The 55013-nt window shown below is 68.6% G+C and carries 56 protein-coding genes and 1 other RNA gene (2 of these 57 cut by a window edge); 18 read left to right on the plus strand and 39 right to left on the minus strand.

Annotated elements, in window-relative coordinates; translation table 11 throughout:
• The 3 genes from D7006_RS00835 to D7006_RS00845 form a co-directional block, all read right to left on the minus strand.
• Nucleotides 1-26, minus strand: the 5' portion of a protein-coding gene (locus tag D7006_RS00835) for a nickel-dependent hydrogenase large subunit (protein WP_169124901.1). The gene continues 1789 nt to the left of window position 1, outside the view; only the first 26 of its 1815 coding nucleotides appear in the window; its start codon is at nt 24-26; its stop codon lies beyond the left edge, outside the window.
• Nucleotides 23-1129, minus strand: coding sequence for a hydrogenase small subunit (locus D7006_RS00840; RefSeq protein WP_169124900.1), 1107 nt, complete (start codon nt 1127-1129; stop codon nt 23-25). Before D7006_RS00840 ends, D7006_RS00835 begins: the two co-directional genes overlap by 4 nt.
• Nucleotides 1130-1322: 193 nt before the next feature.
• Complete coding sequence (locus D7006_RS00845; RefSeq protein ID WP_237355201.1) at nt 1323-2900, minus strand: P-loop ATPase, Sll1717 family; 1578 nt, start codon at nt 2898-2900, stop codon at nt 1323-1325.
• A gap of 130 nt (nt 2901-3030) precedes the next feature.
• Here D7006_RS00845 and ffs point away from each other — a divergent pair.
• An RNA gene (gene ffs, locus D7006_RS00850) (signal recognition particle sRNA small type) lies at nt 3031-3129 on the plus strand.
• A 242-nt stretch (nt 3130-3371) separates the two neighbouring features.
• Here ffs and D7006_RS00855 read toward each other — a convergent pair.
• Complete coding sequence (locus D7006_RS00855) at nt 3372-3800, minus strand: organic hydroperoxide resistance protein (RefSeq protein WP_237355202.1); 429 nt, start codon at nt 3798-3800, stop codon at nt 3372-3374.
• 220 nt (nt 3801-4020) lie between these two features.
• Between D7006_RS00855 and D7006_RS00860 the strand changes: the two genes are divergently transcribed.
• From D7006_RS00860 to D7006_RS00920, 13 genes are all read left to right on the plus strand, one after another.
• A complete protein-coding gene (locus tag D7006_RS00860; protein WP_237356827.1) occupies nt 4021-4434 on the plus strand; it encodes a MarR family winged helix-turn-helix transcriptional regulator in 414 nt (137 codons plus the stop codon).
• 70 nt (nt 4435-4504) lie between these two features.
• On the plus strand, nt 4505-5206 hold the full coding sequence (locus tag D7006_RS00865) for an alpha/beta hydrolase (RefSeq protein WP_237355203.1): 702 nt from the start codon (nt 4505-4507) through the stop codon (nt 5204-5206).
• Between the two features lie 103 nt (nt 5207-5309).
• The gene (locus D7006_RS00870) at nt 5310-8813 is read left to right on the plus strand and encodes a PAS domain-containing hybrid sensor histidine kinase/response regulator (protein ID WP_237355204.1); all 3504 of its coding nucleotides are present in this window, start codon (nt 5310-5312) and stop codon (nt 8811-8813) included.
• Between the two features lie 222 nt (nt 8814-9035).
• Complete coding sequence (locus D7006_RS00875; RefSeq protein WP_169124894.1) at nt 9036-9242, plus strand: hypothetical protein; 207 nt, start codon at nt 9036-9038, stop codon at nt 9240-9242.
• A gap of 115 nt (nt 9243-9357) precedes the next feature.
• Nucleotides 9358-10158, plus strand: coding sequence for a bifunctional demethylmenaquinone methyltransferase/2-methoxy-6-polyprenyl-1,4-benzoquinol methylase UbiE (ubiE, locus tag D7006_RS00880; RefSeq protein ID WP_237356828.1), 801 nt, complete (start codon nt 9358-9360; stop codon nt 10156-10158).
• 31 nt (nt 10159-10189) lie between these two features.
• Nucleotides 10190-11761: a 2-polyprenylphenol 6-hydroxylase gene (gene ubiB, locus D7006_RS00885; protein WP_237355205.1), complete on the plus strand. Its 1572-nt coding sequence runs from the start codon at nt 10190-10192 to the stop codon at nt 11759-11761.
• A gap of 309 nt (nt 11762-12070) precedes the next feature.
• A complete protein-coding gene (locus D7006_RS00890; protein ID WP_237355206.1) occupies nt 12071-12883 on the plus strand; it encodes a uridine kinase in 813 nt (270 codons plus the stop codon).
• A gap of 11 nt (nt 12884-12894) precedes the next feature.
• The gene (locus tag D7006_RS00895; protein ID WP_237355207.1) at nt 12895-13731 is read left to right on the plus strand and encodes a molybdenum storage protein subunit alpha; all 837 of its coding nucleotides are present in this window, start codon (nt 12895-12897) and stop codon (nt 13729-13731) included.
• 296 nt (nt 13732-14027) lie between these two features.
• A complete protein-coding gene (locus D7006_RS00900; protein WP_229645010.1) occupies nt 14028-15728 on the plus strand; it encodes an OFA family MFS transporter in 1701 nt (566 codons plus the stop codon).
• Nucleotides 15729-15947: 219 nt separating this feature from the next.
• Nucleotides 15948-17348: a sigma-54 dependent transcriptional regulator gene (locus tag D7006_RS00905; protein WP_237355208.1), complete on the plus strand. Its 1401-nt coding sequence runs from the start codon at nt 15948-15950 to the stop codon at nt 17346-17348.
• Nucleotides 17341-19425, plus strand: a complete 2085-nt coding sequence (locus D7006_RS00910) for a cache domain-containing protein (protein WP_237355209.1) — start codon at nt 17341-17343, stop codon at nt 19423-19425. The genes D7006_RS00905 and D7006_RS00910 overlap by 8 nt, the downstream gene beginning before the upstream one ends.
• 129 nt (nt 19426-19554) lie before the next feature.
• Entirely contained in the window at nt 19555-19740 is a 186-nt protein-coding gene (locus tag D7006_RS00915; RefSeq protein ID WP_237355210.1) for a hypothetical protein, read from the plus strand.
• On the plus strand, nt 19737-20543 hold the full coding sequence (locus D7006_RS00920; RefSeq protein WP_237355211.1) for a group III truncated hemoglobin: 807 nt from the start codon (nt 19737-19739) through the stop codon (nt 20541-20543). The genes D7006_RS00915 and D7006_RS00920 overlap by 4 nt, the downstream gene beginning before the upstream one ends.
• Before the next feature lie 4 nt (nt 20544-20547).
• Here the strand turns inward: D7006_RS00920 and D7006_RS00925 are convergent, their stop codons facing one another.
• From D7006_RS00925 to D7006_RS00970, 10 genes are all read right to left on the minus strand, one after another.
• Nucleotides 20548-21081 carry an RNA pyrophosphohydrolase gene (locus D7006_RS00925; protein ID WP_237355212.1) on the minus strand — a complete coding sequence of 178 codons (534 nt, stop codon included), beginning with the start codon at nt 21079-21081 and terminating at the stop codon, nt 20548-20550.
• 106 nt (nt 21082-21187) lie between these two features.
• Nucleotides 21188-21817: a GNAT family N-acetyltransferase gene (locus D7006_RS00930; protein WP_169124884.1), complete on the minus strand. Its 630-nt coding sequence runs from the start codon at nt 21815-21817 to the stop codon at nt 21188-21190.
• 147 nt (nt 21818-21964) lie between these two features.
• On the minus strand, nt 21965-22237 hold the full coding sequence (gene rpmA, locus D7006_RS00935; RefSeq protein ID WP_169124883.1) for a 50S ribosomal protein L27: 273 nt from the start codon (nt 22235-22237) through the stop codon (nt 21965-21967).
• Nucleotides 22238-22258: 21 nt separating this feature from the next.
• Nucleotides 22259-22606, minus strand: coding sequence for a 50S ribosomal protein L21 (gene rplU / locus D7006_RS00940; protein WP_169124882.1), 348 nt, complete (start codon nt 22604-22606; stop codon nt 22259-22261).
• Nucleotides 22607-22846: 240 nt separating this feature from the next.
• Complete coding sequence (locus tag D7006_RS00945) at nt 22847-24097, minus strand: DUF2254 domain-containing protein (RefSeq protein WP_237355213.1); 1251 nt, start codon at nt 24095-24097, stop codon at nt 22847-22849.
• Between the two features lie 139 nt (nt 24098-24236).
• Entirely contained in the window at nt 24237-25802 is a 1566-nt protein-coding gene (gene rpoN / locus D7006_RS00950; protein ID WP_237355214.1) for an RNA polymerase factor sigma-54, read from the minus strand.
• Nucleotides 25803-25839: 37 nt separating this feature from the next.
• Nucleotides 25840-26931: an LPS export ABC transporter ATP-binding protein gene (lptB, locus tag D7006_RS00955; protein WP_237355215.1), complete on the minus strand. Its 1092-nt coding sequence runs from the start codon at nt 26929-26931 to the stop codon at nt 25840-25842.
• Nucleotides 26932-27145: 214 nt separating this feature from the next.
• Entirely contained in the window at nt 27146-27778 is a 633-nt protein-coding gene (locus D7006_RS00960) for an LptA/OstA family protein (RefSeq protein ID WP_237355216.1), read from the minus strand.
• Nucleotides 27779-27798: 20 nt separating this feature from the next.
• Nucleotides 27799-28686 carry a hypothetical protein gene (locus tag D7006_RS00965; RefSeq protein ID WP_237355217.1) on the minus strand — a complete coding sequence of 296 codons (888 nt, stop codon included), beginning with the start codon at nt 28684-28686 and terminating at the stop codon, nt 27799-27801.
• 177 nt (nt 28687-28863) lie between these two features.
• Complete coding sequence (locus tag D7006_RS00970; protein ID WP_237355218.1) at nt 28864-29484, minus strand: ribonuclease D; 621 nt, start codon at nt 29482-29484, stop codon at nt 28864-28866.
• A 151-nt stretch (nt 29485-29635) separates the two neighbouring features.
• Between D7006_RS00970 and D7006_RS00975 the strand changes: the two genes are divergently transcribed.
• From D7006_RS00975 to D7006_RS00985, 3 genes are all read left to right on the plus strand, one after another.
• On the plus strand, nt 29636-30298 hold the full coding sequence (locus D7006_RS00975; RefSeq protein WP_237355219.1) for a CVNH domain-containing protein: 663 nt from the start codon (nt 29636-29638) through the stop codon (nt 30296-30298).
• Between the two features lie 79 nt (nt 30299-30377).
• Nucleotides 30378-31346, plus strand: coding sequence for a CVNH domain-containing protein (locus D7006_RS00980; RefSeq protein WP_237355220.1), 969 nt, complete (start codon nt 30378-30380; stop codon nt 31344-31346).
• A gap of 71 nt (nt 31347-31417) precedes the next feature.
• The gene (locus tag D7006_RS00985; RefSeq protein WP_237355221.1) at nt 31418-32542 is read left to right on the plus strand and encodes a CVNH domain-containing protein; all 1125 of its coding nucleotides are present in this window, start codon (nt 31418-31420) and stop codon (nt 32540-32542) included.
• 415 nt (nt 32543-32957) lie between these two features.
• Here D7006_RS00985 and D7006_RS00990 read toward each other — a convergent pair whose 3' ends face one another.
• The gene (locus tag D7006_RS00990) at nt 32958-33365 is read right to left on the minus strand and encodes a response regulator (RefSeq protein WP_024276855.1); all 408 of its coding nucleotides are present in this window, start codon (nt 33363-33365) and stop codon (nt 32958-32960) included.
• Between the two features lie 181 nt (nt 33366-33546).
• Here D7006_RS00990 and D7006_RS00995 point away from each other — a divergent pair, with 181 nt between their 5' ends.
• On the plus strand, nt 33547-34245 hold the full coding sequence (locus tag D7006_RS00995; protein ID WP_237355222.1) for a protein phosphatase CheZ: 699 nt from the start codon (nt 33547-33549) through the stop codon (nt 34243-34245).
• A gap of 241 nt (nt 34246-34486) precedes the next feature.
• On the opposite strand, the gene D7006_RS01000 is transcribed toward D7006_RS00995, so the two are convergent.
• The 24 genes from D7006_RS01000 to motA all read right to left on the minus strand — a co-directional run.
• Nucleotides 34487-35326, minus strand: a complete 840-nt coding sequence (locus tag D7006_RS01000) for a lytic transglycosylase domain-containing protein (RefSeq protein WP_237355223.1) — start codon at nt 35324-35326, stop codon at nt 34487-34489.
• A complete protein-coding gene (locus tag D7006_RS01005) occupies nt 35274-36713 on the minus strand; it encodes a flagellar hook-length control protein FliK (protein WP_237355224.1) in 1440 nt (479 codons plus the stop codon). Before D7006_RS01005 ends, D7006_RS01000 begins: the two co-directional genes overlap by 53 nt.
• On the minus strand, nt 36710-38053 hold the full coding sequence (locus tag D7006_RS01010; RefSeq protein WP_237355225.1) for a chemotaxis protein MotC: 1344 nt from the start codon (nt 38051-38053) through the stop codon (nt 36710-36712). The genes D7006_RS01005 and D7006_RS01010 overlap by 4 nt, the downstream gene beginning before the upstream one ends.
• A 938-nt stretch (nt 38054-38991) precedes the next feature.
• Nucleotides 38992-40125, minus strand: a complete 1134-nt coding sequence (locus D7006_RS01015) for a flagellar motor protein MotB (protein ID WP_169124870.1) — start codon at nt 40123-40125, stop codon at nt 38992-38994.
• A gap of 12 nt (nt 40126-40137) precedes the next feature.
• On the minus strand, nt 40138-40803 hold the full coding sequence (locus D7006_RS01020; protein ID WP_237355226.1) for a hypothetical protein: 666 nt from the start codon (nt 40801-40803) through the stop codon (nt 40138-40140).
• Nucleotides 40800-42467, minus strand: coding sequence for a flagellar basal-body MS-ring/collar protein FliF (gene fliF, locus D7006_RS01025; RefSeq protein WP_237355227.1), 1668 nt, complete (start codon nt 42465-42467; stop codon nt 40800-40802). Before fliF ends, D7006_RS01020 begins: the two co-directional genes overlap by 4 nt.
• Before the next feature lie 305 nt (nt 42468-42772).
• Nucleotides 42773-43816: a flagellin gene (locus D7006_RS01030; RefSeq protein WP_169124867.1), complete on the minus strand. Its 1044-nt coding sequence runs from the start codon at nt 43814-43816 to the stop codon at nt 42773-42775.
• Between the two features lie 191 nt (nt 43817-44007).
• Complete coding sequence (gene fliP, locus D7006_RS01035; protein WP_237356829.1) at nt 44008-44712, minus strand: flagellar type III secretion system pore protein FliP; 705 nt, start codon at nt 44710-44712, stop codon at nt 44008-44010.
• A gap of 116 nt (nt 44713-44828) precedes the next feature.
• A complete protein-coding gene (locus D7006_RS01040; protein ID WP_237355228.1) occupies nt 44829-45338 on the minus strand; it encodes a flagellar basal body-associated FliL family protein in 510 nt (169 codons plus the stop codon).
• 4 nt (nt 45339-45342) lie between these two features.
• Nucleotides 45343-46083, minus strand: coding sequence for a flagellar basal body L-ring protein FlgH (locus tag D7006_RS01045; protein WP_237355229.1), 741 nt, complete (start codon nt 46081-46083; stop codon nt 45343-45345).
• An 8-nt stretch (nt 46084-46091) separates the two neighbouring features.
• The gene (locus D7006_RS01050) at nt 46092-46787 is read right to left on the minus strand and encodes a MotE family protein (RefSeq protein ID WP_237355230.1); all 696 of its coding nucleotides are present in this window, start codon (nt 46785-46787) and stop codon (nt 46092-46094) included.
• A 108-nt stretch (nt 46788-46895) separates the two neighbouring features.
• The gene (gene flgI, locus D7006_RS01055) at nt 46896-48002 is read right to left on the minus strand and encodes a flagellar basal body P-ring protein FlgI (RefSeq protein ID WP_237355231.1); all 1107 of its coding nucleotides are present in this window, start codon (nt 48000-48002) and stop codon (nt 46896-46898) included.
• Nucleotides 47999-48598, minus strand: coding sequence for a flagellar basal body P-ring formation chaperone FlgA (gene flgA / locus D7006_RS01060; RefSeq protein WP_237355232.1), 600 nt, complete (start codon nt 48596-48598; stop codon nt 47999-48001). Before flgA ends, flgI begins: the two co-directional genes overlap by 4 nt.
• Nucleotides 48599-48609: 11 nt before the next feature.
• A complete protein-coding gene (flgG, locus tag D7006_RS01065) occupies nt 48610-49398 on the minus strand; it encodes a flagellar basal-body rod protein FlgG (RefSeq protein WP_169124861.1) in 789 nt (262 codons plus the stop codon).
• Nucleotides 49399-49408: 10 nt separating this feature from the next.
• On the minus strand, nt 49409-49735 hold the full coding sequence (locus D7006_RS01070; RefSeq protein ID WP_237355233.1) for a flagellar hook-basal body complex protein FliE: 327 nt from the start codon (nt 49733-49735) through the stop codon (nt 49409-49411).
• Nucleotides 49735-50157, minus strand: a complete 423-nt coding sequence (gene flgC, locus D7006_RS01075; protein WP_237355234.1) for a flagellar basal body rod protein FlgC — start codon at nt 50155-50157, stop codon at nt 49735-49737. The genes D7006_RS01070 and flgC overlap by 1 nt, the downstream gene beginning before the upstream one ends.
• Nucleotides 50154-50534, minus strand: a complete 381-nt coding sequence (gene flgB / locus D7006_RS01080) for a flagellar basal body rod protein FlgB (protein WP_237355235.1) — start codon at nt 50532-50534, stop codon at nt 50154-50156. The genes flgC and flgB overlap by 4 nt, the downstream gene beginning before the upstream one ends.
• Nucleotides 50535-50648: 114 nt before the next feature.
• Nucleotides 50649-51104, minus strand: coding sequence for a hypothetical protein (locus D7006_RS01085; RefSeq protein ID WP_237355236.1), 456 nt, complete (start codon nt 51102-51104; stop codon nt 50649-50651).
• On the minus strand, nt 51091-52167 hold the full coding sequence (gene flhB, locus D7006_RS01090) for a flagellar biosynthesis protein FlhB (protein WP_237355237.1): 1077 nt from the start codon (nt 52165-52167) through the stop codon (nt 51091-51093). The genes D7006_RS01085 and flhB overlap by 14 nt, the downstream gene beginning before the upstream one ends.
• A 38-nt stretch (nt 52168-52205) precedes the next feature.
• A complete protein-coding gene (locus D7006_RS01095; RefSeq protein ID WP_169124855.1) occupies nt 52206-53228 on the minus strand; it encodes a flagellar motor switch protein FliG in 1023 nt (340 codons plus the stop codon).
• Nucleotides 53229-53235: 7 nt separating this feature from the next.
• Complete coding sequence (gene fliN / locus D7006_RS01100) at nt 53236-53562, minus strand: flagellar motor switch protein FliN (protein WP_371745101.1); 327 nt, start codon at nt 53560-53562, stop codon at nt 53236-53238.
• Nucleotides 53563-53613: 51 nt separating this feature from the next.
• Entirely contained in the window at nt 53614-53916 is a 303-nt protein-coding gene (locus tag D7006_RS01105) for a hypothetical protein (protein ID WP_169124853.1), read from the minus strand.
• Nucleotides 53897-54832 carry a flagellar motor switch protein FliM gene (locus D7006_RS01110; RefSeq protein WP_169124852.1) on the minus strand — a complete coding sequence of 312 codons (936 nt, stop codon included), beginning with the start codon at nt 54830-54832 and terminating at the stop codon, nt 53897-53899. Before D7006_RS01110 ends, D7006_RS01105 begins: the two co-directional genes overlap by 20 nt.
• Nucleotides 54833-54835: 3 nt before the next feature.
• Nucleotides 54836-55013 carry the 3' end of a flagellar motor stator protein MotA gene (gene motA, locus D7006_RS01115; protein ID WP_169124851.1) on the minus strand. 710 nt of this gene lie beyond the right edge of the window, so only the last 178 of its 888 coding nucleotides appear in the window; the start codon falls outside the window, past its right edge; it ends in the stop codon at nt 54836-54838.

The following is a 55013-nucleotide window of genomic DNA, read 5'->3' on the forward strand; positions in this document are numbered from 1 at the left end:
AAGCCGTTCGGCGTCTGGATGGTCACTTCTCGCCTCCCTCGGTCTTCTGGGCACCGTCGGTGTTCTTGTGCTGGGCGCGCTTCAGCGCGCTGATGGCGGCATGGGCCGCGACGCCCGCGCCCACCGCGCCGGCGGCGATCAGGCCCACCTGGTCCGCATTGGCTTCCACGCCGAAGCCGGAGCCCTTCAGGTCAGCGAGGCGCGCATACCACGAGCCCTTGTCCCAGAAGCCGTCTTCCGAGCAGCCGATGCAGCCGTGGCCGGCCTGGATGGGGAAGGAGACGCCGTCGTTCCAGCGCACGGTGGAGCAGGCGTTGTAGGTGGTCGGGCCCTTGCAGCCCACCTTGTAGAGGCAATAGCCCTTGCGCGCGCCCTCGTCGTCGAAGCTCTCGACGTACTGGCCGGCGTCGAAGTGCGGCCGGCGATAGCATTTGTCGTGGATGCGCTGGGAATAGAACATCAGCGGCCGGCCCTGGCGGTCGAGGGCGGGGAGCTGGTCGAAGGTGAGCATGTAGGTGATGACGCCGGTCATCACCTCGGCGATGGGCGGGCAGCCCGGCACCTTGATGATGGGCTTGTCGAAGATCACCTCGTGCACGGGCGTGGCGCGGGTGGGGTTGGGGCGCGCGGCCTGCACGCAGCCATAGGAGGCGCAGGAGCCCCAGGAGATGATGGCTTTCGCGTCCTTCGCCACCTTCTTCAGCTGGTCCACGAAGGGCTTGCCGCCGATGATGCAATACATGCCATCCTCGTTCAGCGGCGGGTTTCCCTCCACCGCGAGGATGTAGTTGCCCTTGTACTTGGTCATCACCTCGTCGAGGATCGCTTCCGCCTGATGGCCGGCGGAGGCCATGAGGGTGTCGTCATAGTCGAGCGAGATCATCGACAGCACCACATCCTTCACCAGAGGATGCGCCGAGCGGATGAAGCTCTCCGAGCAGCAGGTGCATTCAAGGCCATGCAGCCACAGCACCGGGGTGCGCGGCTTGGTCTCCATGGCCATGGCGATCTGCGGCGCGAACTCCGGCCCGAGGCCGAGGGCCGCCGCCGTGAGCGAGCAGTATTTCAGGAACGAACGGCGGGTGATGCCCTGCCGCCGCATGACCTCATAGAACGTCTCGAGGGCCATAAAGGCGTCCCCCCTTGGCTGACCTTGTCCTCCTCACCGACGTCGAGGCCGGGGGATTGGAACCGTTTCAGCAAGGGGTGTGCCAGAGGGGGAGGGTGAGGGATTTCAGGGGGTTGGGTGCGGTGGTGGGGCGGAAGGGGTGGATGGGGGGTGAGCGGTTTGAGGGGGGAGGTGGAAAGGGGGTTATCGGGGCTTATAGATCGAGTTGTGCTGATCCAGCAAAAATACCGATAACGTCTGCAAGGGTCGCTGCATCCTCGGCCTTAAAACTGCCCTGGCAGCTGGGGCAAGTGATGTCGCCTTCAGCGGCGATCCGCAGGCTTTGACAATGAGGGCAAAGGACAAGAAAACTCTCAACAGCCTCCTCGAGACTAACGTCCGACACAGCAGCCACAGCCAGCCTTGGGTCAACGATCCCATAGAGATATTGTGGCCTATTTCCGGGGTTTGGAACGTCTCCAATCTTAGAAACGGCACCAGATGCTTGCCATTTTTGAACCTTAGATCGGGCCGCTTGCTGCGATATACGAAAGACGTCGTTTGATAGCGTGCTAATTGTGAACGTTAAAAGATCAACTTTCTTTATATCAGAAAAATGCTCACCATACAGCTCTCGCGCTCGCTCAGCAGAAAATGCCATTATTGCCGATTTAATCGTCCGATACTCAATTTTAGAAGTAAATCTTCCCGTTCGGGTGTGTTCGTCGATTATTTTTTTGCAGATTCGGACCATATCTCTAGGAGAACCGTAGGCAAAATAAGCGACAAGCTTGTGCATGTTGTACGGTTGATTATCGGCCAACAGCTGATCGAGCCGACTGACTCGGCCGCCCGAGTAGCTTTCAAGGCGGCGTTGAAGTACCTTTTCCAACTCGTCGACTGACCAGTTGAGGGTATATTCCAGTAGGCGGTCTGGCCGTCCCCCGGCAGCTTGATAGTGCTCCTTCACCTTATCCCAAAGGAAGAATTTGAACGCAACCCCTGGTGTTTCGAGAAGTGGAAGATCAATTAAAACAGATTCGAGAAATTCAAATGCGCGCTCCGCATCGGTTGCTGTAAATGTTATTTCATCAACACGATCAACCAATATATAAACAGAAGTGAATCCTATCTTTCGAACAAAAGCAACGAGCGACGAGAATTTGAACCGGATGCTCTCAGATGCCATTTTAACATCTGGTGCTATATTTTCAAGTTTTCCGAATTCATACTTAGCTGATATAGCATTAATCAAGCCGGTAATAGTTCCGCCATACTTCTTCCACAAGTCGTAAGCTATATCGTCCATTGACTTAATGGAGCTAATAGATTCCTTGAATTTTTCAGAAGTAAGTGGCCCCAAAAGCTCTCTTGATGTCTGCACCAGAAGCATTTTATCAGTTGCGTCTATTTGTGACGGATCAATCTTTCCCTTCTCAATTTCAAGTAGAATTGCAATCAACAGAGTCCTAGATATATTGTTCAAATGGAACTCTACAGAGACTTTTTTCTCCCTTGGCAGGCTGTCAATCGGGAATGTGTCGTAAGATATGCACAAGAAATTTGATTCAGGCTCTGCGCTCTTCTTTTCAATCATAATCTTTTGCGCTGTCTTCCCGCCGCCACGGGGGGCAAAGACGACGTTACTTTTTGGTGTTCTGGGGTCGCCGACGACTGCTGGAAAAAACGGGGGCTCAACAAAATATTGGTCGATGGTGGGCTCGTCCGCAGCATTCGTCGATGCAAACGGGTCTTTGTCGAATCCGAAACCCGACAGGAACTCAGACGACATGGCCCCTCCGAATCATCGCATGGATTACTCGCATATTTCGATAGTGGCCGCTGGTTTGCAATCTTGAGAGCGTGAGTGCACACGCCGCCACCCCCTTGCATCCCACCCCTCCCCCTGCCATATAGCGCGTGGGAGGTTGGCGGTGGACGAGCCACTCGCCAACCGGGTCAGGTCCGGAAGGAAGCAGCCCCAACGAGACCGGTCTCGGGTCTTCGTCCAGCCTCCCACCCCTTTCCTTAGAGAACACGCACCGGCGCGCGGCCTTGATGGCCGTCGCGCCTGATGGCGTTTCGGGCGTCGGCCGCCGCGCGTCCGGGGGCGGGCCAAGCCCGCGCGGCGTTTGAGCGGTGCCCCCCTTAAGCCCGCGCGGCGCTTGAGCGAAGGCCACGAAGACACACCCCGTAAAACAACACCGCCGCCCTCCGGGGGGAGAGCGGCGGCGCCGGGTCGGGGCAGTAGGGCGGGATAGGTTCAGACGAGGCTGAGCTTCACGTCGATATTGTTGCGGGTGGCGTTGGAATAGGGGCACACCTCGTGCGCCTTGGCGATGAGCGCCTCGCCGGCCGCGCGGTCCACGCCGGGCAGGGACACCGCCAGCGCGATCTCCAGGCCGAAGCCGCCTTCCGAGCGCGGGCCGATGCCCACGGTGGAGGTGACGGTCGCATCCGCCGGCACCTTCGCGGTGCCGCCCTGCGAGGCCACGAACTTCATGGCGCCGAGGAAGCAGGCCGCATAGCCGGTGGCGAACAGCTGCTCGGGGTTCACACCCTCGCCGCCGGGGCCGCCCAGCTCCTTCGGGGTGACGAGCTTGACTTCGAGATTGCCGTCCAGCGTGCCGGAGCGGCCATCGCGGCCACCGGTGGCGCGGGCGGAGGTGGAGTAGAGGACGTTGACGGGCATGGAGCTCTCCTGTGGGTTATTAACTTGTGAACGATTAAATCGTGTACGACTTAAATAGCCGAGCCGATGGCGGCCGTCAAGCGGTTGCGATCCTATCGTGCGCGATTTATCTGAAGGGGAGCCTACGAGGCCCGCCATGTCCGAACAGACGCCTGAACTGACACCCGAACCGACACCCCAGCTGACACCTGCTGAACCCGGACTGATCCCGGTGGAAAACATGGTGTGTTTCGCCTTCTATGCCGCGAACCACGCCTTCAACCGGGTCTACAAGCCCCTGCTGGACGACCTCGGCCTCACCTATCCGCAATATCTCGCCATGGTGAGCCTGTGGACCGAGGACGACCGCACCGTCGGCAGCCTCGGCACCGCTCTGGGGCTGGAATCCAGCACCCTCACGCCTTTGCTGAAGCGGCTGGAAGCCCTCGGCTACGTCTCCCGCCGCCGCGACCCCGCCGACGAGCGGGTGGTGCGGGTGAAGCTCACCCCCAAAGGCCTGGCATTGCAGGAAAAGGCCCGCCACATCCCCAACTGCATCCTCGCCGCCACCGGCCTAGACCTCGCCGACGTGGTCCGCCTCCAGCGCGAGGTCACCGCCCTGCGCGAGACGCTGGAGACGGCCGCAAAGGCCTGAGGCGGCTTCATTTTCGCTCTTGTATACGGTACACCGCATGCGGAAACGCCAGAATATCCGGGAGGCCGCCATGCTCGATCCCCAACTCGCCGGCCATGTCACCTTCGCCCCCGCCGCGCCGGACCTGCCGCCCCTCGCCCCCGGCCATCACACTCTCGGCCTGTCGGCGGAGCGTGATGCGCTGCTGGTGGTGCCGGAGGGGCTGGAGCCGGGGCAATCCGTGCCGCTGATGGTGCTGTTCCACGGCGGCGGCGGCAGCGCGCACAAGATCCTGCCCATGATGGAGCAGCACGCGCTCACCCACCGCTTCCTGCTGCTGGTGCCGCAATCGGTCTTCCCCACCTGGGACATCGTGATCGCCGGCAACGGCCCGGACCGGGAGCGGCTGGAGACGGCGCTCGCCGTCGTCACCCGGCATTTTGAGATCGACCCCACGCGCATCTGCTTCGCCGGCCATTCGGACGGCGGCAGCTACACCCTCTCGCTGGGCCTCACCAACGGCCATTTCGTCACCCACCTCATCGTCTCCTCGGCGGGTTTCATGTCCGTCCAGCGCCAGAGCGGGGCGCCGCGCGTCTTCATCTCCCACGGGGTGAACGACGAGCAGATTCCGGTGCAGCGCTCCGGCCGCGCGCACACGGCCCTGCTGAAGGAAGCGGGCTACGACGTGACCTACATGGAATACAACGGCCCCCACGCCTGGCAGCCGCCGGTGGTGGGCCTCGCGGTCGCCTTCTTCCTGGAGCCCGCCGCCGCGCCCGCCACGCCGTGAGCCGGCTTTGATCCACCCGCTGGACAAGCCCCCTACGAAGTGATGAGGTCGCTCCAAACAGAGCAAGAATGGCGGTTTCCGGTTGGGGGGCCGGGCGGGGATCATGCTTCAGGCGTCGGTCGTCATCTTCGTGGCACTGGCCTATATCGGCCTTCTGTTCGCCATCGCGAGCTATGGCGACCGGCTGCGCCCGGGCGCGGGCCGCGGGGCCGCGCGGCCGATGATCTATTCCCTGTCGCTGGCGGTCTACTGCACCTCTTGGACCTTCTTCGGCTCCGTGGGCCTCGCCACCACCCAGGGCTTCGACTTCCTCACCATCTATCTCGGCCCCATCATCCTGATGACGGTGGGCGCGCCTTTGTTCCTGCGCGTGGTGCGGCTCGCCAAGGCCAACAACATCACCTCCATCGCGGACTTCATCGCGGCCCGCTACGGCAAGAACCAGGGCATTGCGGCGTTGGTCGCCATCGTCGCCATCATCGCCGCCATCCCCTACATCTCGCTGCAGCTGAAGGCGGTCTCGGCCTCGCTGGTGGCGCTGCTCGGGCATTTCGCCGGGGAGCACGGGCGCGGCACGCTGGTGGGCGACCTTGCGCTGTTCGTCGCCTGCGCCATGGCGGCCTTCGCCATCCTGTTCGGCACCCGCCACACCGACGCCACCGAGCACCAGAACGGCCTGATGCTGGCCATCGCCACCGAATCGCTGGTGAAGCTCGCGGCCTTCCTGGGCGTCGGCCTGCTCGTCACCTTCGTCATCTTCGACGGGCCGTTCTCGCTCTGGTACGCGGCGCGGGAGGCGAGCGCGGTGGCGCCGTTCGAGCGCGGGCTGTCGCTGGAAAACTGGCTCACCATGACCATCCTGTCCGGCGGCGCCTTCATGCTGCTGCCGCGCCAGTTCCATGTGGCCGTGGTGGAGAACAAGGGCGAGAGCGAGATCCGCCGCGCCCGCTGGCTGTTTCCGCTCTATCTCGTGCTCATCAACCTGTTCGTGGTGCCGCTGGCCCTCGCGGGCATGACTCTGTTTCCGCTCAACCTCGTGGACAGCGACGTCTACGTGCTCGCCGTTCCGCTCGCCGCCGGCTTCGACAGCCTCGCTTTGCTCGCCTTCGTCGGCGGGCTCTCGGCGGCCACCGCCATGGTGATCGTCGAGTGCGTGGCCATCGCCATCATGGTTTCCAACGACCTCGTGATGCCGCTGGTGCTGCGCCGTCGCGCCGCCAAGCCGGAGGGCGAGCCGCGCGAAGACATGACCGGCCTGCTGCTGATGGTGCGGCGCATCTCCATCTTCGCCATCGTCCTGCTCGCCTATCTTTATTACCGCACCACCGGCGAGGCGCAGCTGGCGCAGATCGGCCTCCTCTCCTTCGCCGCCATCGCGCAGGTGGGGCCGGCCTTCGCCGCCGGGCTGATCTGGCAGCGCGCGACCGCGGCCGGGGCCATCGCCGGCATCGTCGTGGGCGGCGCCACCTGGGCCTATACGCTCATGATGCCGAGCCTTGCCGAGGCGGGTCTGATCTCCGCCGGCGTGCTCCAGAACGGGCCGTTCGGCATCTCCCTGCTGCGCCCCACCGCGCTCCTCGGCCTCACCGCCGGGCCGCTGGCCCACGGCGTCGCCTGGAGCCTCGGACTGAACACGCTGGTGCTGGTCATCGTCTCCTTCCTCACCCGCCCCTCGCAGATCGAGCGGACGCAGGCGCGCCTGTTCGCGGGGACAGGCGACCGGCCGCCGGCGCGACCCGCCTTCCTGCGCTGGCGCTCCTCGGTCTCCCTCGGCGAGCTGATGGCGACGGTGGAGCGCTATCTCGGCGCCGAGCGCGCCCGCGCCGCCTTCGACAGCTACGCCCGCCAGCACGGCTTTGCGCTCGATACCCACCGCGAGGCGGATGCGGGCATGGTGCGCCATGCCGAGCACCTGCTCGCCTCGGCTGTCGGCGCGGCCTCCTCCCGCCTCGTGCTCTCGCTGCTGCTGCGCAAGCGCGCGGTGTCCACCAAGGCGGCCCTGAAGCTGCTGGACGATGCCTCCGCCGCCATCCAGTACAATCGCGAGCTGCTGCAGAGCGCCATCGACCACGTGCGCCAGGGCATCGCCGTGTTCGACCGCGACCTGCGCCTCGTGTGCTGGAACCGCCAGTTCGGCCAGATGCTCGACCTCCCCGGCGAATGCTATGCGGTGGGCGTGCCGCTTACCGACATTCTCGCCGCCGCCCCCGCCGACGAGGACGTGGCGGGCGACATCTCGGCTCGCGTCGCCCGCTATGTGACCCCGGACCCTGATTTCTCCGAGCGCCTGCACCAGCGCGGCGCGGTCATCGAGGCGCGATCGGACCCCATGCCCGACGGCGGCATCGCCGTGACCTTCACCGACATCACCGCCAGCGTGGAGGCCGCGCTCGCTCTGGAGCGCGCCAACGAGACGCTGGAAAAGCGCGTGCGCGAGCGCACCGAGGAACTGGAGCGCCTCAACGGCGCGCTGGAGCTGGCCAAGGCCGAGGCGGACGAGGCCAATCTCTCCAAGACGCGCTTCCTCGCCGCCGCCAGCCACGACATCCTCCAGCCTCTCAACGCCGCCCGCCTCTACGCCACCAGCATGGTGGAGCGGGCCAAGGGATCGGAGGAGGAACGCCTCGCCGGCAACATCGATGCCTCGCTGGAATCGGTGGAGGAGATCCTCGGCGCCCTGCTCGACATCTCCCGCCTCGATAGCGGCGTCATGCGCCCGGAATTCTCCGCATTCCGCATCGCCGACGTGCTGAAGCCGCTGGAGACGGAATTCGCCCCGCTGGCGCGGGAGAAGAACCTCGAACTCACCTTCCTGCCCTGTTCGCTGGCCGTGCGCTCCGACCGGCGGCTGCTGCGCCGCCTGTTGCAGAACCTCGTCTCCAATGCGGTGAAGTACACCCAGCGCGGCCGCATCCTCGTCGGCTGCCGGCGGGTGGGGGGTAAATTGCGGGTAGAGGTCTACGATACCGGCGTCGGCATCCCGCGCTCCAAGCACAAGCTGGTGTTCCAGGAGTTCCAGCGCCTCGACCAAGGGGCGAAGGCGGCGCGGGGCCTCGGTCTCGGCCTCTCCATCGTCGAGCGCATCGCGCGGGTGCTGGAGCATCCGGTGGCGCTGCGCTCCACGCACGGCAAGGGCTCGGCCTTCACGGTGGAACTGCCGGTGGCGGTCTCCATGCCGGAGGAGCGCGAGGCGGCGCCCAGCCCCGCGCGCCGTGGGGCGCAACTGGACGGCCTCACCATACTCGCCATCGACAACGAGCCGACCATCCTCGAGGGCATGCAGATGCTGCTCACCGGATGGGGCTGCGACGTCATCACCGCCGCCAATGCGCAGGGCGCCATCGAGGCGGTCCGCCACCGCCGCAAGAAGCCCGACGTGGCGCTGGTGGACTACCATCTCGACGGCGGCCACGGCATCGAGGCGATCATGTCGCTGAGGTGGAAACTGGGGAAAATACCGGCCGTCCTCATCACCGCCGACCGCTCCAAGAAGGTGCGCGACGCGGCCCGCGCGGCGGACATGGAGATCCTCAACAAGCCGCTGAAGCCCGCGGCGCTCCGGGCGATTCTCGCCCACTGGCGCATCGCGCGCGCCGCCGCCGAATAGTCTTTCGCCGGCTTTACGAGCGCCCTTTCCGCCACATGCGCCCGCCTTCGCGATTAAGCCCTCGTTCATCCCCATGAACGCCCAATAAACGCCGCCTTCAGCCAGCGTTATGGGGACGTGCCATAGAAGCACGCCTCCGCTGCATGGAAGTGTTAACAGCTCGTTAAGATTTGTAACACTTCCACGCTTAACTCGACGCGCGAATACTTTTGGAGCGTGGCTATGACGATCACGATCAACGTTCCCGTCTTCCCGCTGCGGAAAGAGATCGACGCCCGCAAGCGCCGTCTCCGCTTCCCCCTGAGCTTCTCCTCGCGTGGCTGCAAGGCCGCGGATGAGGCGCCGGCCAATTCCCGCTACACCGAGGCTGGACTCGAATTCGACGTGACCGGCATCGCCCGGCACCCCCGCGGCCCCAAGGGCAACTGACGCTTGAGGCCGGCCCCACAGGGCCGGTCCGGCTGCGACGCCGGCTTTATGGCGCCGTGCGGCATCATCCGATAAGGTCGCGCCCGAACGGCAACAGCGCGTGGCCAGAAACAAGATGACGGACTTCAATTCCGCCCCGGCAACAGGCGACGAGACCCGCGGCACCTCGGCTGATACCCATTTCGGCTATCGCACGGTGCCCCTCGCCGAGAAGCAGGCGCTGGTGGACGATGTGTTCCACAAGGTGGCGCGGCGCTACGACATCATGAACGACCTCATGTCCGGTGGCCTGCACCGGGCGTGGAAGGATGCGCTGGTGTCCAAGGTACGCCCGCCGCAGGGCGCGCGACCCTTCCACCTGCTTGACCTCGCCGGCGGCACGGGCGACGTGTCCTTCCGTGTGGTCGAGGCCGGTGGCCCGGGCACCGAGGCCATCGTCGCCGACATCAACACCGACATGCTGGCGGTGGGCCGCGAGCGCGCCGAGAAGCGCGGCCTTGCCGATCGCGTCGCCTTCCAGGAGGCCAACGCCGAGGCGCTGCCCTTCCCGGACATGAGCTTCGACGCCGTCACCATCGCCTTCGGCATCCGCAACGTGCCACGCATCGACCTTGCCCTGCGCGAGATGCGCCGCGTGCTGAAGCCGGGCGGTCGCGCCTTCGTGCTGGAATTCTCCAAGGTGGACGTGCCGCTGCTGGACAAGGTCTACGACGCCTTCTCCTTCCGCGTGATCCCGGAGATCGGCAAGCGCGTGGCGGGGGATGCCGAGCCCTACCAGTATCTCGTCGAATCCATCCGCCGCTTCCCCACCGCGGAAGCGTTTGCGGGCATGATGCGGGAGGCTGGGTTCGCCCGCGTCACCTTCACCCGCATGACCGGGGGCGTGGTGGCCCTGCATTCGGGCTTCCGCGTCTGATGGCGGTTCCCTGCGGCCGGAGGCTTCGGCCATGATCTTCCTTCTCGTCGCCGATGCCTGGCGCCTCGCCCGCGCCGGCTATGTGCTCGCCCGCGAGGGCGTGCTCTCGCTCGTCTCGCCGGCCGCCGCGCCGCCGCTGGCGCGCCCGCTGCTTGATATCTCCAAGTTGATTGCCCGCAAGGATGCCGGCGACCGGCGCGCGCGCTTCTCGGCCGCGCTGTCGCGCCTTGGCCCGTCCTATGTGAAGCTCGGCCAGTTCCTCGCCACCCGGCCGGACGTGGTGGGCGCCTCCGTGGCGCGCGACCTCGAGGTGCTTCAGGACCGCATGCCGCCCTTCGGGCAGGCCGTGGCCGAGGCGACCGTCGCCGACACGTTCGAGCGGCCGGTGAAGGACGTCTTCGCCGTGTTCGGTCCGGCCGTCGCCGCTGCCTCCATCGCCGAGGTGCACAAGGCGGAAGTGATCGAGCCGGACGGTGAGCGCCGCGTGGTGGCGGTGAAGGTGCTGCGGCCCGGGGTGAACCGCCGCTTCGCCTCCGACATGGGCACCTTCCGCCGCATCGCGGCCTTCGCCGAGCACAATTTCGCCGAGGCCCGCCGCCTGCGGCTGGAGACGGTGGTGGACACCCTCGCGCGCTCCGTCTCCATGGAGATGGACCTGCGCCTGGAAGCCGCGGCCTATGCGGAGCTGGCCGAGAACACGCAGGATGATCCGGAAGTCCATGTCCCCCGCGTGGACTGGGACCGCTCCGGCCGCGAGGTGCTGACCACCGAGTGGATCGACGGCATCAAGCTCTCCGACAAGGAGGCCATCATCGCCGCCGGGCATGATCCCAAGGAGATCGCCCGCATCGTCATGCAGACCTTCCTGCGGCAGGCCATGCGCGACGGCTTCTTCCATGCCGACATGCATCCGGGAAACCTGTTCGTGGATGCGCAGGGCCGCCTCGTGGTGGTGGATTGCGGCATCATGGGCCGGCTCGGCGTGAAGGAGCGGCGGTTCCTCGCGGAAATCCTCTACGGCTTCATCACCCGCAACTGGCGGCGCACGGCGGAAGTGCATTTCGAGGCGGGATACGTGCCCTTCCACCATTCGGTGGACGATTTCGCCCTCGCCATCCGCGCCATCGGGGAGCCCATCCACTCGCGCACCGCCGACCAGATCTCCATGGCGCGCCTGCTGGCGCTGCTCCTGGAAGTCACCGCCCTGTTCGACATGCAGACCCGGCCGGAGCTGCTGCTGCTGCAGAAGACCATGGTGGTGGTGGAGGGCGTCGCCCGCTCGCTGGACCCACAGCTCGACATGTGGCGAACCGCAAAGCCGGTGGTGGAAGACTGGATCGCCGGCAATCTTGGCCCCATCGGCCAGTTGAAGCGCGCCGGCTCCGGCCTTGGCGAGATGGGTCATTTCGCCGCCACGCTGCCCGGCCTCCTCACCCGCACCGCGCGCGTGGTGGAGCAACTGGACGAGGCGACGCGGGACGGCATCCGCCTCTCTCCCGGCTCCCTGGAGGGCATCGGCCGCGCCGAGGCGAAGCGCGCCTTCTGGGGCAATCTGGCGCTGTGGGTGATCGCCGCGGCGCTGCTGGGCATCTGGATCGGCTGACGCTGATACCGGCAGCCTGCCGCTGCGGGATGTGAATTCCTGCGTTTCGTGTCGTTCTTTCCGGACGTTCCGGAAACCGCGAATTCTTTCCGGAGACGGGGCAGCATCTGCGCCGTCTTGAGAACAACTCGCATATTTTTCGCGTATTGCTTTGTCCTTCCAGCAAAACTAATTCAGGCCCCAAGACGGCTCCGCTCCCGTTCAAGCATCCACTCCAACGGCTGCTTGCGCAGGGTCAGGAGCCCCGGACCGGCGCACCGCCTCTCGGGCGGGCCGAGGTCCACGGGCCAGCAAAGAAGGACATCTCAAATGGCGAACACGACGGCCGAGCTCGACGCGCTGCTGATGCAGCGCTCGCTGACGGACGCGGAGCTTCTGGCGGCGGCGGACGCCGCGGCGGACTTCCGCATCCTCCCCGATGCCACCGTCATCAAGATCGGCGGCCAGAGCGTGATCGACCGCGGCCGCGCCGCGCTCTATCCGCTGGTGGACGAGATCGTCGCCGCCCGCGCCAAGCACAAGCTGCTGATCGGCACCGGAGCCGGCACCCGCGCCCGCCACCTCTATTCCATCGCGGCCGGCCTCAACCTGCCGGCGGGCGTGCTCTCCCAGCTCGGCGCCTCGGTGGCGGACCAGAACGCCGCCATGCTCGGCCAGCTCCTCGCCAAGCACGGCATCTCCATGGTGGACGGCGCCGGCATGTCGGCCGTGCCGCTCTATCTGGAGCAGGTGAACGGCGTGGTGTTCTCGGGCATGCCGCCCTACGGCCTGTGGACCCGCCCGGCGGCGGCCGGCGTGATCCCGCCCTATCGCACGGATGCGGGCTGCTTCCTGCTCGCCGAGCAGTTCGGCTGCAAGGCCATGATCTATGTGAAGGACGAGAACGGCCTCTTCACCGGCAACCCGAAGACCGACAAGTCCGCCACCTTCATCCCGAAGATCTCGGTGGACGAGATGCTCTCACGCGGCCTTGCCGACTCCATCCTCGAATTCCCCATGCTCGACCTTTTGAAGAAGGCGCGCCATGTGCGCGAGGTCCAGGTGGTCAACGGGCTCGTGCCCGGAAACCTCACCCGCGCCCTCGCCGGCGAGCACGTCGGCACCATCATCACCGCGAGCTGAGAGGCACGATCATGACCGAAGCTTCCACCATCAAGCACGTCGCCTCGCCGCTCGCGAGCCAGACCCTTCTCGACGGCTCGCTGACCCGGCCCGTCGCGGGCGTGCGCCCCATCCGTCTCCTGCCCTGGCTGCAGGTGGTGAAGATCGGCGGCCGGTCCATCATGGACAAGGGCGCCGCCGCGATCCTTCCCATCGTGGAGGAGATCCGCAAGGTGCTGCCCGAGCATCGCCTGCTGATCCTCACTGGTGCCGGCGTGCGCGCCCGTCATCTCTACGGCGTCGGCCTCGACCTCGGCCTGCCGGTGGGCTCGCTCGCCCCGCTCGCCGCCACTGAGGCCGGCCAGAACGGCCATATCCTCGCCTCGCTGCTGGCGCCGGAGGGGGTCTCCTACATCGAGCACCCGACCATCGCGAGCCAGCTTGCCATCCACCTCACCGCCACCCGCGCGGTGGTGGGCAGCGCCTTCCCGCCCTACCATCACCACGAGTTCACGGGCAGCCGCCTCCCGGTCCACCGGGCCGATACCGGCGCCTTCCTGCTCGCCGATGCGCTGGGCGCGGCCGGCCTCACCATCGTCGAGGACGTGGACGGCGTGTACACCTCTGATCCCAATGGAGCGGAAGGGTCCAAGGCCGAGCTGATCGCCGAGACCAGCTATGCCGAGCTCGCGAAGGCCAACGGCCCGGCGACGCTGCCCTTCGACCGTGCGCTGGTCGAGGTGATGGGCACCGCCCGCCACATCGAGCGGGTGCAGGTGGTGAACGGTCTCGTTCCCGGCCGCCTCACCGCAGCCCTGCGCGGCGAGCACGTGGGCACGCTGGTTCACACGGCCGCCCGGCAGGGCTGACCCTCACGTCCGGCCCCGCGGGCCAGACGATCTCCCCGGCAATGACCCCGCGCAGCCCTGCTGCGCGGGGTTTTTTCGCGCCGGGAGATCGGGGTGGGATGGCCATTTTGACCCTGCCTGCGAACGTCGGGATGGACATTTTGTCCAGATCACCCCTGGCGTCTCCTATCAAGTCATTGAAATTCTGAATGTCTCCCCTTTGGCCCCGCCCTTGCTGAGGGAGCGGCGCCACGCGCGGCTCCGGCTGCGCGCAAAGCGCGCCAAGCCAATTGGCGCGGAAACACCGTGGAGGAGACATGAGCGTCACCACATTTGCGCCGCCGCCGTTCCTGAGCCGCGAGCGCACCATCGCCTCGGCCAGCTTCAACCGCTGGCTTGTGCCGCCGGCTGCCCTCGCCATCCATCTGTGCATCGGCATGGCCTACGGCTTCAGCGTGTTCTGGCTGCCGCTGTCGCGCGCCGTGGGCGTCACCAAGCCGGTGGCCTGTCCGGCCGACATGAGCTTCGTCGCCGGCCTGTTCGCCACGTCCTGCGACTGGCAGATCTCCCAGCTCGGCTGGATGTACACCCTGTTCTTCGTACTGCTCGGCTCCTCCGCCGCCATCTGGGGCGGCTGGCTGGAGACGGCGGGGCCGCGCAAGGCGGGCCTCGTCTCGGCCTTCTGCTGGTGCGGCGGCCTCGTGATCTCGGCGCTGGGCGTCTATCTCCACCAGATCTGGATGCTGTGGATCGGCTCCGGCGTCATCGGCGGCATCGGTCTCGGGCTCGGCTACATCTCGCCGGTCTCCACCCTCATCAAGTGGTTCCCCGACCGCCGCGGCATGGCCACCGGCATGGCCATCATGGGCTTCGGTGGCGGTGCCATGATCGGCGCGCCGCTCGCCAACATGCTGATGCAGTATTTCGTAACCCCGACCTCGGTGGGCGTGTGGCAGACCTTCCTCGCCATGGCGGCCATCTATTTCGTCTTCATGGTCGGCGGCGCGCTGGGCTACCGGGTGCCGCGCGAGGGCTGGGCACCGAAGGGCTGGACCCCGCCGGCCGCCTCCGCGAACGCCATGGTCACCCATCGCCATGTCCATCTCGACGTGGCGTGGAAGACCCCCCAGTTCTGGCTGCTGTGGGCGGTGCTCTGCCTCAACGTGTCGGCCGGCATCGGCGTCATCGGCATGGCCTCGCCCATGCTGCAGGAAGTGTTCGGCGGCAAGCTCATCGGCCTCGACCTCACCTTCTCGCAGCTCGATGCGGGCCAGAAGGCGCAGATCGCCGCCATCGCGGCCGGCTTCACCGGGCTGCTCTCTTTGTGCAACATCGGCGGGCGCTTCGCCTGGGCCTCCTTCTCCGACAAGCTCGGGCGGAAGATGACCTATGCGGTGTTCTTCGTGCTCGGCTTCGCCCTCTACGCCTCGATCCCCTCGCTGGCGCACATGGGCTCGGTGGTGCTGTTCGTCGCCGCCTTCTGCATCATCCTGTCCATGTATGGCGGCGGCTTCGCCACCATCCCGGCCTATCTCGCGGACATCTTCGGCACCCATATGGTGGGCGCCATCCACGGCCGGCTGCTCACCGCCTGGGCCACGGCGGGCATCATCGGCCCGGTGCTGGTGAACTATCTGCGCGAATACCAGATCGCCTCGGGCATTCCCCAGCAGGCAGCCTACGACCAGACCATGTACATCCTCTCCGGCCTGCTCGTGGTCGGCCTCGTCGCCAACCTTCTGGTGAAGCCCGTGGCCGAGCATCTCTACATGAAGGACGACGAGCTGAAGAAGAAGGCAACCCAGGTGGCCCGCGAGGATGCCACCCACGCCGATTTCGAGGACTTCGAGGAAGAGGCCAAGGACGGTCCGCTCGCCGCCTCCGCCCGCTCCTCCACCCCCGTGGCGAGCGGCACCACCGCGCTGCCCGTGGTGGTGCTGGCCTGGCTGGTGGTCGGCCTGCCGCTGGCCTGGGGCATCTGGATCACCCTGCAGAAGGCGGTGATCCTCTTTCGTTGAGCCTCCCGGCTCCCGCTGCGTGCTCCGTCGCCGGTCTTCCGGGCGGCGGGGCACGCCCTTTTCCGGTTTGCGGAGCCGGCTGATTTGCGCAATGGATGCGGTCGAGAACGGGCGAGGCGGCCGGGGACCTCAGGTCACGCCCATCGTCTTTCGCGGACGGCCTTTGTCGCGTGACGGCGAGGGTCCGAGACGGACGGCCGATTCAAGATGCCCCCTCTGATGCCCCCTTCCATCCCCGACCCCGCCGCACAGGGCGCGCCCGAGGCGTCGGAGGATGTCGCCTTCAGCCCGCATCTCGCCGGCGCCTCCATCCTAGTGGTGGACGACGAGCCGGGGATGCGGAACTTCCTCGTGCGCATGCTCCAGACGCGCTGCCGCCATGTCGCCGAGGCTGCCGATGTGGCCGCCGCCTCGCGGCTGCTGGAAGCGGCGCCGTTCGACCTCATCATCCTCGACAACATCATGGCCGGGCGCACCGGCCTGCAATGGCTGGAGGAGCTGCGCGGCTCCGGCTTCTACCGCGACGTGATCCTGATCACCGCCTTCGCCGACCTGGAGACCGCCATCACCGCGCTCCGGGCCGGCGCCGCGGATTTCGTGCTGAAGCCGTTCCGCTCCAACCAGATCCTCAATGCCATCGCCCGCTGCCTCGATCGCGGCCGGCTGATGCGCGAGAATTTCGTGCTCCGCCGCGAGCTGAAGGCCATGCCCGGCGCCGCCGCCCCGCTGATGGCCGGCGACAGCGTTTCGACCCGCGCCGTGCGGGCCATGATCGAGCGCGTGGGCCCCATGCCCTCCACCGTCCTCATCACGGGGGAATCCGGCACAGGCAAGGAAGTCACCGCCCGCGCCCTGCACGCCGTCTCGGCCCGTGCGGCCAAGCCCTTCGTGCCGGTGAATTGCGCGGCCATCGCGCCGGAGATCATCGAGAGCGAGCTGTTCGGCCATCTCAAGGGCGCCTTCACCGGCGCCGCCTCCTCCCGCGAGGGGCTGTTCTTCTATGCCCAGGGCGGCACGCTCTTCCTCGACGAGGTGGGCGAACTGCCGCCCGCCATGCAGTCGAAGCTGCTGCGCGTCATCGAGGACAGGAAGGTGCGCCCGGTGGGGGCGGAGCGGGAAATCCCGGTGGACGTGCGCCTCGTCGCCGCCACCAACGCCAACCTCACGGCGCAGGTGGCGGCCGGCCGCTTCCGTCAGGACCTTTATTACCGGCTCAATGTGGTGAACATCCACCTCGCCCCGCTGCGTGAGCGGCCGGAGGATGTGGCGCCGCTGGCCCACCTGTTCATCGCCGAGCTGAGCGCGCGGCTCGGGGTGCCGCCCCTCGACCTCACCGAGCCGGTGCTCGCCTTCCTCACGCGCTATCCCTGGCCGGGTAACGTGCGCGAGCTGCGCAACGTGATCGAGCGCTCGCTCATCCTCGGCGACTTCCCGCGCGACGTGGTGCCCGAGGACGTCGCCGAGGAAGAGGACGCGCCCGGCACCGCCCTCGACGCGGTGGAAAAGGCGCACATGCTGAAGGTGCTGGCCGAAGCCGGCGGCAACCGGGCCGAGGCGGCGCGCCGCCTCAAGGTCTCGCGCAAGACGCTGGACCGCAAGCTGAAGGCCTGGAATGGCTGAGGCCGCCCGCACGCCAGCCCACAAGGGTGCCGATCCGCCGCGCGGCTTCCTCACACGGCTGCGTTCGGTGCGCGTGCGGCTCCTCGCCATCGCGCTTCTGCCCACGCTGATCATCCTGCCGGCGGTGCTGGCGCTGGTGGTCACTTGGTGGACGCGACAGTTCGACCGCCTCCTCATCTCCAAGGTCAACGGCGACCTCACCATCGCCCGCCAGTATCTCGACCGGCTGCGGGAGCGCTCCGACGAGACGCTGCATGCGCTAGGGGATTCGGTGGCCTTTGCCCGCGTCACCGGGGCCGGCAACAGCGCGGCTCTCGCCGACTTTCTCGATGCCCGGCGCAAGGTGATGGGGCTCGATTTCCTTTATCTCATCGATGCCGACGGCCACAGCCTTGCCGCAGCGCCCGCCGGGGCCGCGCGCGAGGCACGGGAGATGTGGTCAGTGGAGCGTCGCGCGCTCGCCGGCACCGCTTCCACCGAGATAGACATCTTCGGCCCGCAGGAGCTGGAACGGCTCTCGCCGCAACTGGCGGAGCGCGCCCATATCGCCCTCGTGCCCACCCCCGGCGCCGTTCCGACCAGCCGGGAGGCGGAGGACAGGGGCATGGTGGTGCAGTCCGGCACGCCGGTGGAGATGCCGGGCGGCGGGCGTGCGGCGCTGGTGGGCGGCGTGCTGCTGAACCAGAACCTCGACTTCATCGACACCATCAACGATCTCGTCTACCGCCCCGGCAGCCTGCCGGAGGGCTCGGCCGGCACCGCCACCCTGTTCGTGGACGACGTGCGCGTCTCCACCAATGTCCGCCTGTTCGAGGGAAGGCGGGCGCTGGGCACCCGCGTGTCGCAGGAGGTGCGCAACGCGGTGCTCGGCGAGGGCCGGGTGTGGCTCGACCGGGCCTTCGTGGTGAGCGACTGGTACATTTCCGCCTACGAGCCGGTGGTGGACAGCCACGGCAAGCGCATCGGCATGCTCTATGTGGGCTTTCTGGAAGCGCCGTTCCTCGCGCTCAAGCGGGCGAGCCTTGCCGCCGTGGCGGTGGGCTTCCTGCTGGTGGCGATGGTCGCGATCCCCGTTCTGTTGCGCTGGGCGGCGGCCATCTTCCGGCCGCTGGAGGCGATGAACGCCACCATCTCCGCAGTGGAGGGCGGCACCCTCTCCGCCCGCACCGGCGTCGCCGCCACCTCCGACGAGATCGGCCGTGTCGCCCATCATCTCGACGACATGCTGGACCTCCTGCAGGAGCGCGACGCGGAGCTGCGGCGGTGGACCGAAGAACTGGACCGCCGCGTCGCCGCGCGCACCCGTGAGCTGGAGGATGCCAATGCCGAGCTGGCGGCCACCCAGCGCCAGCTCGTCATGTCCGAGAAGCTTGCCGCCATCGGCGAGATTACCGCCGGCGTCGCCCACGAGATCAACAATCCGGTGGCGGTCATCCAGGGCAATCTGGATGTGGCGCGCGATGTGCTGGGGTCGGCGGCGGGGCCGGTGAAGACCGAGTTCAACCTCATCGACCAGCAGGTCCACCGCATCAACGTGATCGTCTCGAAGCTCCTGCAGTTTGCGCGGCCCGCCGAGTTCGCCGGTCATCTCGATCCGGTGGCGCCGGGCGAGGTGGTGGGCGATGCCCTGCTGCTGGTGCAGCATCTGCTCTCGCGCAGCGAGATCCAGGTGGCCCGCACCGATGCCGCAACCCGCCTGGTGATGATGAACCGGGTGGAGTTGCAGCAGGTGCTCATCAATCTGATGGTCAACGCCGTCCACGCCATGCCCGGGGGCGGCACCCTCACCGTCACCACGCGGGACGAGACGCGCGGGCGGCAGACGGGCGTCGGCATCGAGGTGGCGGACACCGGGACTGGAATCCCCGAGGAGCGGATCGGCCGCGTCTTCGATCCCTTCTTCACCACCAAGCCGCAGGGCGGCACCGGCCTCGGCCTCTCCATCAGCTACACGCTCATCGAGCGCGCGGGCGGGACGATGGCGGTGGAGAGCCCGCCGGGATCGGGCGCCGTCTTCTCCATCTGGCTGCCGGAGACCGGGAGCGAGGCGGAGGAGGGCGCTCCACATTCCGCCTGAATTTCAGGCGAGCCCAACAAATGAGCGGTTCGGGAGCGCGGCGGGCCTTGCGCGGGCGGGAGAGCGTTCGTACCGTTCGTATACAAGAGGCGGTCCGGCACCGGCTCCCGTCAGGACGGGGGAAGCTTCATGAAGTGGGACAAGGGCAACACGCCCATCATGCCGCGCATCGTGCCCGGCACCATGATCCGCATCCTGCCGCCGTGGCAGAAGACCGGGCAGAAGCGCGCCAACCCCTTGCGCAGCCCCGCTTTGCGCGTGATCGAGACTGAGCGGCCCGAGGCCGCGCCGGTTGCGCCGGAGAAGAAGCCATGAAAGCGGATACGGAGCGCGCGGCCACCGACTTCGCCGGCTACGCCTTCACCCCCGCCGAGACCGCGCCCGCCCGCCCCGGCCTCTTCATCCTCACCCGCGCCGTCGCCGGCCGGCCCTTGCCGCTCTATGTGGGCGAGGGGGAGGACATGGCCGCCGCGCTCGCGGCCTTCCAGGCGGCGAACCCCAAGGAGGCGGGCGTGGCGGACGGCCTGTTCGTGCTCGACCGCCCCATGGCGCGGGTGCGCTTGCACACGCTGCGCGACATCGTCTCCCGCTTCGATCCGCCATTGAACGCGGAGCACCGCAAAGCCCCCGCCGCGCCGGAACTCGCGGCCTTGGTGGAGGATCGCGGCGCGGGGCTGGGCGGGCTCAACGAGCAGCCGGGGGCGGCGCTCTCCGTCACCGAGGACGATCTGAAGCGGCTGGTGGAAAGCTTCTATGGCCGTGCTGCCGCCGACCCGCTGCTCGGCCCCGTCTTCGCCCGCGCCATTCCCGATTGGGCGGGCCACTACCAGATCGTGCAGAACTTCTGGTCGCGCACCTTGCTCGGCACGGCGCGCTATTCGGGCATGCCGTTCGCCGCGCACATCCCGCTCCAGCTGAAGCCGGAGCACTTCACCCGCTGGGTGGCGCTGTTCAAGGAGACGGCGGGGGAGGTGCTGGAGCCTGTGGCGGCGGCGCGGGCCATCGCCAAGGTGGAGCACATGAGCACCTGCTTCCAGGCCGGGCTCTTCCCGCCCGACCTCGGTGCGGGCCACGCCCACAGGGCGCACCCGCAACCGGCGCATCCGCACGCGGGGTGAGCGTTCAGCCCTGCGCGAAGCGGCGGAACTGCTTCACGACTTCCACATAGACGTCGCGCTTGAAGGGGATGATGAGGTCGACGACCGCGTCGAGATCCTCCCACCGCCAGTCCATGAATTCCGGCTTGTGCTGACCGCCGCCGGGCCGAAGGATGTTGATCTCGCCGTCGGCACCGGTGAAGCGCAGGGCATACCATTTTTGCGTCTGGCCCCGGTAGCGGCCCTTCCAGGCCTCGCCGGCGATGCGGCCGGGCAGGTCATAGGAGAGCCACTGCTCCACCTCGCCGAGCTTGGTCACGGAGCGGATCGAGGTTTCCTCGTAAAGCTCGCGCAGGGCGGCCGCATACGGCTCCTCGCCCTTGTCGATGCCGCCCTGGGGCATCTGCCAGGAATGGGTGGCGTCCACATGCTCCGGCCCGCCGAGGCGGCGGCCCACGAACACCTTGCCGGCGGCGTTGAACACGCACAGGCCCACACAGGGGCGGTAGGGCGCATCCTCGTGCTTCTCGTGCTTGCCCTCGTGGTGCTTCTTGGACATGGCGGCAGCCCTGATGAGATGACGTGCCCCCTGATGGCGCGCCCCGCCGCGCCGCGCAAGATGCGGCGGGCGCAAGTTGGAAACAGGCGGCGCTCCGGACACCCCGTCAGTGGGCTGCGCGGTGCTGCGGAAGGGCGGTGGAGCCCCACGCGCGGATCGAGGCCCAGGTGCGCCGCTCCAGCTGGAACTGGTCCACCGGCACGGACGCGCGCAGCGCCTTCACCCGGCACAGGCCGACGCCCGACCACTGGAAGCCGCACTTCTCCAGCACCCGGCGCGAGGCCGGATTGACCACGCGGGCGGAGCCGAGGAGGAGCGACACGTCGGTCTCGGAGAAGGCGTAGTCGATGACGGCGCGCACGGCCTCGGTGGCGATGCCGCGACCCCAGAACTGTTCGCCGATCCAGTAGCCGATCTCGGGCGCGGGCTCGGGGGGGCGGCGGCCGTAGCTGACCATGCCGGCAAAGGTCCTGTGCCCCTCGCCCTTGAGGAAGACGGCGAAGGTGGCGGCATCGGGCACGGCGGCCAGCGTCTCGACGAAGGCGTGGGCGTCGGAGGGCTTGTAGGGGAACGGCAGGTTCGCGGTCATCTCCGCGATCCGGCGGTTGTTGGCGAGCTCCGCGACGGCAGCGACGTCCTCGATATGCGGCGCGCGGAGCACGAGCCGCTCGGTTTCGAGGACGGGGATACAGCTCTCCGCGAGCGGCACTCCGGACTGGGATTCGCACAGGGTCATGGCGGGCTCCTCAAGGCACAGACAAACGAAAACCGGGGAGAGGGTTGTCCCGTCTCCCCGGTTCGTGTCTGAGCGTTGAGAGGCCTGCTCAGGCGCCCACCGGATCAACGAGACCGGCGGGATCCTGCATTTATCAGGTCTCGCCGTTTATTCGGCCGCCTCGGCGGCGGCAGGAACGACCGATACGTAGGTGCGGTCGTTGGCTTTGGTGCGGAAGGCCACTTTGCCTTCGACGAGCGCGAAGAGGGTATGGTCCTTGCCCATGCCCACGTTGGTGCCCGGATGCCATTTGGTGCCTCGCTGGCGCACGATGATGTTGCCCGCGATGACGTCCTGGCCGCCGAAGCGCTTCACGCCAAGTCGGCGACCGTCGGAATCGCGACCGTTACGGGACGAGCCGCCTGCCTTTTTATGAGCCATTGTTGCTCTCCTCGTTCTCGATCAGGCGCCGGTGCCGGCGGCATCAGCCTTGACGGTCTCGCCCAGGCCGGAAATCTCGGTGATACGCACGACGGTGAGGTCGGCGCGGAAGCCACGCTTGCGGCGGGAATTCTGCCGGCGGCGCTTCTTGAAGGCGATGACCTTGTCGCCGCGGGTGTGCTCGATCACTTCGCCGGTGACGGTGGCGCCATCCACGTGGGGCGCGCCGATGGCGACGGAGGAGCCGCCCAGCATCAGGACCGGGAAAGTGAAGATGGAGCCAACCTCGGCTTCGAGGTGGTCGATGGTGATCTCGTCGGCGGCGGCAACGCGATACTGCTTGCCGTTTGCCTTGATGACCGCGAACATTCTTGTCTCGCTTTCGTGTTCCGCCGCGCCTCAAGGGCGGGCTTCTTTCGGTCGGGTTTTTCGGGATGCGAGCCCATTGGCCCACGCGAAGGTGGTCCGATATACGCCGTGGCCCGAAAAGTCAACGCCGCTGGCCTTTATTGGAGCGGCGAAAGCCCGGCGGCGCGGCCACCGGTTCCCTCTCGACAAAGGGAGCCACGGAACGGCGCACATGCCGCTCATGCGCCGCCTTTGCAAGCCTCAAGTGCAGGCCGCGGCGGATCGCTTCAGGGCTTCGGCATCCACGGGCAGCAGCACGGCCTCGGCCCGGTGCAGCACGTCGGCGAGGCGCGCGCGGGCGGCGGCGGCGAGGCGAGGCTCATCCATCTCGGCCAGCGATCTCAGGGCCGCCACGAGCCGGAGCCCCACCTCCACCTGCCCGGCGCCGTCGCGGGCGATGGGCCGAAAGGCGTCCTCCAGCATGTCGTCCATCGACAGGGCGGGAATGGTCACGTTCGTCACCGCATCCTGGACGGGCAGGTTGAGATCCGCGCGCCAGCCCCACAGGAGGCGGGTCAGGGTGCCGCTGACGTCGATGGCGGTGCCGGGGTCGTTGACCCCCGGCGACAGCGCCTTCGATGCGATCTCCGCAAGCACCACCATGCCGAAGCGCGGGTCCTGCTCGAAGCTGCGGATGTCGCCGATGGTGATGGCCCGACGCAGGGCTTCCGCCAGCACGTCGTCGGGTGACACATCGAAGATGGCGAGGGGGCGGACCGGATCCATGAAGGCGCCCGGCCGCACGGCCAGATGGCACGTCACGCCCTCCGGCAGGGCCGCCGAGAGCTGCCCCACATCCATGTGCTGGACGTAGCCGATGGCGCTCGCGAAGACCGGATAGCCGGCCGGCGCCGGGCCGTCGCGGACGGTTGCGCCGAGGCCGGGCCGGCGCGCGAAATCCTTCAGCGCGGATGCGGTGGCTTCTTCGGTCCGGTCGATGATCTCGCCCATGCGCCCCAGGCGTGAGACCCGGTCGATCCAGCGCAGGAGCGTCCCGACGACGACGGCGATGAGGACCACCGTCGCGGCGAACAGCAGCAGCCGGCCGGCGTCTGAATAGACACCGCCCACGCTCCCCACCAGCGCCACGATGGAGAACAGGAAGGCGCCCACGAAGACGCTCAGCGTGCGCTGCAGGCCGGCATCCTCGATGAGGAGGCTGGTGGCGCGCGGCGTCGCGGCCTGTGCGGCCGCCGCGAGGACCGAGACGATGGCCGACAGGCTGAACGTGACCACCGCCAGCATGCTCGACGCCATCACCGTGAGCACCGGTTCCAGGCTGTCGGAGGCGAAGGTGAGGTAATCGGGCAGCGCATATCCCGAAGGCAGGGCTGCGGCGGCCAGCACCACGGCCACGGCCGTGAGGCTGTAGGCGCTGGGCCAGAACCACAGCCGGTGGGCGAGGCGCTTGAGCTGGAAGCGCACGCGCTCGCTCAGGATCGGGGGGACCATGCAAGCTCCGGGCTGTTGCCTCCGCGCGGGCTGGTCGCGCCGACGGCACGCCCCGCTTCTCGTCAGGAAGGGGAAGCTTGGCTGGAGGTCTTCGGTTGCATGAGGTCGATCACGAGGCCGTGATCGCGCCGGGAGGCGCTCAGCTCGCCTCGCTGCGCATGGCCATCTTCTCGCGGCGGCGCTGGACGGAGGAGGGGATGTTCATACCCTCCCGGTACTTGGCGACTGTGCGGCGGGCGATGTCGATGCCGTCGTCCTTCAGCTTCTGCACGAGGGTGTCGTCGGAGAGCACATCCTCCGGCGCCTCGGCCTCGATCAGCATCTTGATGCGGTGGCGTACCGATTCCGCCGAATGGGCCTCGCCGCCGCCCGAGGCGGAGATGGCGGAGGAGAAGAAGAACTTCATCTCCACCACGCCGCGCGGGGTCGAGATGTATTTGTTCGACGTCACGCGCGAGACGGTGGATTCGTGCATGCCGATGGCATCCGCCACCGTGCGCAGGTTCAAGGGTCGCAGGAAGCGCACGCCGTGCAGCAGGAAGGCGTCCTGCTGGCGCACGATCTCGCTCGCCACCTTCAGGATGGTGCGGGCGCGCTGGTCCAGCGAGCGGGTGAGCCAGCTCGCGCTCTGCAGGCAGTCGGCGAGGAAGCTCTTCTCCTCCTGAGACTTGGCGTGCTTCACCACGGTGGCGTGGTAGCTCTGGTTCACCAGAACCCGCGGCAGGGTCTCGGAATTCAGCTCCACCAGCCAGGTGCCGTCGGCGCCGGGGCGCACATAGACGTCGGGCACCAGCGGGTGGACCACGCCGGAGCCGAAGGCCAGGCCCGGCTTGGGATCGAGCCGGCGGATCTCGCCGATCATGTCCGCGAGGTCCTCGTTGTCCACGCCGCAGACGCGCTTCAGCGCGTTGCGGTCGTGGCGGGCGAGGAGTTCGAGATTGGCCACCAGCGCCTGCATTGCGGGGTCGAAGCGGTCGCGCTCGCGCAGCTGGATGGCGAGGCATTCGGCGAGGTTGCGGGCGCCGACGCCGGAGGGCTCGAAGGTCTGGATGAGCTTGAGGACGGCTTCCACCTCGGCGCGCGGCACGCCGAACTGCCCGGCGAGGAGATCAAGGTCGCCGGTGAAATAGCCGGTCTCGTCGATGAGGCCGATGACGTTGATGCCGATGAGCCGCCGCGCCGGGTCGCTCACCGCCACGGAGAGCTGCGCCTCCAGATGGTCGGCGAGGGTGGTCTCCGCCGTCAGGAAAGCTTCGGGATTGTAGTCCTCGCCGCGCTCGCCGCCGCCGCTCCATTCGCCCATGGAGGGGCTGGAGGCGGTGGAACCGCCGCCGGCGACGCCGCGATCTGCCGGGACGTCATCGGGAAAGACGTTGCCGAGGTCGGTGTCGAGGCGGGTCTCCATGGCGGCCCGGCTCTGCTCGTTGTCGTTGCCCGTCCAGTCGCTGGCCGGGGGCGGCTCGCCATCGAGACCGCCGCGCGCCATCTCCTCGCCGCGGGTCTCGCGCACCTCGGGCTGCGGATCGGACCCGCTCGTGTCGCCCTCGGTGATGCGCTCCAGCAGCGGGTTGCGCTCCAGCTCGGCCTCGACATAGGCCACCAGCTCCATATTGGAGAGCTGCAGCAGCTTGATGGCTTGCATCAGCTGCGGCGTCATCACCAGGGACTGGCTCTGCCGGAACTCTAGCTTGGGGCTCATCGCCATGATGCGGGCCCCCCGATGTCGATGGCGCGGCGCATGCTCACAGGCGGAACTCCTCGCCCAGATAGAGCCGCCGCACGTCGGGGCTGGAGACGATGGCTTCCGGATCGCCCTCCATCAGCACCGCGCCGGAATGGATGATGTAGGCGCGATCGATGAGGCCCAGCGTCTCGCGCACATTGTGGTCGGTGATGAGTACGCCGATGCCGCGCGAGGTGAGGTGGCGCACCAGCGCCTGGATATCGCCCACCGCGATGGGGTCGATGCCGGCGAAGGGCTCGTCCAGCAGCATGAAGGCCGGCTTGGTGGCGAGCGCGCGGGCGATCTCGAGGCGCCGCCGCTCGCCGCCCGACAGGGCGATGGAGGGCGATTTGCGCACGTGGGTGATCTTGAACTCTTCGAGCAGCGCCTCTGTCTCCTCGCGGCGGCGGGCCCGGTTGGGCTCCGACACCTCGAGGACGCCCATGATGTTGTCCTCCACCGAGAGGCCCCGGAAGATGGAGGCTTCCTGCGGCAGGTAGCCGACCCCGAGGCGGGCGCGGCGATACATGGGCAGAGGCGTGATGTCGTGGCCGTCCAGCTCTATGCGGCCTGCATCGGCCTTCACCAGGCCCGTCACCATGTAGAAGCAGGTGGTCTTGCCGGCACCATTGGGACCGAGCAGACCCACCGCCTCGCCGCGGCGGACGTTCATGCTCACGTCCTTCACCACCTTGCGGCCGCCATAGGACTTGGCGAGGCCGAAGGCGGCCAGCGCGCCGGTGGAATTGAAGGGCAGGGCGTCCCGCCCGTCGCCGGGATAGGATGAGGGATAGTCGTCGCCCGCATCGGCGTCGTCGCCATAGGCGGCGTCCGGCGGCATGTAGGCGCGGTGGCGGGGATCAGGTGCGGTGCGGGCGGGTGTCTCGTAGCCCGCATCATATCCCGCATCGCTGCGCGGATCGTCCTCTTCCCACTCGCGGGAATCCCGATCGCCCGCCGTGAGGGGGCCGCCATCCGTTTCACGGGGATCGTCTTCGCGGGGGTCGTACTGGCGCGCATCCTGCCCGCCACGGGTGCTACCCGAGCCGGACTTTCCCCCCGACTTCGAGTCTCCCGACTTCGACTTGCCGAACATGGACAGGACGTTCAACGCGACCTCCGGAAAACCCGGCCCCCAGATTGGAAGGTTTAGAACGTCCCAGCCGGGGATGCAACGCCTCCATGCAAGAGGCGGGCCGATTTCCGGGGCGGGAGTCCCCCGAACGCGCGGAAGTGGGAATAGTCAATTGAAACGAAAGAGAAATAATTTAACTTGACAGACGCATGAAGGCTGCAGGAGGCGGCCGCAGGGCCGCCTCGGCCGGTCAGCGCTTGGGGGGCTGTTGGCCGCCCTGTTCGGTCTTGGGCTTGTCCGCCTCCTTCAGGCTGCCCGGGACGATGAGGCTCTCCACCCGGCCGCCCTCGAACTTGGACACGCCGCTGACGAGATCCACCACCAGCTTCTGGCCACGGATGACGTTCGGGCCCTGGGTCAGCACCACGGGCTTGCCCACCATGGTCACGGTGTTGGTCTTCATGTCGAAGACGCCGCTGTCGCCGGTGGCGGTCTGCTCCTTGGTCTTCACCACCACGCCGCCGGTGGCCTCCAGCTTCTTGATCTGGCCCTTCTGCGCCGGATCGGTGCCGGCCTGCGGGGTGCCGCCGGCCTGCTCGTTCATCGAGCCTTCGTAATAGACGAGCAGGTCCTTGGAGCGGAGCGTGGTGTCGCCCTGCGTCACCAGCACGTTGCCGGAGAAGACGGCGACCTTGTCCTTGTCGCGCACCTCCAGCCCGTCGGCATTGATGCGCACGGGCTGGTCGCGGTTGCGGGCAAAGCCCTGCAGCGCGTTGGGCACGCTGGTGTTGGGCGCCTGCGCGGCCGCAGGACCGGCGACGAGAAAGGCCGCCAGCGCAAGAATGCAGGCGGGTGCGAGGCTCGAAACCGGGAGGCGGCCCATGAGGGCCGTCGCATGAAACATCATTGAGCAGGGACCGGGCGTCGCGGGGGGAGGGGCGCCGGCACCAGCGCCGGGGCCGCGGGAGTAGGCGCGGGCGGGACAGTAATGGTTCCGGTGGCCGCCGGGGCAGGGGGCGTCGCATCGGCTGCGCGGGCCGGGGCGGTCGCCGCGGGTGCGGCAGGCGCGGCTGCGGCCGGGTGGGCGCCAGCATTGGCGCCGTCGGGCTTCTGGCCGGGCAGGTTGCTCATGCGGAAATCGAGTTGCACATGGCCCTGGAACAGGGCGCGCGCGCCGCGATCGGTCACATCCAGCCGGTCGGCCACCAGCTTGCCGTCGAGATAGGTGAAGACCACCGGATGGGAGGTGGCGATGGTGCCGGCCTTGATGTCCACGTCGGCGTCTTCCAGCTTGCCGCCGTAGCCGCCGTTCATGGCAAGGTCCACGCCGTCGCCGAGCGTGATGAACTGCTTCTTGGTGTCGAAGCTGCCGGTCTTGGCGTTGACGCTGGCCCAGCCCTTGTCGGCCAGTTCCAGGCGCGCCTCTATGTCGGAGAGCTCGATCACGTCCGGCCGGGTGAGGTCCTGCACCGCCGTGCGCGCGGTGATGCGGTAGCCGCGATTGTCGTCGGTGAAGCCGGAGAGCTTGGGCAGCTCCATGGTCAGGCGCGAGCCCGACAGGGTCAGGTGTCCGATGTCGAACGGCAGGTCGATGGAGAGCTTCAGCCGCGAGAGGATGGACACCGCGCCGATGCCGATGATCGCGACGACGATGGTGAGCGGTACCAGCCGCTTGATCCAGCGCACACGCGCGCTGTGCCGCCGCGCCTTGGTGAAGTCCGGCGGGGGCGGCGGGGTGAAGGCCTCGGCCTCCCGCGCATCGAAATCGTGTGGCGGCACGTGTCGGTTCATGGCCCTGTTCCGGCGGCGGGCCTGCCCCGCTGGCGCCTGTTCTCGGCTGCACGCCTCCTGACGCAGGCGTCCGTCGCGTCGCCCCACGCGCGGGGTCCAAGGTGTCCGAAATGGCGGTCTGAGGCAAGAGCCGTGCCCAAGCCTCTCATGCGCAACGTTTTTTTGCGCGTGCCCGGATCACGAATGGGCGAAGATGTCCTCGTCCGCCCAGCCGGAGAGGTCGAGGGCGGCGCGGGCCGGCAGGAAGGCGAAGCAGGCTGCGGCGAGCCCGGTGCGGCCCTCGCGCGCCAGCATGTCCTCCAGCTTGGCCTTCACCGCATGCAGGTGCAGCACGTCCGAGGCGGCATAGGAGAGCTGGGCGTCGGAGAGGTCGGCGGCGCCCCAGTCCGAGCTCTGCTGCTGCTTGGAGATGTCCACGTTGATCAGCTCGCGCAGCAGGTCCTTCAGGCCGTGCCGGTCGGTATAGGTGCGCACCAGCCGCGAGGCGATCTTGGTGCACCACACCGGCTGCGGCATCACCTTGAAGGTGTGCTGGAGCACGGCGATGTCGAAGCGGCCGAAGTGGAACAGCTTGGTCACGTTCGGGTCGGTCAGCAGCCGCACCAGATTGGGCGCGCTGCCGGGGCCGGCACCCTGCGGGATCTGCACGAGGTCGGCGCTGCCGTCGCCGTTGGATAGCTGGACGAGGCAGAGCCGGTCGCGGAACGGGTCGAGCCCCATGGTCTCGGTGTCGATGGCCACGACGGAGGAGGCCACGAAGTCCGCGGGCAGGTCGCCGCGGTGGAGGCGGATGGTCATCTGATGTCTTTTGCCTTGTTCGAGCACGGCTTTTAGCGAACGCCCGCTGCCCTGTCGATGCCGCAGCGCGGGACATGCGCCCGGTGCGCACTGCGGTTCGTCGTGCTAGAAGCTGCGCCGTTCGACCGTTACGAAAAGCCTGGGGGGAGATATGCGTTCGTTTTTGGCGACAGGCCTGCGCCTTGCGGGCCTCATTCTGGCGTTCGGCCTGATGGCCGGTACGGTGGCCGAAGCGCGGTCGGTGCCGCCCGGCAGCTACCTGCGCTCCTGCCGTGAGGCGCAGGTGCGCGACGGCGTCGACCTCGCCGCCTTCTGCGCCACCCGCAACGGCCAGTGGGTGGTCACGCGGCTCAACGATTTTCCCTCCTGCCGGGGCGACATCTCCAACCAGAACGGCCAGCTCTGGTGCGAGCGCCGCCCGGTGCCGCCCCCGCCGCAGCCCGGCTTCGGCCCGCCCGGCTCCTATCGCCAGACCTGCACCCGCGTGGAGTTCCGCAACGGCGTGCTCAGCGCCTTCTGCCTGACCCGCGCCGGCAACTACCAGCCTTCGGTGCTCAACACCCTGACCTGCCAGCCGGGCACGGACATCTCGAACCAGAACGGCCAGCTGTGGTGCCGCCCGCGCCAGCAGGTGCAGCCGCCTCCGGGCTCCTACATGCGCACCTGCCGCAACATCTCGCTGGGCCTCGGCGGCGCGCTCCGCGCCCAGTGCCAGCGCGTGAACGGCTCGTGGAACCCGACCGCGCTGAACATGAACAATTGCGGCAACTACCGCGACATCTCGAACCAGAACGGCAACCTCGCCTGCTTCTGACATTCGCGTATCGCAAGGTGAGCTAACCCTTCGTCGCTGGTATCATCGCCCCGATCGATTCGGGCGGGGAGTGATGCGAATGGCGGGGGCGCGTGACAGGCTGCTGGGCGGGGCGCTGGCGGCACTGGGATGGATGCTGGCGGCGGGCCTCTCGCCCGCCGCGGCGCAATCGGTGCCTCCGGGCAGCTATCTCAACAGCTGCCGGCAGGTTCAGGTCCGGTTCGGGCACGATCTCGCGGCCTTCTGCCCGAACCGCGCCGGCCGGGACGTTGTGACCCGCCTCGACAATTTCCCCACCTGCCGCGGCGATATCGCCAATGTGGACGGGCGGCTGACCTGCGCGGCCGGCGGCGGCGGGGGCATCCTCGGCCCCGGCGGCATCGCCCCCTCGCCCACGCCCTCGTTCCAGCAAGTGCCCGCAGGCCCCTACAAGACGTCCTGCCGCAACATCCGCATGGATGGCCCGTGGCTGCGCGCCTCGTGCCGGGACGACTGGGGCGGCTGGCGGGATGCGAGCCTGATGCCCGCCGGCTGCATTCCCGGCAAGGGTATCGTCTACGAGGATGGGCGGCTCTCCTGCGGCGGCTCCGGCTTCAGCGGCGACCGGCCCCCGGCGGGCTCCTACCGTGCGTCCTGCCGTGACATCAGCTATTCCGCCGGGCTCATCCGGGCCACCTGCCGCAACAGCTTCGGCAACTGGGTGCCCACCACGCTTGCCACATCCTGGTGCGGCCACGGCCGCGACATCCGCAACGAGGGCGGCAGTCTCACCTGCCGGCCGGAAGGCTCGCCCGTGCCGGATGACAAGAAATGGGGCGGCGGAAGCTGGGGTGGAAGCGGCGGAAGCGGTGGCGGAAGCTGGGGCGGCTCCCTTCCCTCCGGCTCCTACCGCGCCACCTGCCGCGATATCAGCATGTCCGCCGGTTGGCTGAAGGCCTCGTGCAAGAGCACGTCGGGCACGTGGACCAACAGCAGCACCTTCGCCAGCTGGTGCTCGGGCGGCTCTCACGACATCGCCAATGTGGACGGGCGCCTGACATGCCGTTAGGTTCGCTGTGGTAGTTCGGTGCCGTCTCCGGGGCCGCGCCTCATCCTCAATCCTCGTGCGAAGGATGCCGCATGATGAACTTCCGGGTTTGGGCGGCAGCCCTGCTGTGCCTGTCCGCCACGCCGGCCGCGGCGGTGGGCGACATTCCGGTCGGCAGCTATCTGGAGAGCTGCCGGCAGGTGCAGGTGCGCTGGGGGCGCGATCTCGCCGCCTTCTGCGCCACCCGCGCCGGCGAATGGGTGGTGTCGCGCCTCGATGATTTCCCCTCCTGCGACGGCGACATCGCCAACCGCAACGGGCAGCTCATCTGCAAGGAGGCCCCGGCACCGGGATCGCTCTACGGCACGCTCGCCCCGTCGCCGCCGCCCCGGCCCCAGCCGCCGGCCCCGCCGCCCGTGGTCCAGCGCCCGCCGGCCGGCACCTACACCTCTTCTTGCCGCGACCTGCGGCTCGAAGGCAGCTGGCTCTCCGCCACCTGTCGCGACGGCTGGGGCAACTGGCGCGAGGCCGGCCTCTCCCTCACCGGCTGCCCGCTGGGCGCCGACATCGCCAATGTGGAAGGCCGGCTCGCCTGCCGCTCCTTCACCTCCCAGCACGCGGGCGACTATCCGCCGCCCGGCTCCTATCAGGAGACCTGCCGCGAGATATCGCTGGAATCCGGCACCCTGCGCGGCAGCTGCCTCAGCCGCCGGGGCGCATGGCTCTCCTCGTCGCTCTATCTCTCCTGGTGCAGCAACCGCGAGGTGGTGAACGACGACGGCATCCTGCGCTGCGCGTCCTCCGCGTCGTCAGCCGGATCGGGCTGGAACACCACGCCCGCACCCTATGGCTCCTATCGCTCCACCTGCCGGGACGTGACGGTGAGCGGCGGCTTCCTGCGCGCCATGTGCCAGGATCGAGGCGGCACGTGGCGCACCTCGGTGCCGCTCCAGCTCTCCCAGTGCCTGCAGGGGGCGGACATCTACAACGACAACAGTGACCTGCGCTGCTCGCGCGGCGGCTCCTCCGGCTTCAGCGACCGTCCGCCGCCCGGCTCCTACATGGCGAGTTGCCGCGAGATCCGCGTGGTGGCCGGATGGTTGAAGGCCTCCTGTCAGGACCGCAATGGCCGCTGGTCCGAAGCCACCACCGCCGTCTCCTGGTGCAGCCCCGGCCGCGACATTGCCAACGACAACGGCCGGCTGACCTGCCGCTAGCGGGACGGTTCGCCGGCGGGTCCCTGCCGGCTTTTTGCGCCCATCATTTCAGGGTGGTGAACGACCTGTGGGCCATCAAGGCGGGGATGCGGTGCTGCTTGCTCGCACGGCACCGCGCCGGCCCGCTGGACCTGATCGCACGCACTGGCGGCGAGGCGTTCGCGGTCATTCGGAGACCGAATAGGCGGCCTGTGATCCACTGGGCGCGCCGCTCCTGGCGGCGTTGAGGGCGGAGAATTTTCCGCATCCCGCGGGCGGGCGCCTCATCGCGAGCGTCGGCGGTACCACCGCGCGGGATGGCACCTGGGCGGCCTGTTCGCGGCTCCAGATGCCGCGCTCCGTGCGGCGAAGACCGGCGGCCGCGACCATTGTCGTCGCGGCGCGGCCGGCTGACCGGATCGGGAGCCTAAAAGGCTCAGTCGACCGCCACCTCGGCACCAAGGTTCTCGAACACCGCGTCGATCTTGCCCTTCAGCGTCTGGGCATTGAACGGCTTGACGATGTAGTTGCTGACGCCGGCCTTCTTGGCGGCGATCACGTTCTCGGATTTGGCTTCCGCCGTCACCATGATGAACGGGATCTGGCCGAGCGCGCCGTCGGCCCGCACCTGCTTCAGCAACTCGTAGCCGGTCATCGGCTCCATGTTCCAGTCGGAGATGACGAGGCCGTAGCTGCGTTCCTTCAGCTTGGCCAGCGCTTCGGTGCCATCGGAGGCCTCGTCCACATCCTCGAAGCCGATCTGCTTCAGAAGGTTTCGGATGATGCGCACCATGGTCTTGTAGTCGTCCACCACAAGGACGGGCATCCCAAGATCAACCCCCATGACACACTCCAGAAACGGGGACGATGAACGCGCTCCTTCCATGTTTGGCGAGCGCAACGACGAGAAATGTTCTGATGTCCCGGGCTTGTGCGAGGCTTGCATCAAGAATTAGCGTCGTCTTCCGCAATCAAGACGGACGATTTATAGGAGGGTGCAAGCATAGTGCTTTCAGGAGGCCCTAATGTCGGCTGCCCGGCGACCCTTCAGGATTGAGACCCCGAGTTCCGCCGGCGCCGCCGTCGACCTCTTCGCGGTGGATGGCCTCGACGACCATCTGCGTCGCATCTTCGGCGAGCTCGCCGAGGTGCGGGAGGAAATCTCGCGGTTCAAGGCGCGCGATCCCGCTGTTGATCGCGAGCGGGACCGCAACGTGCTCTGGGCCGGCATCGAGACCATCCAGGACGCGATCCAGCACACCAAGCATGAGATTGCGAGCCTGCACGCCGAGGGCGCGCGGGGCGAGAAGCTGCTGCGCGCCACCAGCGAACTGGAGGCGGTCGTCACCGACACGGAGGAGGCCACCGAGGCCATCCTCTCCTCCGCCGAGCGCGTCGACGCCTTGATGCTCCAGATGCACACGCTGCTGACCGGCGATGCAGCGGACCTCGCCTCCGAGATCCAGAACGAGACGACCAAGATCTTCGAGGCCTGCAATTTCCAGGACATCACCGGCCAGCGCATCCGCAAGGTCGTGAAGCTGCTGCTGTTCATCGAGGAGCGGGTGGCGCGCATGACCGACATCTGGGGCGGCGCCGACCTCGTGGCGCAGGGCGCGCGCATCATCCCCCGCGAGGGCGACGAGGCCCTGCTCAATGGCCCTGCCCTCAGGAGCGACCAAGGCGTGGTCTCGCAGGACGACATCGACAGCCTCTTCGCCTGAACCGCCGCCGTCATCGCCCGGCTCGTCCGGGCGATCCACGCGTCCGCCGTCCGGCTCTCTCCCGCTTCGCACCCCTCCAGCCGCGCCGTGGATCGCCCGCACAAGCCGGGCGACGACGCAGTGGGTGAGCGATGCCGGGTGTGCGGAGGGCGATGACGGGAGAGCGGGGGTGACCCCGGTCCTCACCGTGTAGAACTTTCCACTTCGGCCTCTCTCCGCCCCGGGGCGTGGGCAGCCTGGCTCAGTAGAGCCGACCGGCCACGGCCGGGGGCGCTGCGGCCGCCGGAATCGGCGGCGCCGCGCAGAAGGCTTCGGCTGTCCCGGTCCACTGGCCGACGCCCGCAGCCACCAGATTCTTCATCACCCGGCAGACATAGCGATGCTGCGCCACCGTGTTCTTGGGGCCTGCATTGTAGCGCGCGGCCGCCATGGTCCAGCTGCCGTGCCGCTTGCGCAGGACCTGTAGGAAGCGGGCTCCCTGCTCCACATTGAGGCGAGGATCGAAGATCTCTTCCAGCGAATTGAACTCGTGCCGGTGCCAGTACCAGTTCACCTGCATGCAGCCGATGTCGATCAGCTTGACGCCGCGCCCGTTGGCTTCGTGGAACAGCCTCAGCGCCTCGGGCAGTGTCGCGGGGATATGGTCCTTGCCCTCGATATGCAGCATCAGCGGCTGAAGCCCGCTGCCCGTGCCGCTCTCGGTGAGCGCGACGGCGTAGAGGATCTGCAGCGGGATCTCGTATTTCGCCGCCGCCCGCGCCAGCTCGCGCTCGCAGATGCCCTGGGGGACGGGCTTCCGGCCGGCGTCTTTCTTCGGCGGTGAAGCCGTCGCCTGGCCTGAGACGGGCGGCGCCGGTGCGGCCTTTTGGGGCGCCGGTTGCCGCGGCTCAAGCCCGCGCCGCTCCCCCCAGATGGGCCCTGTAGGGGCAGAGGGGGCGGAAATCGGAGGCTGAGGCTCGGCGGCCATGTCCCCCGTCTGGTCGGCGACGGGTGGGCCGAACGCGGCGGATGCGTCGCCGCAGCGCGCCTCAGCCGGCGCCAGCGCGAGGCTCGTCAGCAACAGAAGGCGCAGAGTCGTCATCGGGAAATGTCCTGTCCTGCCGGCTGTTCCGGCCCTGCCGGCCGGGGTCGGTGTTGCCGCGGCCCCCACCTTGCCCCTCGTCCGCGCGCTCTTGCCGGGGCGTGGCTTCCATGGCGGCAAGGCTGCGCACCGGTGCATCGAGTTGCGACAGGACGGGGCCGCCCACCTCCAGCTCCACGTCCGGCAGCCCGGCCGATCTGAGGATGGCGGAGAGATGGTCCTTGTCGGCCGCGAGGAGTTCGGCGGTGGCCGGGTTGTCCGCCTTGAGGCGCACGGTGAGGCCGTGCGAGGTGAGGCGCATGTGCACCACCACCCGCCCCAGCGTTTCCGGCGAAAGCGCGATGTCGAGCACGCGCACCGGGCCGGTGGGCGTGGGGCTGTCGGGGGCTTGGACCGCGCTCCCCGCCGGGGCGCTCGCCGCGGCGGGATCGATCTGCGCCACCTCCGCCGCGATGGCGCGGCCGACCTGCGCAAGGCTGGCGAAGGGCAGCGCGGGGGATGCCTCCGCCTTGATGGCGGACTGGAGTGTCGGCGGTTCCGCCACGGGCGCGGTGGGCCGGGCGGGCGCTTGGCTCTGGTCCGGGGCGATGCGACGGGGTTGGGGCTGGTCGCTCTGCGCGTCGTCGGGCGCGGCGCGCGGGGGGAGCGGCCGGAGGGGCATCCGGTTTTCGCGTGGGTCGAGGTGCGGGGGAGGGGCGTCCGCTGTGGGCGCTCCCGTCGCTTCGCTCGTGGACGTCTCGCGTTGCGTGTCGGCCCGCGCCACGGGCAGGGGCGCGGTTGCGGGCGGGGTGAAGGCGCGTACCGGCGCGAAATGCGTTTCCTGCCGCAGCACGACGAGCTGCATCGGCGGCGGCGCCTCCGCCGAACCCGTCAGCGCGGCCAGCGGAACGGGAGCCGGCATCGCCTGAGGGCGCGGCGCGATGTCCGCGGCCGGCGGGTCCCTGACGTCCATGACCGGCGCGGGCGGCGTCGCGAGGAGCGGCATGGCGGCTGGCTGGAGAGGTGTGTCGGGCGCGGGAGTGTCGGCGGGCGGCTCGGCCTCAGTCTCGGCGGCGTCGATGGGGCGTGTCTGCTGCTGCGGCAGGATCAGCGCGCCGCGCCGAGCGGGGGCAGCGTCGATCCCGCCGCGCTCCGGGGCGGGGCGTTCGCAGCGCGCGAGCAGCCGGTCGAGGCCAACCGCCGGGGGGCAGGCCGGGGGCTCGGCGGGAGGTGGCTCCGTTGCATCCTCGCGGGGCGCCTCCGCCTCGCTGCGGGGCGTGGGGCGGGCATCCTCCATCAGGCTGAGCAGGTCGCCGAAGGGCGGGCCGTCCTGCGGCAGGGGCTCGCGGCCGGCGGCGGTGTCGGGGTTCAGGGCGAAGGCCGCCAAGGCGACGTCGGCGGTCCTCATCGCGGCGCATCCTTCAGAAGGGAGTCGATCTCCCCGAGCTTCGCCTGCGCCTTCGTCAGCGCCGCCGAGGGCTTCTCGTCTCCCGCCGTCCGCGCGGGCTGGGCGCTGGCGACCACCGCCGGAGCGGACGCGGCCGCCGCGGGGGCCGGGGAGGGGGCTGGCGAAGTGGCTTGGGAAGGCGCCTCGTCGGCGCGGCGGATCAGCTCCGCGGTGCGGCGCGCGGCCTCCAGCAGCGCCTGGTCGGAGGGGTCGAGGCGGGCGCGGTCGATGGCCTTCAACGCCTCCTCCGCCGCCTTGTAGCGGTCCGGCGTCGCCGCCTGCGCGGCGCCGAGATAGACGCGCGCGCGCTCGGCATCGCGGCTCGCCGCCGGGGCAAGCACCATGGCCCGCTCGGCGGCGGTGGTGGCGAGCGCGGTCTTGCCCTCGACGATGGCCGAGCGCGACACTAGGAGGAAGACCTCGCGCCGGGCATCCTCGTCGAGGGGCGCGAGCAGGGCGTCGAGCCGCGAAAGGCCGTCCGGCGTCGCCAGCACGTTCATGCGGCTCAAGGCGGCGGCGAAGCGCTGGCGGAAGTTACCGGCATAGGCGGAATGGCGGAAGCGGCTGAAATACTGCCCCGACAGACGCTCGAACTGGTCGAGATCGCCGGCCTGCGCCGCCACCAGCACGGCCCGGCGCAGGGCCGCCTCGTCCACCAGCGTGCCGGGCATGAGGAGGCGTGCCACCTCCAGCAGCCGCGAAGCCTTCGCCGGGTCGCTGCGCACCGTGAGTGCCGCCTGCGCGAGGGCGATCTGCCCGCCGATGCCGTTGGGCAATTGCCGCGCGTCGATCTCGCCGAGCTGGCGCAGGGCCGGCTCCTCCCGGCCCTCCAGATAGAGCAGGCTACCGGTGAGGAGCTTTTCGTCGATGTTGGGCTTTGGCTCGCGGTTGATGATGGCGCGCAGCACGGCCGGATTGCCGCCGCCGAGGAAATACATGACCAGCGCCCGGGCATTGGCCGGATCCTGCCAGACGGACGGATCGGCATCGCCGAAGGCTGCGTCCATCTCGGTGATCATCGCCCGCTGCTGGGCGATGCCGGCGGTGGAGCCGGCGGCGATGAGATCCTGCAGCCGCTGGAGGCGGCGCACCAGCGTGACGGGATAGATATCGGTGCGCCCGGCAGGCGGCGCGGCCTTGGCGGGCGCCCCATGGGGCGCGGATGCGTCCGCTTGGGCGGGCGAGGGCTCGGCCGGCGGATCCTGCGCGGGCGCAGGGGCGGAATGGGCCTCGTGAGACGGCTCGGCACCGGCATGGGCCGCGGGAGCGGCGGTCTGGACGGGCTCTGGGATGGGCGCCATGGGCTCGGACGCCGGGGGCGCGCCGGCCGCGGTCGTGTCGGCGAGAAGGGGAGCCGGGGTTCCGGCCGGGGTTCCGCCCGCCTCCGCCGCGATGGGGGTCGGCGCAAGAACTGGCGCAGCGGCGGGAGCCCGCGCCGGTGCCATCGGCACCGCTGGCTCGGGCGGCAAGGGACGGCGCGGCGGCAGCGGCATGGGCGAAGGCCCGAGTGGGGCATAGGCGGAGACCGCCGATGCGGGCACGGACGGCGCCACGGCGGGACGTGGGGCCGGTGCGGGGGCCGGTCCGGGCGCCGAGTCGGGCGTCCGTCCGGGCGCGGTCTGAGGTGGCGTCGCGGGCGGTGTCACGGGAAGCGTCGCGGGCTTGGTTGCCGCGACGGGATTCGATGGGGCCGCAGGTTTTGGCGCTGCCGGCTGGGTTGCTGCTGTGGGCTTGGGTGCCGCAGCCGGGACGGATGTTCCCGACGCAGCCGGGCTCGCCGGGGACGTTGCGCCCGGCGGACGCACGGCCGGTGCCGGGGATGCCACGGGCTTGGGGGCGGGCGGCGGCGCGACGGGCTTCGGGGCGGCGGCGCCGTCGTTCATTGCTTCAGCGGCGGGGGACCTCGGCGAGGTGCCAGAGGGCGCAGCCGGATTCTGCGTCGTGGCGGCCTTGGGTTGGGCGGGAGCTGCGACAGGCGGCGCCGGCTTGTCGGCGTTGGCCGTCGCAGGCGTGGGCCTGCCCGGGGTTGCGGTCCCGGAGGTCGTCGTCCCCGTCGTGGGCTTCGGTGCGGCCGGCTTCGGCGCGGCCGGCTTCGCGGGCGCAGGCCTGGTCACAGCGGGTCGCGCGGGGGCGGCGGCCTCGCCGCGCAGGCCGTCCCACGGGTCGGCGTCGTCCTCGGCGCGGGCGGTGCCGGTTAGCAGCAGCGATCCGGCAAGGAGGAGCAGAAGGCCGGGCCGGATCATGAGGGCGCCTTCAGCAGGATCTCGATGCGCCGGTTCTGCGGCGCGTTCGGATCGGCGGTGTTCTTGAGGTTGCGGTCGGCGAGGCCCTCGATGGCGGTCACGCGCTTCTCGTCGAGGCCCCCGCGCACCATCATGTAGAGGGCCATCTGCGCCCGCGCGCTGGACAGCCGCCAGTTGTCGTAGGTGTCCGAGCGGAACGGCCGCGCATCGGTGTGGCCGCGAATGACGATCTCCCCCGGCCGTGCGCCGAGCTTCTTGGCGATCTCGCCCATGGCCCGCACGAAGCGGGCATCCGGCACGGCCGAGCCCACCGGGAACATGGAGAAGTCGAGATCGTCAGTGAGATCGACGACGAGCCCTTCCTTTGTGGCGCGCACATCCACACGCGGGGCGGCGCCGGCCGTGCCCACGGTGGCGGCGACCACCTGCTTCAGCTCGCCTTCCAGATCGCGCGCCGCCTTGCCGGCTGCTGCCGCTTGCGCGGCCGCCTGCGCCTTCTCCGCTTCTCCCGGCTTCGCCGCGGCGGTGGTGGCGTCGGGTCGGCCGGCGGGCTGGTCGACCTTGGAGGGTTTCGCCTGCGGGTTGCGGGCCTGCCGCCCGGAAGACATCTGCCAGTAAGTGGGATCGAATGGATCCCGGTTCACGTCGCCCGCGCCCGTGCCGGGGGAGCCGGTGTCGCCGACGGCGGCGTCGGACGTGCCGCCCGGGCGCGCATCGGCATCCCCCGCCAGCTTGTTCAGCACCGCATAGGGATCGCGGAAGGCGGCGCGCTCCTTGTCGCCCTGCTGGCGGTCGTCGCCCGCGCCGGTCTCGCGACCCGTGGTGTTCTTCAGGCTGGACTGCTTGTCGCCGTCCGAAGACGTGCCCTTGGCCTTGGTGTCCTCGGGATCGTTGAGCCCGCGCACGTCGGTGATGCTGGAGGCGAGGTCCACCGGGTTGAAGTAGTTGGCGATGGCCTTGCGCGTATCCTTGTCGGTGACGTTGATGAGCCACATGATGAGGAAGAAGGCCATCATCGCCGTCATGAAGTCGGCGTGCGCCACCTTCCAGGCGCTCGAATGGTGCTCGTGCTCGTCATCGTCGTGGCGCTTGACGATGATGATCTCGCCGTGACCCTCTTTGCCGGACATGGCGCGCTCCCGTCAGTTGCCGCGGGCGGCGGCGGCCGCCCAGCCGGAGAGCTGCGTCTCCAGCACGCTGTCGTCGCAGGTGATGCGAAGGTCGCTCGCCGATCCTTCCGCGAGGACGATTCCCGGCACGTCGGCGAGGCGATCGCGCATCGCCGCAGCAAGGTCCCCCGATCCGGTGATGGTGATGGCCGGTCCCGCTGCTCCGGCCCGCAGAAGGTCGCGCACGCGTCGGGCCAGCTCGTCCAGCGCACGGGCGCGCGCCGCTCCGCTTACGAAGGGGCGCAGCACGGCGGCGAGCGCCTCGCAGATGCGCGTTTCCACTTCGTCGAGGCCCGTGCCGATGAGGCTGGCGAGCCGGTCGCCCTCCTCCATGCACCAGCGGGCGCGGGCCTCGGCGATCTCCTCTTCGAGGCGCGCGGCGAAGGCCGCCTCGGCATCGGCAAGCTGCTGCTCGCAGGCGGCGAGGGCGATGGCCGCCTCCTCCAGCGCCACACGGCGGGCCTCCTCAGCCGCCGCGCGCACGGCGTCGGCTCCGGGCGGCTCGTGCGGGCGCAAGGCGGGCGTCGGCGAGAGCGCCGGAACGGGCGGCACGGCGGTCACCGGCGTGGAGCCCTTGGCCGGGCCGCGCGGCGCGACGCCAAAATGGGGCAGGTGGTGAAGAAGCGCGGTGGTGCTCATGCCCGGGCGTCCTGATGCAGCCACTGGCGCAGGATCGCGGCGACCTGCTCCTCATCGAATTCGACGATCTGCTCCAGTCGCTTTTGCGGCGAGCGGTTGAGGCGGCTGGTGAGATCCTCGATCAGGCTCAGCGCACCCGGCGCTTCCTCACCGGCCGCGCCCTCGCCCGGCACCATGGACGGGCCGGCGACGGCGGCGAGCGGGGCGCCGCCCGCCAGCATGGCGGCCTCGATGGCCTCGGCATCCTCCACCTCGTCGCGCTCGGGGCGGGCAAGGATGGCGCGCACGGCGGGCTTCAGCCCGAACCAGATCACCAGGCCGGCGACGATGAGGATGGTGGCGGCGTTGATCATGGTGCCGGCCTGCCGCAGCAGCAGCTCGGACCACGGCAGCGGCGGCACCGGCTCCAGCGCCGCCCCGCCATTGGCGAAGGAGACCGCCGCGACCTTCAGCTTGTCGCCGCGCTCCTTGTCGAAGCCGGCGGCGGAGGCGACGAGCTGCTCCACTTCGTAGAGCTGCTGCTCCACCGGAATGGCATCGGCGCCGCCGGCCGCGCCCATGAGGCGTTCCTTGTTCACCAACACGGCGATGGAGAGGCCGCGCACCACGAAGGCCTCGCGCACGGTCTGCACGGTGCGGGTGGAGACCTCGAAATTGGTCAGTTCCTCGCGGCGGGAGGAGTTCTCGTTGGAATCCGTGCCGCCGTCGCCCTGCTGCGTCTGGCCGGGGATGTTCTGCTGCACGGAGGTGTTGGGCTGCTTGGTCTTGTTCTGGCTCTGGCCCAGCTCCTTCACCACGCGCACGGAGCGCTCCACCTTGGACGCGGGATCGAAGGTGGTCTCGGAGGTGGTGACGCGGTCGGTGTCGAGGCGGGCCGACACCTGCACCTCGAAATTGCCGAGGCCGATATAGGGCGCGAGCGTGCGGCGGACTTTCTCCTCGGTCTCGCGGCTCACCTGCTGCTGGAGCATGGCCTTCTTGCCGGCGGCGGCGCTGGCGCCGTCCTCGCTGGAGGAGAGCACCGCGCCCTCGGTGCTGAGCACGGTCACCTGGTCCATCTTGAGGCCGGGAATGGCGGCGGCGACGAGGTGGCGGATGGCCTGCGCGGTGGAGGCGTCCTCCGTCGTCTCGGTGCGGATGACCACGGAGGCGGAGGCGCTCTGCTGGTCGCGGCGGAACGAGCCGCGCTCGGGCAGAACGATGTGGACCCGCGCCGCCTTGATACCCTTCATGGTCTGGATGGTACGGGCAAGCTCGCCTTCCAGCGCGCGCACCCGCGTCACCTCCTGCATGAAGGAGGTGAGGCCGAAGGCGCGGACGTCGTTGAACAGCTCGTAACCGGTGTTGCCGCTCTGCGGCAGGCCCTTCACCGCCAGCAGCATGCGGGCGCGGGCGGTGTCGGAATGGGAGACGAGGACGGTGGTGCCGTCCGCATTCACGTCGAACGGGATGCCCGCGTCCTTCAGCGCGCCGCCGATGCGGTTCACGTCCTCGCGGGTGAGGTTGGCATAGAGCGGCTCGCGCTCCGGCTGGCCGAGATACCAGGCGCCGAGCGCCACCGCCGCCACCGCGGTGAGGCCGATCAGCGCCAGCGCGATCAGGCGCCGGGCGCCGAGGTCGCGCAGGTTGCGCCAGAGTTGCTCCAACTGCTCTTTGCCGATCATCGGCGGATCTCGTCTGATTGCGGCCGGTCCGCTGATGCGGGGCCGGGACAGGGACCGGGCACGCGCTTGCGGGCGCTCATGTGCCTTAGCCGGCAATCTCGACGGTCAAACTTGCCTGAGCATTGCGGGCAACCTCCGCTTCCGCGCGGGAGCACGCGCGCAAAAAAATGGCCACGCTCCGGGGGAGGAGGTGGCCGAGGGAGGCGTCGGGGGGACGCTGAAAGGGAGAGCGCGCCGGAACGCAGCCGGAGGGAGCGGCGCCGGCGCGCGGACCGCCGCACCCGGAGGCGCGGCGGCGGACGCGATCAGCGGAACAGGGTCATCACGTTCTGCGAAGAGCTGTTCGCGATGGACAGGGACTGTACCGCGAGCTGCTGCTGCGTCTGCAGGGCCTTCAGCTTGGTCGACTCCTCTTCCATGTTGGCGTCCACGAGGGTGCCGATGGACGAGGTGTTGAGGTCGATCAGGCTCTGGGCGAAGGTCTGCTGCGAGTCGAGCCGGGTCGAGGTGGTGCCGAGCGTGGTGGCGCCGTTCTGCAGCTGCTGCATGGTGGCGTCCACGATCTTCACATAGGCCTGGATCTTCGCGAGGTCGGCATCGGTGTTGCCGAGGCCGGATACGTCGAAGTCCGTGATGGCTTCGGTGCCGGCGGTGGCGGTGCCGCCGATGACGTACTTGGTGTCCATGAAGCCCTTGAGGCTGCCCGCGGTCGTATCCACGGTGACGGTCGCTCCGGCGGTGACGTTCGCCGCCGTCGCCACGGCCGTGACGGCCTTGTCGAGGGTGGTGGAGGTGCCGGTGGAGGTGCCCGTCGTGGAGGCGTCGTAGACAGTGAACGAGCCGGTGTCGATGGAGGTGGAGCCCACCGTCACGGTCGAGCCGGTACGCGAGAAGGACGACAGCAGGTTCTTGGTGCCGTTGAAGCCCGAGGCGCTGGTGTCCACCGACAGCCAGTTGCTGCCGTTCATCACGGTGTTGTCGGCGGTGGTCTTGATTTCGCTGACGTAGGACGAGATTTCGGTCTGCAGCTTGGCCCGGTCGACGTTCGGCGAGAGGGCGGCCGTCAGGTTGTTCTTGATCTTCGCGAGCGAGGCGACCACCGCGTTGACGCCGCTGGAGGCGGCATCCACCGAGTTCTTGTCGAGGCTCATGGCATCCTTCACCGCGCCGAGCGCTCCGTTGTCGGAGGTCAGGGTGGTGGCGATGGACCAGTAGGCCGCGCCGTCATTGGCGGAGTTGATCCGCTTGCCGGTGGAGACGTGGGCGTTGGTGGTGTCGAGGTTGGAGTTGATCGTCCGCAGGGTCTGCAGGGCGACCATGGCGGAGTTGTTGGTGATCAGGCTGGTCATGGGAATGTCCCTCTGTGACTTGGAATGAAGGGGGACATGCCGGGCTCACACCGGCATGGCAGGGCGGCGTCATGCCTTTGGATGGCCGGCCCGCTCGGGGTCCGGCACCCGGCCCTTGCGGAGCCGGTCAACCTGCCATGGAAGAGACGTTAAACGCGCAAGCTTGCGCGAGGCTTGCGCCGGCGGGCGCCTTAGAAAAACGAGCGGATCAGCCCGCCGACCAGCAGGTTCCAGCCGTCGATGAGGATGAAGAACAGGATCTTGAACGGCAGGGAGATGACCGCCGGCGGCATCATCATCATGCCCATGGACATGACCAGCGTCGCGACGATCATGTCGATGATGAGGAACGGCAGCACGATGAGAAATCCGATCTCGAATCCGCGCCGCAGCTCCGAGATCATGAAGGCGGGGATGAGCACCCGCATGGGCACTTTCTCTTCACCGGCCTTTTCCGGCGCCGCCGGGGCATTGGCCTCCTCCGCAGGCTTGTCTCGGGAGGCGATGTCGGCGAACAGCTTCAGGTCCTTGCCGCGCACATGGGTCAGCATGAAGTCGCGGAACGGGTCGGCGATGCGCTGAAGCGCCTCTTCTTCGCCCATGCGGTTCTCGGTGAGGGGCTTCACCCCATCCTGCCAGGCGCGGTCGAAGGTCGGCCCCATCACGTAGAAGGTCATGAACAGGGAGAGCGAGACCAGCACGAGGTTGGCCGGCGTGGAGGGCAGGCCAAGGCCCGAGCGCAGGAAGGAAAAGGCGATCACGAAGCGGGTGAAGCTCGTGACCATGATGAGCAGCCCCGGCGCCACCGACAGCACGGTGAGCAGGGCCACCATCTGGATGACCCGCCCGGCGGTACTGCCGCCCCCTTCGGGCAGAAGCTGTTCCAGCGCGGGCATCTGCGATGCCGCCTGCGCTATGCCCTGGGCCGCGCCCTGCGCAAAGGCCGGCCCGGCGGAGAGGAGCAATGCCGCGAGGAGCGCGGACACGAGCGCCGGATGGCGCGCGGGCGCCCTCACTGCACCACCAGCGTGGAGAGGATCAGTTCGTCCACCTTGCCGTCGGAGCGGGCGCGGGCCCGCTCGTTGAGATCCTCGCGCAGGTGCTGGAGCGCGCTCGGGCCTTCGAGCTGGCTCAGCGCCAGGGTGCGCATATAGGCCATGATGTCCTCGCGCAGCTCGGCAGCGGTCACATCCGGGTTCACCAGCGCGCCGTTCTTGAACACGATGGCCGCCTCAACGCGGATGAAGGTGGAGGAGGGCGCGGCGAGGTTCACCACGACCGGCTTTAAGTCCTTCAGGGCCAGGTCGCCGGAATGGCGCAGCGGCGGCGCCGGCTTCTTCTCCGGCTCGGTCGCCACCTTCTTCGTCACCGCCTGTTCCACGGTGCCGGCGAGCTGGAGGCCGAGCCCCGCCCCGGCGGCGAGCGCCAGCAGCGTGACGACGAGAAGGGGCACGAGGAGCCCCGGCTTCTTCTCCGGCGCTCCGTTCGGGGCGAGGGCTTTGGCGGGGGCTGCGGTCGCCATCACGTCACCAGGGCGTCAGGACGTCATAGATGCGCTGGCCCCAGGCGGGCTGCTGCACGTCCGTGAGCCGGCCGCGTCCGCCATAGGAAATTCGGGCTTCGGCGATCTTGTCGTAGGGAATGATGTTGGTGGACGATACGTCCAGCGGGTTCACGATGCCGGCGATGGTCAATTCGCGCACCTCGTAATTGACGAGGATCTCCTGCGAGCCGCGGATGACGAAATTGCCGTCCGGCAGGATCTCCGTCACCACCACGGCCACCGACAGGCGCAGCTTCTCGGACCGGTCGATGTTGCCCTTGCCCTTGGTCTTGGTATCGCCGTTGATGTCGAGATTGCCGGAGCCCGCGCCCGCGGTCGTGCCCTTGCCGAAGCCGGAGAGGGTGAGCGCCGCGTCGAAGCCGAGATTGCTCTTGGATTCCCGCGAACGGTCGGTGGCGTTGTCGAATTGTGCCTTGTCGTCGATGGCGATGGCGACGCGGATCACGTCGCCCACCTTGGCGGCGCGCAGGTCACGATACATGCTCGATGAGCGGTTGAGATCCCAGGTGGAGCGGAAGGTGGTCTTGGGCGGCTGCTGGAAGGTCATGGGCAGCGGCTCGCGCTTCGCGGTGTCGAGCCCGTAGCCCACGGGTGTCAGGGTCGGCCCGGTGGCGAGGTTGTCATAGCTCGTCTTGCAGCCGGCGAGGGCGAGGCACGGGAGCGCGAGAGCGATGGCCGTTGCGGTGGCGCGAAAGGGAAGCATGGCGCGCATCAGCCCGGCCGACCGGTGGTGCGGGGAGCGTCGGGGCGGCCTTCCTGCGCCCGGCGGGCCATGCCCACCATGGTGGAGGTGAGGCGCGCGGCGCGGGCCGGCTCGCTCTCGTTGAGGATGGCGCTGGCGACGCGGGGGGAGAGCCTGGCCAGCACGGCGGCCGCCATGTCCTCGTTCATGGCCGCGAGCTGGGCGGCGGCGGCGTCCGGGCGCATCTGCGAGACGACCGCTATGAGGCTTTCGTCGGCCTTCTTCAGGAAGGCCTCGCGGCGTGCCAGCCAGTCCTGGTATTCGGCGCGCTTGGCCTCGAGCTGGGCGAGGCGGGCCTCGATCTCCTTCTCCATGGCGGCGAGCGCGGCCTGCTGGCGGGTGAAGCGGGCATCGGCGGCGGCATCGGCGATGTTGCGGCAGTAGAGGGCCGCATTCTCGCCAGCGGCGGCATCGGGCGCCGGGGCGGCGGGTTCGGCGCGGCCATCAGCCGGGAGCATCAGGACGGTGCCGCAGAGCGCGGCGAGCGCGAGCGCGGTGCCGCTTCTGGCCCGGGCGGCCCTGCGGTGGCGGGTTGTGACGACGAGGATGCGAAGTCGCGTGCAGGTCACGCGCCGGAGCGCGGCAACGCCCACGAGCAGCGAGCACGAGATCGAGACGATCGCATAGATGATTGCGGCGTCGATGAGGACCGTCGAGACGGACATGGAACCTCCTCCTCCCCGAGGGGCAGCGCCGGGCGGGGGCACGGGCGCCTTGGATGGTTCCGGTCTAGGCGCAGAGACTTGCGCGACGCTTGCGGGCGAGAGGGCCCGTCACTGGAACACCAGCTCGGCCTGCAGCGCGCCGGAGGTCTTCACCGCCTGGAGGATGGAGATGATGTCCGACGGCTTCAGCCCGAAGCGGTTGAGGCCGTTCACCAGCTGCTGGAGATTGGTGCCGCGGACGATGCCGATGGGGCCGCCGCTTTCGTCGGCCTGGATATTGGTGCGCGGCACCACCACCGTATCGCCGAAGGTGTAGGGCTCGGGCTGCGACACCTCGGGCGCCTCGGTGACCTGCACGGTGAGATTGCCCTGGGTGACCGCGAAGGTGGAGACCTGCACGTTGCGGCCGATGACCACCGTGCCGGTGCGCTGGTCCACCACCACCTTGGCCGGCGTGTCGGGCGTGATGCGCAGTTCGCCGATCTCGGCGATGAAGCGGGCGGTGCCCGTATTGGGCGGGCGCTGCACCACCACCGTGCGCAGGTCGCGCTCGCGGGCGAGGCGCTTGCCGTAGCGGGCGTGGGTGTAGGCGTTGATGACGTCGGCCATCAGCGCGGCGGTGCGGAAATCCGGATTGGTGAGGTCGATGAGGATTTCCGGCAGCTCGGAGAGCTGGCCGGGGATCTGCCGCTCCACGAGCGCGCCATTGGCGATGCGCCCTGCGGTGGGGACGCCCTGGCTCAGCGTCTCCGCCTGCCCGGTGATCTGGATGCCGGAGACGATCTGGCCCTGCGCCACCGCATAGGTCACGCCATCGGCGCCGTTGAGGGGAGTGACGAGCAGCGTGCCGCCGCGCAGGGAGGTGGCATCGCCCAGCGAGGCGATGGTCACGTCGATGCGGGTGCCGAGGCCCGCGAAGGCGGGCAGGTTGGCGGTGACGGCCACCGCCGCCACGTTTTTGGCGCGCAGCGACAGGCCCTGCACATTGATGCCCATGCGGTCGAGCATGGATTGCATGGCCTGCTCGGTGAAGGGCGAATTGCGCAGCGTGTCGCCGGTGCCCTGGAGGCCGATGATGAGGCCGTAGCCCACGAGCTGGTTGTCGCGCACGCCCTGGATGGAGGAGATGTCCTTGATGCGCGTCGTCGACTGGGCGGCCGCAGGGCTCGCGAGGGCCAGAAGGGCGGCGAGCGCCGTGGCGATCAGGCGGATCATCTGGTCTTCACCCACACGGTGCCGTCGCCCGCCACCTCGCCGACGATAATCTGGCCGGAATCCATGTTCTTGAGCCGAATGGTGGCGCCGGCCGCCCCGGAGTCCAGCGGTATGCCATAGCCGGAGATGGCGAGCCCGCCTTCCTTCAGCTGGATGCGGGTGGCGACGCCCTTGGTGACGAGGGTCACCTCAGCCAGCGCATTGAGCGGCACCGGCTGGCCGGCGGCGATGACCCGCCGGGCCGACTTGCCCACCACGGCGGAAGCCTGGAGCGCGATGCCGCCGCGGTCGAGCACGGCGTCGGCCACCTCGCGCTGCGCCAGCATGCCGGCGGAAATGACATCGCCCGGATAGAGGGTGACGGCGGCGACGGGGACGCGCGCCATCGGCGCGGCATCGGCCGTCGGGCGCGCGGGGGCGGGGCGGGGCGGCTCCACCTCCTCGCGGCCGGCGGCGGCCTGCTGGGCCAGGGAAGAGATGCTCTGTGCCGCAGCGGGGGCGGCCACGGCGCAGAGCAAAGCTGCGGTGCCGGCCCAGAGGCCGAACCGCAGGCTTCGGGTGCCACGCATGGCGCGCCGCCGCGATTGCGTGTTCATCTCGATTCCGTTCACCGGATTCCCTTCGACACGACCCCGGCCATGTCGTCGGCGGCCTGGATCACCTTGGAGTTCATCTCATAGGCGCGCTGGGCCTGGATGAGCTGGGTGATCTCCTTGATGGGATCGACGTTGGAGCCTTCCAGATACCCCTGCACCACGGCGCCAAAGCCGGTGGTGCCGGCGACCCCCGTCACCGGCTGGCCGGAGGCGGAGGTCTCGCGATAGAGGTTGTCGCCCAGCGGCTCGAGGCCGGAATCGTTGGCGAAGGTGGCCAGCGTCAGCTGGCCCACCAGCGTCGGCGCGGACTGGTTCGCGATCTGGGCATAGACTTGGCCCGACTCGTTGATGACGATGCTGCTCGCATCCTGCGGCAGGGTGAGCGCGGGGTTCAGGGCATAGCCGTCGGCGGTGACGAGCTGGCCGGTCGGGCCCTTGTTGAACGAGCCGGCGCGGGTATAGAGCGTGTCGCCCGAGGGGCTGGTGATCTGAAACCAGCCGCGCCCGTTGAGCGCGAGGTCGAGCGGGTTTCCAGTCTGCGCGAGCGGCCCTTGCAGATGAAGATTGCGGATGCCGATGGTGCGCACGCCGAGGCCGACGAGGGCGCCTTCGGGCACCGGCTCGGCGCCATCCTGGTTCGGCACGCCCTGGGCGCGCTCGGCCTGATAGAGTAGATCCGTGAACTCGGCGCGGGCGCGCTTGAAGCCGGTGGTGTTGATGTTCGCGATGTTGTTCGCGATCACCTCCACATTGGTCTGCTGGGCCGACATGCCGGTCGCGGCGATGGCCAAAGCTCTCATGTCACTCTCCTCAGATGGCCATCCGGCTGATTTCCTGGTAGGCGGCGACCACCTTGTCGCGCACGGCGATGGCGGTCTGGAGCGTCTGCTCGGCCGACATCACCGCCTCCACCACCTGCTGCACTGACACCTTGCCGTGGATGCCGGAGATGGCGCTCGCCTCGGCCGTCTTCACCTGGTCCACGGCGTCCGACGACATGCGGGCGAGCATGGTGGAGAAATCGGAGATGCTGCCCGCGCTCTGGGTGGCGCTCGCCGCCTCTGTGGCGCGGGCGGCGGTGGTGGCGCTGGTGGCGGTGGTGCGGCTCAGCGCATTGAGGGAAACGGCGTCGATCATCACGGCGTCCTCAACAGATCGATGGTCATGGCGACCATGGAGCGTGCCTGCTTGATCATCTGCAGGTTGGCCTGGTAGCTGCGGCCGGCCTCGCGGAGATCCGCCATCTCGGCGAGCGGGTTGACGTTCGGCACCTTCACCCGGCCGTCGGCGTCGGCGGCGGGGTTGCCGGGGTCGAACTCGATGGAAAAGGCGCTGCGGTCCACGCTCGTCGCCTTCACCGTCACCCGCGACGCGCCGAGCGCGCGGTCCGGCTCCTGAGCGAACTGAACCGTCTTGCGGCGATAGGGATCGGCGCCGGGCGTCGTGCCGGTGGAGCGCGCATTGGCGATGTTCTCGGCGACGATGCGCATGCGCTGGGTCTGCGCCGCGAGGCCGCTCGAGGCGATGCCGGTGATGGTCTTGAAGGGATCGCCGATCATGACTTCACGCTCGCGAGGATCATGCGGTGGAAGGAGCGGACGATGGAGGTGTTGAGCGAATAAGCGCGGTTCACCTCGTCGGCCTTCAGCATTTCCTGCTCGAGGCTCACGCTGTTGCCGGAATGGGAGGTGTCCCAGCCCTCGCGTGCCGCGACCTTGGTGGCACCGATGCCGCCGGCGGCGAGATCCATGTGGCTGCCGGAGGTGCGGGCGAGGGAGAGCCGCGTGCGGTCGAGGATCGCGCTGAACGGCTCGGTGTCCACCGCCTTGTAGCCGGGGGTATTGGCATTCGCGATGTTTCCCGCGATGGCCGTCTGCCGCACCGTCGCCCACTGGGCGTGCCGCGAGGCGAGATTGAACAGGAACAGGGGCTCCATGGCACATTCCCCAGATGGCTCGCGCGCCTTTGGAAGGGGCGAGGGATGACCGTTTCCTAGCGCGCGAAACTTGCCCGAGGCTGGCCGGGTGGTGATCGTCCCCGAACCCGGTCTTCACGCGCCAAGGCGCACCTGATCCAGTGTCGTCGTGAGGTGTTGGAGGAGGGCATCTGGCGCGGGCTCGTCGCCGTGGTAGAGGATGCTGTCCATCTCCACGCCGACGGCGCCCGCATCGAAGATGATGCGGAAGTAGAGGGAGCAGTCGTCGCAGCCGAGTTCCATGTCCATGGAGACGGTGGGGGCGACGCCCCAGTCCGCCTGGATCACCGCCTGCCCGCCATAGCGCAGCGCGCCCGGCTTCAGGGAGCGCTCGGCGCAGGAGGCGACGATGTCGTCGATGATGTTGGTCTGCCCGGCATGGATATAGGCCATGAGCAGGCCGGCATTGGTGAAGAACAGTTCGGTCATCACCTCGCGCAGCGCGCCGGCCAGCGCCCGCTCGCAGGCAAGCCGCTCCATCTTCGGCCGGGCGGCGAGACGCTGCAGGCGGAGGAACTCATTTCGCGCCATGACCCGGCCTCGCATAGATGTAGTGCAGGATCTTCGCCACCGGCCGGTAGAAGTCCTGCGGAATCCACTGGTCCACCTCCACCGCCGCGAACAGGGCGCGGGCGAGCGGGCGGTCCTCGATCACCGGCACGCCGTGGCGCTCCGCGATCTCGCGGATCTTCAGGGCGATGAGGTCCACGCCCTTGGCCACCACCAGCGGCGCGCCGCCCGTCTGCCGGTCGTATTGTAGGGCGACGGCATAGTGGGTCGGGTTGGCGATCACCACGGTGGCCTTGGGCACGGCGTTCATCATGCGCTGGCGCGCCCGCTCGCGGGCGACGGCGCGGATGCGCGCCTTCACCATGGGGTCGCCCTCGGCCTGCTTGAACTCGTCCTTCACCTCCTGCTTCGTCATGCGCAGGTTGGTCTTCCAGCTCACCCGCGACCACACGATGTCGGCGGCCACCAGCCCGATGGTGACGACGCACACGGTGGCGACCAGGCGCATGGCGAGGGCGAGGAGCACGCTCGGCAGGCGCAGCGGATCGGTGAACATGGCATTCACCACCTCGTGCTCCTGCGCATAGAGCACCAGCGCCGCGACGATGCCGATGGCGAAGAGCTTGAACATCGCCTTGCCGAACTCGATCTGCCCCTGGGTGCCGAAGATGCGCTTGAACCCGGCCGAGGGCGACACCCGCGACCATTGCGGCCGGATGCGCTCGGCCACCAGCGCCGGCACATTCTGGAAGCCCGAAGCCACAAGCCCGGCCAGCATCAGCACGATCACCATGGGCATCAGGAAGCGTCCCGCCCCGGCCAGCGCCCCCCACAGGATGGACACCGCATCGTTGCCGGTGGCGATGGGAAAGCCGGCGGGATCGTCGATGAGGCGGGAGAGGTCGGCGGTCAGCAGCCGCATCGGCGCGGTGACGAAGAAGGCGAGGATGGCGAGGATGCCGAGGAGCGAGGCGAACAGCGCCGCCTCCCGCGAGAACGGCACGTTGCCCTTCTCCACGGCGTCGGAAATCTTCTTCTCGCTCGCCTCTTCTGTCTTGCTCTCCTTGTCCTGTTCCTCAGACATGGCACCCCCGCTGCGGGGGGCGGCTCAGGAGGTGGCGTTTAGCGCACATAGGCATCCTCCTCCGTGCCGGAGGAGATTTCGATCTCGCCGCGGCCGGCCATGTCGAGGGCGAGGTCGGTGACGGTGCGGCGCGCCTCCATCACGTCCTTGGCCGGTGCCGGCTCGCTGCCCGCCATCTCCTGCTCCACCATGCGGCGCACGCGGGCACCGAGCGACTGGAGGATGATCTCGCGGAACTCGGGATCGGTGCCCTTCAGCGCCAAAACCAGTTTGTCGGTGGGCACTTGGTCGAACAGCGCGGTGCGGGCGCGCGGCGTCAGCTTCACGATGTCGTCGAAGGTGAAGAGCAGGCCCTTCAGGATCTCGGCGGACTTCGGTCGCGTCGAGGCGAGGCTCGCGAGCACCGTCTCCATGGCGTCGCGGTCCATCTTGTTGATGATGTCGGCCATGCGCGCGTGCGGGTCGGCGCCGGCATTGCGCGAGAAGTTCATCATGAAGTCCTCGTGCACCGTGCGCTCGATGACCTGCATGGTGGCGTCCACGATGGGCTTGAAGGTGAGCATCCGCCGCATGATGCCGTTGCGCTTCTCCTCCGGGATGAAGCTCAACACCTTGGCGGCGCAGGCGGGCCTGACCTTGGAGAGCATCAGCGCGGCGGTCTGCGGGTGCTCCTTGGCGACGTAGGTGGCGAGCACGTTCTCGTTGACGGTGGAGATGCGGTCCCAGATCGACTGGTTCGCCGCACCCATGATGTCGTTCATGATGTCGGCGATCTGCTCGGGCGGTAGAACGCCCTGAAGCAGCCGCTCCACGTCGGCGACCGTGCCGACGAGGTTCGCCCCGCCGGCGAAATTGCTGGCGAAGTCCTCGACCAGGCTCTCGATCTGCGCGGTGCTGACCGGCTTCAGCGATGCGATGGAGCGGGTGATGAGGCGGATCTCGTCCGGCTCGAAATGCTTCATCACCCGGTTGGCCGCGGGCGTGCCCATGGCCATCAGCAGGGCCGCCACGCGGTCTATGCCCTGGAGGGGACGCGGTTTCGCCGCGCTCGCAGCCGGCATGGCCGCCTCAGCCGGCGTCGGCGTCGTTGGGGCCGACGATCTCGGTCAGGGAGACGCCGAAGCGGGAATTGTCGTCCTCCACCACCATCACCTCGCCGCGGGCGATGACGCGGCCGTTCACCACCACGTCCACCGGCTCGCCCACCCGATGGTCGAGGGGCACGACGGTGCCGCGATTGAGCTTCAATAGGCTCGAAACGGGCATGCTGGCGGAGCCGAGCACCACCTGCAGCAGCACCGGGATGCGCTTGACGGTCTCAAGCCCCGCGCCGGAGCCGAGCGTCTCGCCGGCCTTGGACAGAAGGGCTTCCTCCAGCGCGCTGGACGGGGTCATGGTTTCGATGTCGGGAGCGGACATGGCTTTGATCCGGAAGTGCGAGGGCGGTCAGCGGTCGTGCAGCTCGGGCGCCAGGGACGCGCGGGACTGGCGCGCGTCGATCTCGGCGAGGAGGGCATGGGCGGTGTCGATGCGGCCGGCGAGCAGCACCAGCACCTCGCGGCCGTCGCGGCCGAAGGTGTCGAGCGCGTCACGGGCGCAGATGAGGGCCGAGGAGGCCTCCGCCAGCGCCTTGCCATAGTCCGCATTCAGCCGGTCCACCGCCTTGAGCCGGCGGTTGAGCAAGGCGACGGAAGCGGTCGTGACGACCAGCGCGGCGAGGAGGATGAGATCAGCGGGGAAGGATGTCATCGATGAAGTCCTGATGCTGGTTGATCTGCTCGTCGAGGCGCACCACGTAGCCGCCGTCCGACTGGCCGAGATGGCACCAGAAGAGCGGCTGGGCGGCGCTCTCCAGCTTCACCCGGCTTGCAGGGGTGGCGTCGAGCTTGAGGATCTGGCCGACCTTGAGGGCGGCGATGTCGCCGAGCGTCACCTCGTGCTCGTCCAGCACGGCGCGCAACTCGACCTCGGTGCGGTTGACCTCGTCGCGGATCTTCTGCGCCCATTTCGGGTCGCGCCCGCCGGTCTCGGCCTGGCTGGTGCTGGCGAGCGCGCGGCGCAGCGGCGTGAGGGCGGACTGCGGAATGGTGACGAACATCTCGCCGCCGCGGTTCAGCGCCTGCAAAAGGAATTTCGCGGTGACGGCGAGGTTGTTGCGGCGGCCGATCACGGCGAAGTCCATGCGGGTTTCCTGCCGCTCGAACTGGAAGGTGGTGTCGCTGACGAGGGCGAAGGCGGATTTCAGCGCCTTCGTCATCTGCTCGAACAGGAGCTGCGCCACGCGCCCCTCGATGTTGGAGAAGGAGCGCTCGTCCTCCACCGGCGGCTCGGACCCGTCGGCGCCGAACAGCACCTCGATCATGGTGAAGATGAAATCGCGGTCGAAGCCGACGATGAGCTGGCTGTCCCACGAGGGGGCATTGAAGATGCCGGCGATGGCCATGCCCTCATAGGCTTCCAGCACGTCGCCGATGCGGCCGCTCTCGACGCTGGAGAGCGAGTAATAGGCCTGCGAGGCGGCCACTTGCCGGAGCCCGTCGGCGCAGAATGTGGCCATGCGGTCGAACAGCACGTGCAGCATGGGGAGCCGGTCCAGCGAGAGGCCGGCGGCATCCAGCAGCATGTCGCGGATGTCGTGGTGCTTGGAGGCGGATTTGGGTGCCATGGCTCAGGCCGCCTGCTGCACGGTGCCGTTGGCCGAGGGCGCGGCCTGGATGGCCTCGCTCTCCACCTCGTCGATGGTGGGGCGCTCGCCGGCGGAAATGGTCTTGCGGCCGTGCTCCAGCGCGATGGGGGGCAGCGCGCCGTTCATGAAGGCGATCAGCGCCTGCTTGGTGATGATGAAG

Origin of the sequence: Xanthobacter sp. YC-JY1 (assembly GCF_021730305.1) — a bacterium.
In the GTDB taxonomy this organism is placed as follows: Bacteria; Pseudomonadota; Alphaproteobacteria; order Rhizobiales; family Xanthobacteraceae; genus Xanthobacter; species Xanthobacter flavus.

What these genes read in the sequence shown, in the direction of transcription:
- D7006_RS00840 (WP_169124900.1), bottom strand. Translation starts at nt 1,129, where the DNA reads ATGGCCCTCGAGACGTTCTATGAGGTCATGCGGCGGCAGGGCATCACC.
- D7006_RS00845 (WP_237355201.1), bottom strand. Translation starts at nt 2,900, where the DNA reads ATGTCGTCTGAGTTCCTGTCGGGTTTCGGATTCGACAAAGACCCGTTT.
- D7006_RS00855 (WP_237355202.1), bottom strand. Translation starts at nt 3,800, where the DNA reads ATGCCCGTCAACGTCCTCTACTCCACCTCCGCCCGCGCCACCGGTGGC.
- D7006_RS00860 (WP_237356827.1), top strand. Translation starts at nt 4,021, where the DNA reads ATGGTGTGTTTCGCCTTCTATGCCGCGAACCACGCCTTCAACCGGGTC.
- D7006_RS00865 (WP_237355203.1), top strand. Translation starts at nt 4,505, where the DNA reads ATGCTCGATCCCCAACTCGCCGGCCATGTCACCTTCGCCCCCGCCGCG.
- D7006_RS00870 (WP_237355204.1), top strand. Translation starts at nt 5,310, where the DNA reads ATGCTTCAGGCGTCGGTCGTCATCTTCGTGGCACTGGCCTATATCGGC.
- D7006_RS00875 (WP_169124894.1), top strand. Translation starts at nt 9,036, where the DNA reads ATGACGATCACGATCAACGTTCCCGTCTTCCCGCTGCGGAAAGAGATC.
- ubiE (WP_237356828.1), top strand. Translation starts at nt 9,358, where the DNA reads ATGACGGACTTCAATTCCGCCCCGGCAACAGGCGACGAGACCCGCGGC.
- ubiB (WP_237355205.1), top strand. Translation starts at nt 10,190, where the DNA reads ATGATCTTCCTTCTCGTCGCCGATGCCTGGCGCCTCGCCCGCGCCGGC.
- D7006_RS00890 (WP_237355206.1), top strand. Translation starts at nt 12,071, where the DNA reads ATGGCGAACACGACGGCCGAGCTCGACGCGCTGCTGATGCAGCGCTCG.
- D7006_RS00895 (WP_237355207.1), top strand. Translation starts at nt 12,895, where the DNA reads ATGACCGAAGCTTCCACCATCAAGCACGTCGCCTCGCCGCTCGCGAGC.
- D7006_RS00900 (WP_229645010.1), top strand. Translation starts at nt 14,028, where the DNA reads ATGAGCGTCACCACATTTGCGCCGCCGCCGTTCCTGAGCCGCGAGCGC.
- D7006_RS00905 (WP_237355208.1), top strand. Translation starts at nt 15,948, where the DNA reads ATGCCCCCTTCCATCCCCGACCCCGCCGCACAGGGCGCGCCCGAGGCG.
- D7006_RS00910 (WP_237355209.1), top strand. Translation starts at nt 17,341, where the DNA reads ATGGCTGAGGCCGCCCGCACGCCAGCCCACAAGGGTGCCGATCCGCCG.
- D7006_RS00915 (WP_237355210.1), top strand. Translation starts at nt 19,555, where the DNA reads ATGAAGTGGGACAAGGGCAACACGCCCATCATGCCGCGCATCGTGCCC.
- D7006_RS00920 (WP_237355211.1), top strand. Translation starts at nt 19,737, where the DNA reads ATGAAAGCGGATACGGAGCGCGCGGCCACCGACTTCGCCGGCTACGCC.
- D7006_RS00925 (WP_237355212.1), bottom strand. Translation starts at nt 21,081, where the DNA reads ATGTCCAAGAAGCACCACGAGGGCAAGCACGAGAAGCACGAGGATGCG.
- D7006_RS00930 (WP_169124884.1), bottom strand. Translation starts at nt 21,817, where the DNA reads ATGACCCTGTGCGAATCCCAGTCCGGAGTGCCGCTCGCGGAGAGCTGT.
- rpmA (WP_169124883.1), bottom strand. Translation starts at nt 22,237, where the DNA reads ATGGCTCATAAAAAGGCAGGCGGCTCGTCCCGTAACGGTCGCGATTCC.
- rplU (WP_169124882.1), bottom strand. Translation starts at nt 22,606, where the DNA reads ATGTTCGCGGTCATCAAGGCAAACGGCAAGCAGTATCGCGTTGCCGCC.
- D7006_RS00945 (WP_237355213.1), bottom strand. Translation starts at nt 24,097, where the DNA reads ATGGTCCCCCCGATCCTGAGCGAGCGCGTGCGCTTCCAGCTCAAGCGC.
- rpoN (WP_237355214.1), bottom strand. Translation starts at nt 25,802, where the DNA reads ATGGCGATGAGCCCCAAGCTAGAGTTCCGGCAGAGCCAGTCCCTGGTG.
- D7006_RS00960 (WP_237355216.1), bottom strand. Translation starts at nt 27,778, where the DNA reads ATGGGCCGCCTCCCGGTTTCGAGCCTCGCACCCGCCTGCATTCTTGCG.
- D7006_RS00965 (WP_237355217.1), bottom strand. Translation starts at nt 28,686, where the DNA reads ATGAACCGACACGTGCCGCCACACGATTTCGATGCGCGGGAGGCCGAG.
- D7006_RS00970 (WP_237355218.1), bottom strand. Translation starts at nt 29,484, where the DNA reads ATGACCATCCGCCTCCACCGCGGCGACCTGCCCGCGGACTTCGTGGCC.
- D7006_RS00975 (WP_237355219.1), top strand. Translation starts at nt 29,636, where the DNA reads ATGCGTTCGTTTTTGGCGACAGGCCTGCGCCTTGCGGGCCTCATTCTG.
- D7006_RS00980 (WP_237355220.1), top strand. Translation starts at nt 30,378, where the DNA reads ATGGCGGGGGCGCGTGACAGGCTGCTGGGCGGGGCGCTGGCGGCACTG.
- D7006_RS00985 (WP_237355221.1), top strand. Translation starts at nt 31,418, where the DNA reads ATGATGAACTTCCGGGTTTGGGCGGCAGCCCTGCTGTGCCTGTCCGCC.
- D7006_RS00990 (WP_024276855.1), bottom strand. Translation starts at nt 33,365, where the DNA reads ATGGGGGTTGATCTTGGGATGCCCGTCCTTGTGGTGGACGACTACAAG.
- D7006_RS00995 (WP_237355222.1), top strand. Translation starts at nt 33,547, where the DNA reads ATGTCGGCTGCCCGGCGACCCTTCAGGATTGAGACCCCGAGTTCCGCC.
- D7006_RS01000 (WP_237355223.1), bottom strand. Translation starts at nt 35,326, where the DNA reads ATGACGACTCTGCGCCTTCTGTTGCTGACGAGCCTCGCGCTGGCGCCG.
- D7006_RS01005 (WP_237355224.1), bottom strand. Translation starts at nt 36,713, where the DNA reads ATGAGGACCGCCGACGTCGCCTTGGCGGCCTTCGCCCTGAACCCCGAC.
- D7006_RS01010 (WP_237355225.1), bottom strand. Translation starts at nt 38,053, where the DNA reads ATGGCGCCCATCCCAGAGCCCGTCCAGACCGCCGCTCCCGCGGCCCAT.
- D7006_RS01015 (WP_169124870.1), bottom strand. Translation starts at nt 40,125, where the DNA reads ATGTCCGGCAAAGAGGGTCACGGCGAGATCATCATCGTCAAGCGCCAC.
- D7006_RS01020 (WP_237355226.1), bottom strand. Translation starts at nt 40,803, where the DNA reads ATGAGCACCACCGCGCTTCTTCACCACCTGCCCCATTTTGGCGTCGCG.
- fliF (WP_237355227.1), bottom strand. Translation starts at nt 42,467, where the DNA reads ATGATCGGCAAAGAGCAGTTGGAGCAACTCTGGCGCAACCTGCGCGAC.
- D7006_RS01030 (WP_169124867.1), bottom strand. Translation starts at nt 43,816, where the DNA reads ATGACCAGCCTGATCACCAACAACTCCGCCATGGTCGCCCTGCAGACC.
- fliP (WP_237356829.1), bottom strand. Translation starts at nt 44,712, where the DNA reads ATGCCCGCGCTGGAACAGCTTCTGCCCGAAGGGGGCGGCAGTACCGCC.
- D7006_RS01040 (WP_237355228.1), bottom strand. Translation starts at nt 45,338, where the DNA reads ATGGCGACCGCAGCCCCCGCCAAAGCCCTCGCCCCGAACGGAGCGCCG.
- D7006_RS01045 (WP_237355229.1), bottom strand. Translation starts at nt 46,083, where the DNA reads ATGCTTCCCTTTCGCGCCACCGCAACGGCCATCGCTCTCGCGCTCCCG.
- D7006_RS01050 (WP_237355230.1), bottom strand. Translation starts at nt 46,787, where the DNA reads ATGTCCGTCTCGACGGTCCTCATCGACGCCGCAATCATCTATGCGATC.
- flgI (WP_237355231.1), bottom strand. Translation starts at nt 48,002, where the DNA reads ATGATCCGCCTGATCGCCACGGCGCTCGCCGCCCTTCTGGCCCTCGCG.
- flgA (WP_237355232.1), bottom strand. Translation starts at nt 48,598, where the DNA reads ATGAACACGCAATCGCGGCGGCGCGCCATGCGTGGCACCCGAAGCCTG.
- flgG (WP_169124861.1), bottom strand. Translation starts at nt 49,398, where the DNA reads ATGAGAGCTTTGGCCATCGCCGCGACCGGCATGTCGGCCCAGCAGACC.
- D7006_RS01070 (WP_237355233.1), bottom strand. Translation starts at nt 49,735, where the DNA reads ATGATCGACGCCGTTTCCCTCAATGCGCTGAGCCGCACCACCGCCACC.
- flgC (WP_237355234.1), bottom strand. Translation starts at nt 50,157, where the DNA reads ATGATCGGCGATCCCTTCAAGACCATCACCGGCATCGCCTCGAGCGGC.
- flgB (WP_237355235.1), bottom strand. Translation starts at nt 50,534, where the DNA reads ATGGAGCCCCTGTTCCTGTTCAATCTCGCCTCGCGGCACGCCCAGTGG.
- D7006_RS01085 (WP_237355236.1), bottom strand. Translation starts at nt 51,104, where the DNA reads ATGGCGCGAAATGAGTTCCTCCGCCTGCAGCGTCTCGCCGCCCGGCCG.
- flhB (WP_237355237.1), bottom strand. Translation starts at nt 52,167, where the DNA reads ATGTCTGAGGAACAGGACAAGGAGAGCAAGACAGAAGAGGCGAGCGAG.
- D7006_RS01095 (WP_169124855.1), bottom strand. Translation starts at nt 53,228, where the DNA reads ATGCCGGCTGCGAGCGCGGCGAAACCGCGTCCCCTCCAGGGCATAGAC.
- fliN (WP_371745101.1), bottom strand. Translation starts at nt 53,562, where the DNA reads ATGACCCCGTCCAGCGCGCTGGAGGAAGCCCTTCTGTCCAAGGCCGGC.
- D7006_RS01105 (WP_169124853.1), bottom strand. Translation starts at nt 53,916, where the DNA reads ATGACATCCTTCCCCGCTGATCTCATCCTCCTCGCCGCGCTGGTCGTC.
- D7006_RS01110 (WP_169124852.1), bottom strand. Translation starts at nt 54,832, where the DNA reads ATGGCACCCAAATCCGCCTCCAAGCACCACGACATCCGCGACATGCTG.